General features: G+C 36.1%; 56 protein-coding genes, 1 tRNA gene and 1 pseudogene (2 of these 58 only partly in view). 19 read left to right on the top strand and 39 right to left on the bottom strand.

Features of this window, described 5'->3' with window-relative positions; all coding sequences use genetic code 11:
- The 12 genes and pseudogenes from bsdcttw_RS13205 to bsdcttw_RS13150 all read left to right on the top strand — a co-directional run.
- Positions 1-680: the 3' portion of an SDR family NAD(P)-dependent oxidoreductase gene (locus bsdcttw_RS13205; RefSeq protein WP_185255334.1), read on the top strand. 82 nt of this gene lie to the left of the window's left edge; only the last 680 of its 762 coding nucleotides appear in the window; the start codon falls outside the window, past its left edge; its stop codon occupies positions 678-680.
- 154 nt (positions 681-834) lie between these two features.
- Positions 835-1,575 carry an SDR family NAD(P)-dependent oxidoreductase gene (locus bsdcttw_RS13200; protein ID WP_185255333.1) on the top strand — a complete coding sequence of 247 codons (741 nt, stop codon included), beginning with the start codon at positions 835-837 and terminating at the stop codon, positions 1,573-1,575.
- 45 nt (positions 1,576-1,620) lie between these two features.
- A pseudogene (locus bsdcttw_RS25400) lies at positions 1,621-1,812 on the top strand (putative PEP-binding protein); the annotation flags it as partial.
- A 245-nt stretch (positions 1,813-2,057) separates the two neighbouring features.
- Entirely contained in the window at positions 2,058-2,477 is a 420-nt protein-coding gene (locus bsdcttw_RS13190) for an RrF2 family transcriptional regulator (RefSeq protein WP_185255332.1), read from the top strand.
- A 111-nt stretch (positions 2,478-2,588) separates the two neighbouring features.
- Positions 2,589-3,374, top strand: coding sequence for an EFR1 family ferrodoxin (locus bsdcttw_RS13185; RefSeq protein WP_185255331.1), 786 nt, complete (start codon positions 2,589-2,591; stop codon positions 3,372-3,374).
- 418 nt (positions 3,375-3,792) lie between these two features.
- Positions 3,793-4,725, top strand: a complete 933-nt coding sequence (locus bsdcttw_RS13180) for a phosphotransferase enzyme family protein (RefSeq protein WP_185255330.1) — start codon at positions 3,793-3,795, stop codon at positions 4,723-4,725.
- A 176-nt stretch (positions 4,726-4,901) separates the two neighbouring features.
- The gene (locus tag bsdcttw_RS13175; protein ID WP_185255329.1) at positions 4,902-5,576 is read left to right on the top strand and encodes a class I SAM-dependent methyltransferase; all 675 of its coding nucleotides are present in this window, start codon (positions 4,902-4,904) and stop codon (positions 5,574-5,576) included.
- Positions 5,577-5,954: 378 nt separating this feature from the next.
- On the top strand, positions 5,955-6,443 hold the full coding sequence (locus tag bsdcttw_RS13170) for a hypothetical protein (protein WP_185255328.1): 489 nt from the start codon (positions 5,955-5,957) through the stop codon (positions 6,441-6,443).
- 290 nt (positions 6,444-6,733) lie between these two features.
- Positions 6,734-7,276: a GNAT family N-acetyltransferase gene (locus bsdcttw_RS13165; RefSeq protein WP_185255327.1), complete on the top strand. Its 543-nt coding sequence runs from the start codon at positions 6,734-6,736 to the stop codon at positions 7,274-7,276.
- Between the two features lie 177 nt (positions 7,277-7,453).
- Entirely contained in the window at positions 7,454-7,966 is a 513-nt protein-coding gene (locus bsdcttw_RS13160) for a P-loop NTPase family protein (RefSeq protein ID WP_185255326.1), read from the top strand.
- Positions 7,967-8,153: 187 nt separating this feature from the next.
- Entirely contained in the window at positions 8,154-9,134 is a 981-nt protein-coding gene (locus bsdcttw_RS13155; protein WP_185255325.1) for a GNAT family N-acetyltransferase, read from the top strand.
- A 174-nt stretch (positions 9,135-9,308) separates the two neighbouring features.
- Positions 9,309-9,914, top strand: coding sequence for a class I SAM-dependent methyltransferase (locus bsdcttw_RS13150; RefSeq protein ID WP_185255324.1), 606 nt, complete (start codon positions 9,309-9,311; stop codon positions 9,912-9,914).
- A gap of 202 nt (positions 9,915-10,116) precedes the next feature.
- Here the strand turns inward: bsdcttw_RS13150 and bsdcttw_RS13145 are convergent, their stop codons facing one another.
- Positions 10,117-13,893: a CARDB domain-containing protein gene (locus tag bsdcttw_RS13145; RefSeq protein WP_185255323.1), complete on the bottom strand. Its 3,777-nt coding sequence runs from the start codon at positions 13,891-13,893 to the stop codon at positions 10,117-10,119.
- Between the two features lie 375 nt (positions 13,894-14,268).
- On the bottom strand, positions 14,269-14,406 hold the full coding sequence (locus bsdcttw_RS25515; RefSeq protein ID WP_185255322.1) for a tyrosine-type recombinase/integrase: 138 nt from the start codon (positions 14,404-14,406) through the stop codon (positions 14,269-14,271).
- Between the two features lie 1,625 nt (positions 14,407-16,031).
- Between bsdcttw_RS25515 and bsdcttw_RS13130 the strand changes: the two genes are divergently transcribed.
- Both bsdcttw_RS13130 and bsdcttw_RS13125 read left to right on the top strand, forming a co-directional pair.
- On the top strand, positions 16,032-16,415 hold the full coding sequence (locus bsdcttw_RS13130) for a VOC family protein (RefSeq protein ID WP_185255320.1): 384 nt from the start codon (positions 16,032-16,034) through the stop codon (positions 16,413-16,415).
- 404 nt (positions 16,416-16,819) lie between these two features.
- A complete protein-coding gene (locus bsdcttw_RS13125) occupies positions 16,820-17,059 on the top strand; it encodes a hypothetical protein (protein ID WP_185255319.1) in 240 nt (79 codons plus the stop codon).
- A 1,263-nt stretch (positions 17,060-18,322) separates the two neighbouring features.
- Here bsdcttw_RS13125 and bsdcttw_RS25510 read toward each other — a convergent pair.
- The 12 genes from bsdcttw_RS25510 to bsdcttw_RS13055 form a co-directional block, all read right to left on the bottom strand.
- Entirely contained in the window at positions 18,323-18,601 is a 279-nt protein-coding gene (locus tag bsdcttw_RS25510) for a DUF3877 family protein (protein WP_185259805.1), read from the bottom strand.
- A 172-nt stretch (positions 18,602-18,773) separates the two neighbouring features.
- Positions 18,774-20,618 carry a heavy metal translocating P-type ATPase gene (locus bsdcttw_RS13105; RefSeq protein WP_185255316.1) on the bottom strand — a complete coding sequence of 615 codons (1,845 nt, stop codon included), beginning with the start codon at positions 20,616-20,618 and terminating at the stop codon, positions 18,774-18,776.
- A 13-nt stretch (positions 20,619-20,631) separates the two neighbouring features.
- Positions 20,632-20,853 (bottom strand): cation transporter, encoded by a 222-nt coding sequence (locus bsdcttw_RS13100; RefSeq protein WP_185255315.1) that lies wholly within the window; start codon positions 20,851-20,853, stop codon positions 20,632-20,634.
- A gap of 19 nt (positions 20,854-20,872) precedes the next feature.
- On the bottom strand, positions 20,873-21,226 hold the full coding sequence (locus bsdcttw_RS13095) for an ArsR/SmtB family transcription factor (protein ID WP_185255314.1): 354 nt from the start codon (positions 21,224-21,226) through the stop codon (positions 20,873-20,875).
- Between the two features lie 220 nt (positions 21,227-21,446).
- Positions 21,447-22,787, bottom strand: a complete 1,341-nt coding sequence (locus bsdcttw_RS13090; RefSeq protein ID WP_185255313.1) for a metallophosphoesterase — start codon at positions 22,785-22,787, stop codon at positions 21,447-21,449.
- Between the two features lie 213 nt (positions 22,788-23,000).
- Entirely contained in the window at positions 23,001-25,787 is a 2,787-nt protein-coding gene (locus tag bsdcttw_RS13085) for an EAL domain-containing protein (protein ID WP_185255312.1), read from the bottom strand.
- A gap of 195 nt (positions 25,788-25,982) precedes the next feature.
- On the bottom strand, positions 25,983-27,482 hold the full coding sequence (locus tag bsdcttw_RS13080) for an ATP-binding protein (protein WP_185255311.1): 1,500 nt from the start codon (positions 27,480-27,482) through the stop codon (positions 25,983-25,985).
- Positions 27,479-28,798 (bottom strand): vWA domain-containing protein, encoded by a 1,320-nt coding sequence (locus bsdcttw_RS13075; protein ID WP_185255310.1) that lies wholly within the window; start codon positions 28,796-28,798, stop codon positions 27,479-27,481. Before bsdcttw_RS13075 ends, bsdcttw_RS13080 begins: the two co-directional genes overlap by 4 nt.
- A 24-nt stretch (positions 28,799-28,822) precedes the next feature.
- Entirely contained in the window at positions 28,823-29,812 is a 990-nt protein-coding gene (locus tag bsdcttw_RS13070; RefSeq protein ID WP_185255309.1) for a leucine-rich repeat protein, read from the bottom strand.
- A gap of 183 nt (positions 29,813-29,995) precedes the next feature.
- Positions 29,996-30,673 (bottom strand): DUF5680 domain-containing protein, encoded by a 678-nt coding sequence (locus bsdcttw_RS13065; RefSeq protein ID WP_185255308.1) that lies wholly within the window; start codon positions 30,671-30,673, stop codon positions 29,996-29,998.
- Positions 30,674-30,799: 126 nt separating this feature from the next.
- Positions 30,800-32,164, bottom strand: coding sequence for an MATE family efflux transporter (locus tag bsdcttw_RS13060; protein ID WP_185255307.1), 1,365 nt, complete (start codon positions 32,162-32,164; stop codon positions 30,800-30,802).
- Positions 32,165-32,348: 184 nt separating this feature from the next.
- Entirely contained in the window at positions 32,349-33,206 is an 858-nt protein-coding gene (locus bsdcttw_RS13055; RefSeq protein ID WP_185255306.1) for an Ig-like domain-containing protein, read from the bottom strand.
- 165 nt (positions 33,207-33,371) lie between these two features.
- Between bsdcttw_RS13055 and bsdcttw_RS13050 the strand changes: the two genes are divergently transcribed.
- Positions 33,372-35,480 carry a serine hydrolase domain-containing protein gene (locus bsdcttw_RS13050; RefSeq protein ID WP_185255305.1) on the top strand — a complete coding sequence of 703 codons (2,109 nt, stop codon included), beginning with the start codon at positions 33,372-33,374 and terminating at the stop codon, positions 35,478-35,480.
- Between the two features lie 86 nt (positions 35,481-35,566).
- Here the strand turns inward: bsdcttw_RS13050 and bsdcttw_RS13045 are convergent, their stop codons facing one another.
- Together bsdcttw_RS13045 and bsdcttw_RS13040 are read right to left on the bottom strand one after the other, a co-directional pair.
- Positions 35,567-36,346 carry an InlB B-repeat-containing protein gene (locus bsdcttw_RS13045; RefSeq protein ID WP_185255304.1) on the bottom strand — a complete coding sequence of 260 codons (780 nt, stop codon included), beginning with the start codon at positions 36,344-36,346 and terminating at the stop codon, positions 35,567-35,569.
- 43 nt (positions 36,347-36,389) lie between these two features.
- On the bottom strand, positions 36,390-36,611 hold the full coding sequence (locus bsdcttw_RS13040; RefSeq protein WP_185255303.1) for a hypothetical protein: 222 nt from the start codon (positions 36,609-36,611) through the stop codon (positions 36,390-36,392).
- A gap of 316 nt (positions 36,612-36,927) precedes the next feature.
- Between bsdcttw_RS13040 and bsdcttw_RS13035 the strand changes: the two genes are divergently transcribed.
- A complete protein-coding gene (locus bsdcttw_RS13035; RefSeq protein ID WP_225903649.1) occupies positions 36,928-37,497 on the top strand; it encodes a DNA-3-methyladenine glycosylase I in 570 nt (189 codons plus the stop codon).
- 13 nt (positions 37,498-37,510) lie between these two features.
- On the opposite strand, the gene bsdcttw_RS13030 is transcribed toward bsdcttw_RS13035, so the two are convergent.
- A complete protein-coding gene (locus bsdcttw_RS13030) occupies positions 37,511-38,473 on the bottom strand; it encodes a Gfo/Idh/MocA family protein (RefSeq protein WP_185255302.1) in 963 nt (320 codons plus the stop codon).
- A 196-nt stretch (positions 38,474-38,669) separates the two neighbouring features.
- Between bsdcttw_RS13030 and bsdcttw_RS13025 the strand changes: the two genes are divergently transcribed.
- Entirely contained in the window at positions 38,670-39,173 is a 504-nt protein-coding gene (locus bsdcttw_RS13025) for a nitroreductase family protein (RefSeq protein ID WP_185255301.1), read from the top strand.
- A 6-nt stretch (positions 39,174-39,179) separates the two neighbouring features.
- Entirely contained in the window at positions 39,180-39,860 is a 681-nt protein-coding gene (locus bsdcttw_RS13020) for a YjjG family noncanonical pyrimidine nucleotidase (RefSeq protein ID WP_185255300.1), read from the top strand.
- A gap of 2 nt (positions 39,861-39,862) precedes the next feature.
- Here bsdcttw_RS13020 and bsdcttw_RS13015 read toward each other — a convergent pair whose 3' ends face one another.
- The 19 genes from bsdcttw_RS13015 to bsdcttw_RS12925 form a co-directional block, all read right to left on the bottom strand.
- Complete coding sequence (locus bsdcttw_RS13015) at positions 39,863-40,387, bottom strand: cysteine hydrolase family protein (protein ID WP_185255299.1); 525 nt, start codon at positions 40,385-40,387, stop codon at positions 39,863-39,865.
- A gap of 72 nt (positions 40,388-40,459) precedes the next feature.
- Complete coding sequence (locus bsdcttw_RS13010) at positions 40,460-41,008, bottom strand: DUF1697 domain-containing protein (protein ID WP_185255298.1); 549 nt, start codon at positions 41,006-41,008, stop codon at positions 40,460-40,462.
- 228 nt (positions 41,009-41,236) lie between these two features.
- Positions 41,237-42,940, bottom strand: coding sequence for a GMC family oxidoreductase N-terminal domain-containing protein (locus bsdcttw_RS13005; protein WP_185255297.1), 1,704 nt, complete (start codon positions 42,938-42,940; stop codon positions 41,237-41,239).
- A 14-nt stretch (positions 42,941-42,954) separates the two neighbouring features.
- On the bottom strand, positions 42,955-43,551 hold the full coding sequence (locus bsdcttw_RS13000; RefSeq protein WP_185255296.1) for a hypothetical protein: 597 nt from the start codon (positions 43,549-43,551) through the stop codon (positions 42,955-42,957).
- Between the two features lie 153 nt (positions 43,552-43,704).
- Positions 43,705-44,100, bottom strand: a complete 396-nt coding sequence (locus bsdcttw_RS12995) for a VOC family protein (RefSeq protein WP_185255295.1) — start codon at positions 44,098-44,100, stop codon at positions 43,705-43,707.
- A 218-nt stretch (positions 44,101-44,318) separates the two neighbouring features.
- Entirely contained in the window at positions 44,319-45,194 is an 876-nt protein-coding gene (locus bsdcttw_RS12990) for a YitT family protein (protein WP_185255294.1), read from the bottom strand.
- 144 nt (positions 45,195-45,338) lie between these two features.
- Positions 45,339-45,590, bottom strand: coding sequence for a TIGR04076 family protein (locus tag bsdcttw_RS12985; protein WP_185255293.1), 252 nt, complete (start codon positions 45,588-45,590; stop codon positions 45,339-45,341).
- Positions 45,591-45,637: 47 nt separating this feature from the next.
- A complete protein-coding gene (locus bsdcttw_RS12980; RefSeq protein WP_185255292.1) occupies positions 45,638-46,099 on the bottom strand; it encodes a DUF5301 domain-containing protein in 462 nt (153 codons plus the stop codon).
- 131 nt (positions 46,100-46,230) lie between these two features.
- Entirely contained in the window at positions 46,231-46,749 is a 519-nt protein-coding gene (locus bsdcttw_RS12975; RefSeq protein ID WP_185255291.1) for a hypothetical protein, read from the bottom strand.
- Position 46,750: 1 nt separating this feature from the next.
- Entirely contained in the window at positions 46,751-47,269 is a 519-nt protein-coding gene (locus tag bsdcttw_RS12970) for a hypothetical protein (RefSeq protein WP_185255290.1), read from the bottom strand.
- A 53-nt stretch (positions 47,270-47,322) separates the two neighbouring features.
- The gene (locus bsdcttw_RS12965) at positions 47,323-47,823 is read right to left on the bottom strand and encodes a CDP-alcohol phosphatidyltransferase family protein (RefSeq protein WP_230989128.1); all 501 of its coding nucleotides are present in this window, start codon (positions 47,821-47,823) and stop codon (positions 47,323-47,325) included.
- Positions 47,824-48,425: 602 nt separating this feature from the next.
- The gene (locus tag bsdcttw_RS12960) at positions 48,426-48,974 is read right to left on the bottom strand and encodes a metalloregulator ArsR/SmtB family transcription factor (protein ID WP_185255289.1); all 549 of its coding nucleotides are present in this window, start codon (positions 48,972-48,974) and stop codon (positions 48,426-48,428) included.
- 72 nt (positions 48,975-49,046) lie between these two features.
- Positions 49,047-49,415, bottom strand: coding sequence for a hypothetical protein (locus bsdcttw_RS12955; RefSeq protein WP_207726401.1), 369 nt, complete (start codon positions 49,413-49,415; stop codon positions 49,047-49,049).
- 83 nt (positions 49,416-49,498) lie between these two features.
- Complete coding sequence (locus bsdcttw_RS12950) at positions 49,499-50,491, bottom strand: aminopeptidase (RefSeq protein WP_185255287.1); 993 nt, start codon at positions 50,489-50,491, stop codon at positions 49,499-49,501.
- Between the two features lie 555 nt (positions 50,492-51,046).
- Positions 51,047-51,520: a helix-turn-helix domain-containing protein gene (locus bsdcttw_RS12945; protein WP_185255286.1), complete on the bottom strand. Its 474-nt coding sequence runs from the start codon at positions 51,518-51,520 to the stop codon at positions 51,047-51,049.
- Positions 51,521-51,697: 177 nt separating this feature from the next.
- Positions 51,698-52,246 (bottom strand): NADPH-dependent FMN reductase, encoded by a 549-nt coding sequence (locus tag bsdcttw_RS12940; RefSeq protein WP_185255285.1) that lies wholly within the window; start codon positions 52,244-52,246, stop codon positions 51,698-51,700.
- A gap of 39 nt (positions 52,247-52,285) precedes the next feature.
- Entirely contained in the window at positions 52,286-52,927 is a 642-nt protein-coding gene (locus bsdcttw_RS12935) for an NAD(P)H-binding protein (protein ID WP_185255284.1), read from the bottom strand.
- A 115-nt stretch (positions 52,928-53,042) separates the two neighbouring features.
- The gene (locus bsdcttw_RS12930; protein ID WP_185255283.1) at positions 53,043-53,456 is read right to left on the bottom strand and encodes an Rrf2 family transcriptional regulator; all 414 of its coding nucleotides are present in this window, start codon (positions 53,454-53,456) and stop codon (positions 53,043-53,045) included.
- 174 nt (positions 53,457-53,630) lie between these two features.
- Complete coding sequence (locus bsdcttw_RS12925) at positions 53,631-53,819, bottom strand: DUF4177 domain-containing protein (RefSeq protein WP_185255282.1); 189 nt, start codon at positions 53,817-53,819, stop codon at positions 53,631-53,633.
- 302 nt (positions 53,820-54,121) lie between these two features.
- On the opposite strand from bsdcttw_RS12925, the gene bsdcttw_RS12920 reads away from it, so the two are divergent.
- The gene (locus bsdcttw_RS12920; RefSeq protein WP_185255281.1) at positions 54,122-54,271 is read left to right on the top strand and encodes a hypothetical protein; all 150 of its coding nucleotides are present in this window, start codon (positions 54,122-54,124) and stop codon (positions 54,269-54,271) included.
- Between the two features lie 233 nt (positions 54,272-54,504).
- Here bsdcttw_RS12920 and bsdcttw_RS12915 read toward each other — a convergent pair.
- The 3 genes from bsdcttw_RS12915 to bsdcttw_RS12905 form a co-directional block, all read right to left on the bottom strand.
- Positions 54,505-54,590 (bottom strand) — tRNA-Ser (locus tag bsdcttw_RS12915).
- Positions 54,591-54,724: 134 nt separating this feature from the next.
- Positions 54,725-55,702, bottom strand: a complete 978-nt coding sequence (holA, locus tag bsdcttw_RS12910) for a DNA polymerase III subunit delta (RefSeq protein WP_185255280.1) — start codon at positions 55,700-55,702, stop codon at positions 54,725-54,727.
- 131 nt (positions 55,703-55,833) lie between these two features.
- Positions 55,834-57,671, bottom strand: the 3' portion of a protein-coding gene (locus bsdcttw_RS12905; protein WP_330602182.1) for an ABC transporter ATP-binding protein. 55 nt of this gene lie beyond the right edge of the window; only the last 1,838 of its 1,893 coding nucleotides appear in the window; its start codon lies beyond the right edge, outside the window — the gene reads right to left on this strand; it ends in the stop codon at positions 55,834-55,836.

The raw sequence follows: 57,671 nt of genomic DNA, 5'->3' as shown, positions 1-57,671 counted from the left end.
AGGGAATCGATGTAATTATCACTTACAATAACCAAAAGGAAAAAGCAGATGAGGTTGTGAAAGAAATTGAATTGAATGGTGGTAAAGCCGCTGCTATCCGGCTTGATGTAAGTGACATATCTTCCTTTGATTCCTTCGTCACTAAGTTATCGGATGTTTTAAGAGATAAATGGAATCGGGAGCATTTTGATTTCTTAATTAATAATGCCGGAATTTCAAACCATACTCCTATTTTAAAAGTTACAGAAGAAGAATTTGACAAAATAATAAATGTACACTTCAAAGGTGTTTTCTTTTTAACACAGAAGCTAATTCCATTTATTGCTGACGAAGGCAGGATTGTGAACACTTCAACGATGTTAACTCGTTCTACCTCTCCAGGTTCCGGGCTCTATGCTTCTGCTAAAGGCGCTATAGAAATTTTTACAAAATATTTGGCTAAAGAATTAGGAGCCAAAGGCATAAGGGCAAATGTTGTAGCTCCAGGAGCTGTTAACACTGAATTTAGTGGAGATATCTATATAAAAAATCCGGGATTGAAAGATAGGATTGCTTCACAGACTGCATTAGGAAGAATGGGAGAAGCTTCTGATATCGGAGCTGTTGTTGCGGCTTTATGCTCAGATGAAATGGGATGGGTTACCGGACAACGTATTGAAGCATGTGGTTCAGTCCTATAATTAAAGCTATAAATGAACATTTGTAGCTCACTTAATAAAAATATCTTTACGGTGAAATCCATAAAAATCTTAGGAGAGACTATAAACCATTTGATAAAGTTCAACTGGCGTATAGAACCGATAAAATATAACTTGGTAAAGGAGAAATAAATTTATGAAAGCACTCATCACAGGCGCAAATAAAGGCATTGGCTTTGCTATTGCAGAAGCTCTCGGAAAATCAGGCGTTGAAATTTTGGTTGGCGCACGCAGTGAAAGTCGTGGCCAAGATGCAGTTAGAAAGCTGTCAACAAAAGGTATTACAGCAAGTTTTGTCAAAATTGATTTAGACAATTTTGATACGATTCACAACGCTACAGAAGAAATTGATCAGCTTGATTTGCTTATCAACAATGCGGGAATTCCTGACAGTTACAAGGCTGACCGCCCCGCCCTTGACCAGAAGAAAACAACGTTTGACTACACGACCGACGACCTCCGTGAGACAATGGAAGTCAATTTCTTCGGGACACACGAGATGATTAGAAGTTTTTTGCCGAAACTCGCTGAAAATGGAAAAATCGTGAACATCACGGTACCGATTCAGCCAAATAATTTCTGGCATCCGCTCGCTTATCAGACCAGTAAAGCCGCGCAAAATGTGATGGCGATGACTTACGCACTTGAGTTCAAAAATACGGGCAGTAGCAAACAGATTTTTGGCGTCATGCCTGGTGGTGTGGCGACAGAACTCAACGGTCATACCGTTGGTGCGCTTGATGGCTTTATCAAATCAGCTGAAGAAGCGGGTGAGCTCATCGCCAAACTCGTACTTGACACGGAAAACCACAACGGTCAGATGATTCAATTTGACGGGAAAATCGTTACAGATTACGAAGTGCAAATACACGGATAACTGATCAAATCAAGGCAGATTTTTAAAAATTTCTAGAAGAAAGCACACCATGCCATTTTAAGCCTTATCAAGATTGCTGCTGTTAATGCGTATGCCAATGGGAAATGGATTGGAATCTATGGAGAACTTGGAGCGGATCTTGAACTTACGAAGACATTCCTTGAAATGGGAATTGATGAATTATCCGTTTCACCGGGAATGATATTATCGGTAAGAAAGAAAATTCTAGAATCTTAGATTTGAAAAATTCTTTATGACATAATAGTGTCGCTATAATATATAGATATATTGCAGAATATTTGCCGCCAAGGCCCCACCAGCTTCTGGCGGCAACATTTTTACCGCTTCAAGGCATGTTCTGTGGTTAGTATTGATTTTTTAGGCTGAGCCAATAAAAATTATGTATCATTTAATTATCCTATTGACAACTATATAAAATAAATGTATAGTTTATATAGATAATTCATGAGGAGGTAAGTTCATTGGCATATTCTACAGAGTTTTCGCGTGCAATTACGATTTGTCTCTTGATAAATCAAAAAATGGATGAGTATGGGTTTGAGTTTGTATCAACAAATACAATTGCAGAATTTCTTAAAATACCGGCACCTACAGTGGTTAGAATTTTGAGAAGTCTGAATGCAGCTGGACTTACTGCAACAAAAGAAGGGGCAAAAGGCGGAGTACTTTTGGCAAAACCAATTGCCGAAATAACTTTGCTGGACATATTTTTATCGGTTGAACATGGTTCTTTATTTAAAATGGATATTGATTTTCTAATTGAAGATTCAAGAATTGATAATTTAAAATCTCTTATAGCAGGTTATATGGAGGATGCCGAAATCGCTATGAAAGAATCTCTTAAAAAAACAACTTTAACTGATATAGCTAAATCGCTATAAAGTAAATTTTCATAATAACTGGCAGCATCTGTCAGTTAAAATTTTACACATAACTATATAAAAAAGATATATAGTTTATATAATTAATCTTATATGAGGAGGTAGATTTAATTGAAAAGTGTAGTTTATTATTTTACAGGAACAGGAAATAACTTACAGGTAGCTAAGAAAATTGCTGAGGCATTACCAAATTGCGAGTTAATATCAATGGGGAAAGGAAGGCATGACAATACGAAAGTATATGATTATATAGGTTTTGTTTATCCGACATATGCCTTTAATTTGCCTCGGAGAGTTACTCGGTTTATAAATGAAATGTCGATTGAAAAAAGTAAAAATGCATATTTTTTTGCTGTGACTGGATGCGGTAATATTAGTGGTGTTGCGTTAACTGTTCCTGCCAAAATTTTAGCAAAAAAGGGTGTGACACTTAATTTTGCAGAAGAAATTATTATGGTTGGAAATTACGTTGCGATGTATAAAATGAACGAGAGAAACCTGGAGAAATATCAGACTGCTACTGACCAGATACCTGTTTTGGTACGAAAGATAGTTTCTAAAACACAGCAACCAGCAGGTAAAGTAAATGAGGCTCTGAATTTATCAACGGCTTTCGGACAAAAAGTAATATATGCCAGAAAAGACAAAGGCTTTAATGTTTCCGATGATTGTATTGGATGTGGAATTTGTGAGAAAGTTTGTCCGGTTAGCAATATCAAAATGGAAAATAATAAGCCAAGTTTCCATCACAATTGTGAACAATGCATGGCATGTGTGCAGTGGTGCCCTAAGGAGGCTATTAATTATAAGAATAAGACACAAAACAGAGGACGTTATACTAATCCTAGTATTAGTGTAAAAGAAATAATAGAAGGCAATAAGAACAATCGACAGTAGGGTTAGGCAATATACGAAATTTAAGCAATGGTAAATATATTAGTGAAGATATATTACAGTTTTAGAATTATATCATACCTCCAAGACCCCATCGGGTTCAAGCATTAAACAACAAAACTATAATATTTAATTCCCCTCTAAACATCAGTGTTTGAGGGGTTTTGTCGTTACTATATTTAAACGACAATTGAATTGATTGTTGTCGGTTAGTCTTTAACAATGGTATATAGAACTACAATACATTTTGTCGCTTTCATTAATTAAGAATGTAATAAAAGCGAATATTATAGTATATATAATTTGTAATATTATCCAATAAGTGATATATTGGAAATAAATATTATAACAATAATCGGAAGTAAGTTATTTTACTGTCGTAGATGTTTAAGGAACAAATATATAATAGCAGAGGTGTTATATGTGTGAACTAAATTTATTAGACAATGCTTTACAACTTTATGGTATGACTGGTGCCAAGGCTGAACTAATCCGCCATAATGAAAATATGACATATTGCATTGATGATAAGTTTCTACTTAGAATACATAAATCAAAAGCCGGATTTAGCGCGGCACCTTTTTATAATGATATCAATATGTTAAAAGTTCGTGAAAGTGAGCTTAAATTTTTAGAACACCTAAAATCCAATGGCTTGAACGTGCAATCATCGATTCTAAATAATAATAATGAATTAGTTACAGTGCTAAGAGATGGAACTGTTGCAACAATGTTAACATGGCTTCCAGGCAGAAACTTGGACAAAGGTGAATTATCAGAAGAACTAGGGTATAAATTGGGTGAGATGCTGGCTAAGGTTCATATAGCTGCAAAGGGCTATAACGCAGATTACTGTTTAAGATATGATCAGAAGTTATGCCAAAGGTCTCAAGAACTCTTTTTATATTTATTAAATAATGAACGACTTAATAAAAAATATTATGTAATAATAACCAATGTATTGGAGCTAATTGGTGTTAAATTGAAGCAATCAGAAGCAAATTATATTTGTTTGCACTCGGACTTATCATTATCAAATATTATACTAACTAATGATGAGCTAATACCAATTGATTTCTCTTTATTCGGATATAGTACCCGTATGTTGGATTTCGGCAGTATTTATTGCTTTATTAATGAAGCTAATTGTAGGCTTAGTATAATAAAAGGCTATGAAGGGTTAACGGGTTGCAAAATTAATGCTGATGAAATTGATATCTATTTTGCACTACAGATTATTTTAGGAATAGTGCTGCATTACGAATTGTGGATTAATGAGGATTGGTTTTATAAAAGATTGCCTGAGTGGTGCGATGAGACCTTCATTCCACTACTAAAAAAATATAGAGGATGAAATTAATCCTAGATTAATTAATAAAGATAAAAATCATTATGTACGATACAAAATAAGTAAACTAAGAAGTTGATGTAACTTCCAATTATGTTTATTTAGTAAATGGGTACAAAAAGGTGATAAATTTCGGTGTTGATGAAAAGTGCGAACTAGAGACTACTTGGAGGAGAAAGTAAATGAGTATAGAAAATTTTACTGGCAAGGCGGAAGACTATGCCAAAGGACGTCCGGGTTACCCCAAGGCGGCTATAGACACAATCGTCGGGCTTGCGCCAAAAGGTGCGGTATTCGCAGATATTGGAGCAGGGACAGGAAAATTAACAGTAAAACTGGCAGAACACGAATATACTGTGTTTGCCGTTGAACCCAATGCAGATATGCGTAAGCAACTTACCATTACGTTAGCACCTTTTTCAAACGTAAAGATTATTGATGGCACTGCGGAAACCACAACACTCCCTGATCATAGTGTTGATATTCTCACTGTTGCTCATGCACTACACTGGTTTAGTCTGGATTCGTTCCGCGCAGAATGTTGCCGTGTCGTTAAACCAGGTGGATTAGTCATGGCAATTTACAATCTAACCCCCGGTGGAGGGATGATACACTTAAGTAAAAAGACTACTGATGCTTTCTTCACAAACCCAATGACTTGGGAATTTCCTAACCCTATGGAGTATACGCGGGAGAACTGGCTTGCCTACATCGCATCACAGGAAGAATATCCATTGGCTACCGACCCCATATATGACGCACATATCGCAGCAATAAACGCAGCATTTGACCGTGATAGTGTGGATGGACTGTTAAGTTGTAATAGAGTAACGAAAATATATTGTGAAAGAATATAATAAAATTTTAACAAATGGTGTAAAGCGTAATAAAAAGTAATTTTAACTTTCAAGAATATCTCCATATCAAAGGAAAGTTATTGTAATAAAAAATAATAGAGAGATTAATAATTTTATAAGGAAATGCATTATTTAAAAAGTATTCGTACATTAAATATACAATATTTCTCAACAGCGAACGAAAACATAAAACAGATTCCTAGTTACGTGGGATTCTAAACTTCCCATTATATTTATTAAACCTATGGAGGAATACCTCAATAGTTGGAGATTAAAATGCATACGCAAAACATTAGAATTAACACTGCCCCTACCATTATGTGGGGTGAAAAATCAGACAAGGTTTGTCAGATTATTCATATTTGGTGAGGTGTTGAAATGAAAGATTTTATATTTATTACTGGAACCAGCGGTATTGGCAAATCAACATTAGCAAAAGGTTTATTAGAACATTATAAAACGACCTGTGTTGAGCAATGGATGGTTCCTGACTTTTTTTCTCGTAATGGCGTTGAAGAAATGACCGGAGAGCTTGAAGAATTAACCTGTTGGGAAAATCAAGTAGCAATGTTATTTTGTTTTAATAAATTAGGTTATAAAAATGTTATAGCATCTGATATTGATGATTTAAGAACATCTGATATACCAATTGTTTTTAAGGGATATAGATTTGTAACTATAAAACTTATTTGTTATGATATTCATCAATTACAAAATCAAATGAAGAATCGCCCAAACAATGGACTTATCGATTTTGAGTTACAACAGAAACTTAATGATAAGATAATAAATCGTACTCCACTTGTGAATGAAATAGAACTCGATGTTACAGGGTTATCAATTGATGCAGTATTAAAAAATCATTAAATATTATTGAAACTTCAAAATCATTACTTGATTATGAATATAAAAAGCCATCAAAAGAATTGTTTTATTCATGGGTTTTTTCAAATGGTTTAAGATAAAGCTAATTAGTATTATAAGAAGTAGAAAAATTCCAATTTACATGGGATACTAAACTTCCCAGTATATTTATTTAGTTAGTTAAGTAGAAATGAATGTTGCAGAAAAATTCGAATTTGAAAAGTGATTTTTAACTACATATTATTTGTATAACATAATATACCAAATTTTAACGTGAAAGTTGGCATGAGAAAATGAGAGACATTAAGTTAATTAAACCATCTGCTGAGTTTGCAGAGAAAATTGAAGAATATAGAGCAGAATTTCCTGCTGAACGAGAGAGAGTTACATACGATCCAAGCAGAATTCCAGGTTTAGATTATCTTGAAAAGTATGACAATGTACTTGACTGGCTTCAGTATTGCAAAAATATGTCCAACAAATTAACTTGGTATATGGCATTTCGTGAAAGCGACAGTAAGATAGTCGGTTTCATTGTTTTTCGTCACAAACTCGAATACGATGATGACGACATAGAGTTTGCCTCAAACTTTGGCTATTCGGTTTGTCCAAGCGAACGTGGTAAAGGGTACGCAAAAGAGCAGTTACGGCTGGGCTTACAGAAAGCAAAAGCATTTGGGATTGATAAAATACGAATTGTTTGTCGTGATATAAACATTGGTAGTAATAAAACAATTCTTGTCAACGGCGGTGTGTATGTTGACACCATTCTTGGTGAAAAATCGGGATTGATTGTTAATCGTTACGACATTCAGATGGATATGAACATTAATTGAATTATAAGCATAACACGAATGACAAATTCAAATTTGCATAAGATTTTGAACTCCCCATTATATTTAAAAGGTAATATGTAATCAAAAGCAACAGATAAATTAAAACTTTTCAAGCGATTGTATAATTCACAGTTGTTATAAAGGGTGAATTGTCAAAAACGGAATAAACGAGGGATTATGAAAATATACATTGTCGGTGCGGTGTCCAGTGGTAAGACTACGCTTGCTAGAAAGTTATCAGAAAAACTAAATATTCGGTATCAATCCCTTGATGAAGTTGTTTATATTCCAGATAAATCGAGCCCATGGGGAAATCGAAAAAGGCAACCTGAAGAACGAGATAATATGTTTTACTCAATAATTCAACAGTCAATGTGGATAATTGAAGACACAGGAAGACCGTGTTTTGTTGAGGGTTTAAAGGTAGCTGATAAAATTGTACTTCTTGAAGTCCCAACACGGATAAGAAATCATAGAATTATTAAACGATGGATAAAACAACAACTTGGTGTTGAAAAATGTATATATATTCCTAATATTAATATGCTTAAATGTATGTTGCACTGGTCGAAGGATTATGATCTAGGAATTGATAAATTAAAAGAAAGAATATCTCCATATCAAGGGAAAGTTATTGTAATAAAAAATGATAGAGAGATTAATAACTTTATAAGGAAATGCACTATTTAAAAGTATTCGTACATTAAATATACAATATTTCTCAACAGCGAACGAAAATTCCTAGTTACGTGGGATTCTGAACTTCCCATTATATTTATTACATAAAGCATTGCTTATAGATGATTTTGAATTTGTAGTGAGCAGTGATATGAGAAGTGAATCGTGAAAGCATAATACCGTATAGGAGAAAGTATAAATGAAAGAAAAAATGGACTTGAGGAAAGCAGATTGCAATATAGGAATGGAAGAATGCAGTAGAAGTATTAAAACAAAGCAATTTCAAATATTAACAGACATTAATTTAATATGGGATTTCATGGTGGAAATCTATGGGCGCAATTTCAGTAATGGTGTGGCGGCTCCTTTTTATGAATATGCAATCACATCAACATGGATGGACATTTCTTATCAATACTTGAATCGAATTTGGTTTGATGGAGACAAAGTTGTAGCATTTGTTTTCACTGAATCACCTGTTACTAATATATTTTTTAATCTTCGTCCGGGATATGAAGAATTAGTGGAGGAATTATTAGATTACGCTGAAGAATATATGCCGAATTTTGGTAAGCAGAGACAATTCATTTTATTTATAGGGCAGGATTTTCTGATTGATGCAGTGACAAAGAGAGGATATAGTAAGGTTTATGAAGAAAAAGACTTCATTTTCGATTTTCAAAATGAACTTACTTATAAGCTGCCGGAAGGTTTTCACTTCGTGAAGGAGAGTGAGATTGATCCCATAAAACTGGCTAGGTGTTGCTGGAAAGGATTCGACCATGAGCAGGATAAAGGTCCATTTGAAAAATGGGAAGAGGCAGATAGCGGAACGAGCTGGAATCCACAAAAGGGATATAATGGTGTGCGGAAAGGTATTATGTGTCCGGCTCCTCATGCAACTCCCCAATTTGATATAATCATTGCAAACGATGAAGAAGAGTATGTTTGTTACTCCGGAATGTGGTGGGTTAAGGAAAACAATTTAGCTTATATGGAGCCCTTATGCACAATACCAGAATACAGAAACAGAGGATTGGCAGCGGTTGCATTATCGAAACATTACGAACGAATGAAGAAGCTTGGTGCAACTCATATGACGGGCGGAGGGAACGAATTTTATAAGAAAATTGGTTACTCTGACGACGGGATTGTATGGACACATTGGAAGAAGAGTTGATTGGGATTGTTTGATATACAAGTGAAAACAGTAAATACAATAAAATGAACTTCCCATTATAGTTATTAGACAGATGATAATTTAACTAAAAATGATTTGCTGTTGGTGACAATTTGTAATTTAAAATAAAGATTTTGTTATACTGTGACAAATTGAATTTGAGGAGAAAAGTACATGGGAAAAAAGACAGAGCAATCTCGAATAACATATAACAAGATGGCTTTAGAATATGATTCATCGCCAGAGGGAAGTTATACAAGAGCTCATAAAGCTGAGCTCATAAAAAAAGTCGTTGTTAAGAATGGAGATACCATCTTGGACGTTGCATGTGGCAATGGATTTCTGCTTGCTGAACTTTCTAAAAATGCAAAAGTAAATGCTTTTGGTGTTGACATTTCAGAAAATATGATTGCAGTTGCAAAGAAACGTTATCCTAATAGTACATTTTTAGCTCAGCCTTGTTTTCCACTCAGCTTTGAGAATAGGAGCATAAACGTGATTACGGTGTCCTGCGCATTTCATCATTTTGAACAGCCTCAAGGGTTTGCGGATGAATGTATGAGGACTTTAAAAAATGATGGGGTTATATACATGGCTGAACCATATTTTTCCCCTCTTATACGGTGGATTGCAAATATGGCTGTATTCCCATTCTCGCATAATGGAGATGTCAGAGTTTACAGTTCAAAAGAATTAAGCACTTTTTTTAGAACAGCAGGTTTTACTAAGATACAAACTTACATAAAAGACACCATACTATTTTTTGAAGCTAGAAAATAATAGTAAAACATATGTGGATGAATAAGTTAGAAATACAGATTTATTCTCTGTTGTTAACTTCTCATTATGAATAGATAGTTATCCGAAGTAATGCACCAAAAAAGCAGATACCGTTTGATATCTGCTTTTAATTATGGTGTGCCCACTGGGCACACCATAAAGTAACCGGAGGGAAGTCCCTCCGGTTAGCTACTAATTGATCTTACCAGTTGTTATCTGTTCCAATTTTATTTACTGTGAAGCCAGGGCAACCTGACTGTCCGTAAATTGCCGCAACGCTCGGATTATTGACTTTAACGTTTGTGAAGCTTGCAGAGCCAAGACATGGGCCTTGTCCTGTTTCAACAGAAACGCAGAGTTTGATACCGTAACGTCCAGGTCTGTTGATGTTGATGTTTTCAAAGCGTACATTCTGCATTGAAAGCTTATCGGGATACTTGGTCTGGAACATTATACCAGAGTATATAGCATCATTGATATCAACATTTTTTACGAGAATATTCTTAAAGGTTCTATCTCCGCAGAATAACCAAATTGCTCCGAAGTTCTGGTAGCCATTGATCTTGTCATCTGCGCCGTTACTAGTGTAGAAGTCACCACCGCATCTGTCTAGGGTTATTCCGTCAAATACGCAGTCTACATCACCAAATCCGAGTGTGTTGTAACCAAAGCTCAAGCTGCTGATTGTGACACCAGGATATGTTAATGTGTCTGCACCATAGAGGTTCTGAAATAAATTATCAGATCCGCCATATACTGCAAAGCATGCTGCACGTCTTGGGCAGACAGCTGTAAGATTTGTGAACTTATTACCTGTGTTATAACCTGCTCCGCCTCCATCAATTGCGCTAAATATTGCGAAAGAGTCATCACCTGTTGCACGTGCATAACAGTTGTTAATAGTGTTATAGGAAGAACCGTTTGTCATGTTGATACCATCTGCAAATGTGTTCTTGATACGGCAGTTTTTAAACGTGTTGTAGGAGGAGTTAACACCCCAATACAGACATACAAAGTGTTCTGCCCAAATATTATCGATGGTTACATTCTGCATACCATTACCGTTAAGGAATTTTCCTGGACCGTCCGAACGGTATTGATAGTTACCCCAAGCTGACAAGTCTTTAATGGTTGAACCGTTAGCTGATGAAGCGATAGTGAATCCAACATCAGTATTTGACTGGTCTTGTGGAGCTTGAAGCTTAGTCCACCATGGACCAGCACCAATAACTTCCGTTGCACGTGTATTTAGTTGAATCTGGTTAGTGATTGTCCATGTTCCTGCAGGAATAAATATACCTTTCTTTGTTGGATCATTTCTAAATTCTTGCAGAGCCGCGTCAATAGATTTTGTGCTTGAAACTTGAACATATTTACTTGGATCTGGATTTGTAGCAGCTGGAGCAACGTTTTCAGTTTCCAACAAGTCTACATCTATCCATGAAACGTCACCAGCATCTTTTTGGATTTTGATTTTTGTTCCTGCTGGATAAACCTGGTCAAGCATTAATTGGGAATCTTCATAGAGCCAGTATGCAGTTGTACCTGAATTATCATATCCAAGCCTGTCTAATGTTGTAGGTGTTGCATAAACATATGAGTACTTGGAAGTAACATTAAAGTTTCCTTTGTCAACTCCATCTGCATAAATACTAACTGTTCCTGTAGTATTTTCAGCAACGGCATTACGCAGTACAAATGCGTTTGCAGGAGTTGTAAGTGTAAATTCTACATATTCTCCATTTGCATCGAGATTTACTGCTGAATGTCCTGATGCTTCACCTGCATAGTCTGCAAGTTTATAAATAGGAGCCAATCTTGTTCCGTTAGTTGAGTTCGCTAAGGATTCAGCTTCTAATACAGTAAATGGCATATTAGCACCACGGCCTGAATAAAGGCTTGTTGTGCTAGTGTTGTTTGCCTGCTTTATTGCAACCTCCATGGAATCTGTTCCGATGGTAGATGCAAGTGTGTAGCTTCCATCTACTGCTGTCCATGTTCCCATGGATACATTTACTGATGCTCCGGCAGCTAAAGAACCGGTATATGAACCATTAAAGGTTTTAACAGTTGCACCTGCAGAATTCTTAAGTACTAATGTAATATTGTGTGCTCCACTTCCTGAAGCAATATTTCCCTGGTTCTTCAGGTTTGCTGTGAAAGTTACTGTATTTCCTGCACTTGGATTACTTGGTGTCCAAGAAATGTTTCCTATAAGGTCAGCACTTTGTACAGGGGCTACAACAAGATTTGTTGAACTTGTATAATTGTTATTTGAATTGTCGAGTTCCACTAAAGTATTAGCTTCATCAACCTTCGCAGTTAACTGATATGAAGCTGCATTTTGGGCTCCTATAATAAATGAAACATTAGCGGTTGCACCAGCTGCAATTATAGGAGTATTTTCAGTTCCTACAAGAGTTGTTCCCATGTAGAATTTAACATCGGAAGTAGCAGCTGAAGCTGTTCCAATATTTTTAACTGCTGCAGTTAAAGTAATAACATCAGTTTCAATTGGTGAAGTTGGTGAACTTGTTAAATTAGTTATTATTAAATCAGGATTTGGAGCTGCTGATCCGTAAACCTCAAACTCTGCAATCTGTCCAGCAGGTGCACCGGAGTTAGTTGTAAAGTTGAGTCTTATTTCACTTGCAGTTGCTGTTACAGGAATTGTAACAGTGTTCCCTGATGCAGGATTAAAGGTATATACTGTAGCAGATTTTAATGTTGTAAAGGTTGTAGTGTTTTGGTCATGTCCGAGTACTTCTATAGTCTGTGTACGTTGTCCCCATGCAGAAGATGGATCCAACTTCAGTACCAATGACGTAATGTTTGCATTTGCGCCTAAGTTCATTGTTATATTTGCAGGCTGTCCGCTACCTTCCCAGTATGTAGACGTATTTCCGTCATTGGCATTTGTTGCAACAAATGTGTAAATGGATGAAGATGCTGTAACTGACTTGCCTACTGAAAGATTTGTATCTGGCCCTGGTGTTGGTGTAGCAGTTGGTGTTGGTGTAGCGGTTGGTGTTGGTGTAGCGGTTGGTGTTGGTGTAGCGGTTGGTGTTGGTGTAGCAGTTGGTGTGGGTGTTACAGTACCAGGTATTATCGTTTTGGAAAATTGATTATTGTTTTCGTTTGATTCTGCAATTCTGTTAACATCATCAACCCATGCTGTCACATTATGACTACCAGAAGTAGCATTCCAAGTTTTTAATCCAGTTGGTCCGCTGTTGGATGTAACAGTTAGTGATGCACCAGCTGCTAAAGAAGAAGTGGTGGTATCTGACCAACTTACTTGTGTTCCATCAACTGTAAAGCTAACACCGATAACTGTACCTGCTGGTGTTGCGTCATTACCTTGATTCTTAACTGTAGCACTGAAAGTTACTGCATTTCCAACTGCTGGATTAGAAGGACTCCAAGAAATATCTGTAACAACTAAGTCAGGAGTACCAGTTGTAACCGCTGTACCATAAGCTTCGATTTCTGCCACTTGACCTGCAGTTGCGCCACTGTTGGCAGTAAAATTCAATCTTATGTATCTAGCACTTGTATCAGCGAATGTAATTGTCACTGCATTAGAGTTAGAAGGATTGAAAGTATATGTTGCAGATGCAACTTTTGAAGTATATGTTGCATTGTCGGTACTTGTAAGAACGGATAATGTCTGTGTTCTAGTTTCCCAAGTAGGATTCAGCTTTAACACAACTTTGTTAATGGATTGAGCGCTTCCAAGATCTACTGTAAGTGTGTTGGCGTATGAATTTGGTGAACCTTCCCAATACGTATTAACATTTCCATCATTTGCGTTCGTAGCTACGTAGTTCTGTGTAACGCTGCTTGCTGTGATGGATTTTCCTTGCGCTAAATTAGCAGTATCAGCTGCAAAGGAAGATGTCATAAAAAAACTGTTCTGTGAAAAAATTAGAACTAATGCTAGGAAAAAACTAATACCCTTTTTAAAATACTTTTTCATGTTTACCTCCAATATTTTTTGTTTACTCCCATAAATACCACTTCCTCCAAAAGATAAAGTTAGTCTTCACCTCCTTAGTAAGTTATATATTAAGACTTTTATAAATCTCATATCCATAAACATGATCCGCTCATTAACCACGTTATGTTAATTTAGGTTTATAAAAATCGAAACTTTAAAAATAGGACACAAAAAAGCTAAGAGAATCTAATGATTTGCATTTTACGTTAAGTTGATTTGGGTATTAGTTAAATTGCTTCTATTGGTAAAATAATGCCTAAATACTACAGGAAGATTAACGTAAAACCTTATAAGTTTTACGTTAAACCAATATATACATATTATACCAAATATAGTAATAAAATCAATAGTCAATTATACAGGGGAGTCTGTTCCATTTTTAAGAAGATGCGTGGCAAAACAATGTCGTAATGTGTGAATCGTTCCGGGGTTATAAACTCCTGATTGACGGAGAGCTTTTCTAAAAATATCTCCAGCGGCTCTGGTTGTCATTTTATTTTTTAGAAATGACCCCTTTAAAATAGTTTAAGATTATATTTTAAAGGTTTACCGTGTGTAAATAAAATGATAAAATGTAAAAAAGGGAAGAATTACCTAAAGCGAGAGAACCACTGCGCTAGCAGTTTAGTTTTGAGATATAAAGATAAAGCAGTGCCGTATTCTATTGACTTCACTCCGACAGAGGCATATAGTGCTATGCAAGCGAGAGAGAAGCAACCAGCTGAATGATATATCGATATATGTTACCTTCTAAAAAATGATTGATGGAATATGGCAATTGCTCCGGATAAAATTAAGATTGATATTTTTCCAGTGCAGAAGAGTACGGACATTTATAAATGTAAGTTATTTATATTTCATGAGGCTGTATGCTAAATATATTGGAAAATTGGTTGTTAGAACAAGGAGGACCAGCTATAAGATTACGCATGGCTACATTGCAAAATTCTAATGATTTAGGAAATGATGTTAACAATTCTGTTTCAGCTTTACTAGCAATCGATGAAGTTCATGCCATTTTGAATAATCTAGACGGATTTCAGACGTCGAACAGGGACAAAAAGACGTTAGAACACCTGATACATTATTACAAAGATAACTGTATAGAAATTTTTTTCCTTTAATTATGGAAATGGGGTTTAAAACTGGTATCCCGATATTTGACGAGAAGATGGCGCCTGTCATAAACCTATTCAAGTATCTATATGCGTTTGCAAATGAATCTGCTCATTGTTATAATTTTTCGTTAATGCTTCATAGATTTTTCTTTATATCGGGATGTTTGTTTCCGGAGGTAGTAGAATCAATAGAAAAAAGGTTAAACGCTATCCATAAGGCTGCAAAGGAAAACCTATTTGATATTTATCAAGAGAAAGTAATCTGCCCAAAAAACCTCAAATATGGGATGAAATTGGTGTTTTGAAAAACGAATTGAACCCATTCAATTTGTCTGCCGACAAACCCCTGCCGACCATTTACGATATTTGGTCGTTAGGGTATTATACGAATTTATGTACCGACACTGAGAAAACGAAAAAAATCAATGACATTGTTACGTATATACTCAACCCAGAGTTTCAAAAAATACGTGAAGGATACGGGTTGATATGGGTTGAAGCTCGACGGATATATCATTCGTGCGGTTGGAGCCCGACATTACCTTTATATGAAATCGAGAATCGTCCCATTCAATCATGTCCGTACCCATTGCTTGATTACCTAGACTTTATGTCCCATTTCAAAATAGCGCACAAATCTAAGTGGCTTCACGACTGCCTAAATCATTTTGAGCAATTCAAAACTGAAAAGGGAACTTACATATTTCCCAAAGAATATTTGCGTAAAAAATACATTGACAAAGCATTTCTTAATGAGACGAATATGTCATTGAAGCGTAATGAACGCGATTTATTAAAACGCGAATTGGTAAGTACGATGAAGATGGTTGAGATATATGGTAGAATATCATGTGAACTATAAGCATATTAGAAATAGTAAAAAGATTTATATAAAATTTCAAGACAGCTGAACTTCCCATTATATTTATAGGCAGTCATTAAAAAGATTATATTTGATACCCAGTATTTATATTGGGTCATAAAAGGGAGAAATAATATATGGAAAAACTTCTTCATTCAATACTTGCAGTGTTCCCAACGCTGAATATCGAAGAAACCGCGAAGTATTATAACGAGGTTATGGGATTTAGAATGGTTAAATATTTAGATGTAAAAGAACCCCACATATGCCTTTACCGTGATCGTGTGGAAATAATATTGACTAGAGCAAATAGTGAAAAAATCTATACAAATAGAGAACTCTACGGGTATGGGGAAGATTCGTATTTTATTACGGACAATCAAGAAGCATTACAAAATGAATTCATAAGTAAAGGAGCCAAAATTGTTCGTCCGCTCCATATGACAGATTATAATAATTTAGAATTTGTGTTAGAAGATATTGACGGACGGTGGATTGCTTTTGGAATGAAACAAAAATAACATTTCCGCAAATAAGCAAATCAAGTAGTCGATGATATTTCCCATTATATTTATCAGGATCAATTCAGCTATAATGGTTATACTTTTGGTTGGGACAATGGTAGAGAATTAAAATCAATAACTGGAAATGGATTAACCGCATCAAATACCTATGACGAAAATGGACTTCGAGTAACAAAAACTGTAAACGGAATCAAAACCAATTATGAATATTTAAATGGACTGTTACTTTATGAGAAAAAAGGAACTACTAAATTACACTATTTTTATTGTGCCAACGGGTCATTAAAAGGGATTCAAACAGTTGACAACAACGGAAATTGGATTATGCAGATGCCTGGTGGGGTAAAACAAGAAACAACGGATTAGTATTCGGATAATAAATGATAAAGAGGTAATATTTGATGAATAAAAAGGAACATTTGCTAAATACTCAAGAAAAACATACAAAACCAAAACTCCTTCCAGTAATTTTATTAACATTAGTTTGCCTAGGACCTTATGGAAACTTAATTTTAGATATAATAAATCATGATTATTATAATATATTAAAAGCAGCTCTTCTAACATTTCCTACTTTAATTTTCATTCCCATAGTCTGGTGCTGTTATATTTATAGTTTAAAAAAATATAAAAAATATTAATTTATTTCTTCTCAAACGCATCTCTTCGTTAATGAGATTGGTAGAAAGCCATATTTTAGTCTACAATTTTTTTGAATGAAATACTGACTTATTGAAGTGATAGAAGAGAACAATGTTCAATTTAGTTAACTTTATTCCGAAAAAACGAATTTACCACAGTTAAATGTTTCAAGCTACGATCAATGATGTAAACTTAAAAGGAGCTAGTATAACTTTCAGCAATCTAGAGAATGTTCATATAACAAATTGTCTTGTTGAGGGATTAATAATTAATGGCAAGAAAGTAGAGATAGAGTGATATGTCATTTAATGATAATTTTAAGGAGTTCCATGAAATTAAGATTGATACTCATTTACGATTACATCAACATGTACCAGACAATGATGCAAAAGATTTCTTCAATATATACCACGACATCGAAGCTTTTTAACACTTTGGAGGTTACTCCTACCCAGGAGATAAATATAATGATGAGTTTATTAAGGTCCTACAAAGCAGAATAAAATCATTTAGAGCGAAAAGAGATTATTCATGGGTAGTTGATTGCGATGGGAAAGCGATAGGGCAAATTCATCTATTTGACTTTCAAAACAACAATACGTTACCATTGGATATTTTTTAGGCCGTAAGTATTGGAATCAAGGAATTAATACTAGATGTATTAAAGCCGTAATGAATTTGCTATTAATAATATGAAACTGGAACGAATTGAAGCTTATGCAAATATTGAAAATAAAGCCTCAAATGGTTCATTAGCGAAGGCCGGATACTCATTTGAAGGTTGCTTGCGTAAACGATCTTACATAAATAAACAGTTTCATGATGTGAATCTTTGGTTATTTATTAAAGAAGATATAGAATAATCGTTTACTTTTCTTTCATTAAGCTAATTACAATGTAGGAGAGAAGAATTTAATCATTTAGCATTATTACGTTGAACTTCATCATATTACAATTTAACATTGTTTAAACTTTGTGACTATCGACATTCCGAAACCAATATATATATTATTGTAGATAGAGCGACTATAAACTATTCGCAAAACGCAAGTTTAACGAATAGATGAAACAATCTTAGATCATAGGCCACATAAATCACGAATTCTTATATATTTACAGAATTATTTAAAATACCAAATATACACTTTTTACAATAGATATATCTACATAATAAAACGCTTATCTCATATTGTACTTTTATTATGCTATTATCCAGCAAACTAGAAACCAAAGTTGACGTAATCAGCTTTGGTAAACCTATGTTAAAGTAAATGACAACAATTTTCAAATTTTAAACAATACATATAGGCATCCGGTAATCCATCACTGAAATAAATCAAATAATCAAATTCACCATTATCCATTTTATTACATATTACACAATCTGAATATCGATGAAAAATACTTAATATCTCAGATAATGTTTGATCTTGCTCACTAATTGCTTTGATGAATTCCTTTAAGAAAGGTCTATCTTCAATTTTCTCGTGCACATAAGTTACTCCATTGGAAGGAACCACAAAGCAAAACCGCGTATCAATATTCGAATTTGTTACATTTCCAAGTCTGGGTTTAACATACTCACAGAACTATATCTATTAAATACTTAATATATTAATAATCTGTTTATCTGTAATCCATTTTTAGATTACAATGAATGAAACAGCCAATTTATAATATTGGCTGTTTCAGGATTTTCGTTTATTAAAACACTTACATATTTTTGACATTTAATGCTCTAAAAGAATTTATAATAGCGATTATAGTAACACCTACGTCTGCAAATACTGCTTCCCAAAGGGTAGATATACCAAAAACACTCAATATAAGAAATAAAATCTTTATACCAATTGCAAATATCATATTTTGCTGGGCTATTTTAAGGGTTTTCCGAGATATTTTTATCGCTGTAGCTATTTTAGAAGGTTCATCCGTCATAATTACGATATCAGCAGCTTCGATTGCGGCATCCGATCCTAATGCTCCCATTGCTATCCCTATATCAGCACGGGCTAATACCGGGGCATCATTAATACCGTCACCTACAAATGCTAGTTTATTATTAGCCGGTTTTTGTGCAAACAACTCTTCTAATTTATCAACTTTGTCTCCCGGCAACAAGTCAGAATATACTTTATCAAGTCCTAAAGTTTCACCAACTTTTGATGCAACATTTTTGGTATCCCCGGTAAGCATAACTGTTTGTTTGATACCGGCTGCTTTTAGTGCTTTTATTGCCTGAGTGGAATCTGATTTTAATTCATCGGCTATTATAATGTAACCTGCATATTGGTTATCAATCGCTACATGTACAACTGTGCCAATTAATTCACCTTCATAGTAAGGTATGTTCATCTTAAGCATTAATTTACTATTACCGGCTACTACCTTTTTCTCGTCCACAACTGCAATGATACCGTGACCGGATATTTCTTCTATGTCAGTAATACGGCTATTGTCTATTTCTTTACCATAGGCACTCTTAAGAGACAGAGAGATTGGATGGTTGGAATAACTTTCGGTATAGGCTGTTAATTCTAATAGTTCCTCTTCTGAATAACCTTCTGAATGGATTTCTTGAACACGAAAAACACCTTTTGTTAAGGTACCCGTCTTATCAAATACTACAATTTCTGTTTTAGCCAAGGCTTCTAAGTAGTTGCTTCCCTTTACTAGAATTCCTTTTCTTGATGCACCTCCTATTCCTCCAAAGAAGCTTAAGGGAATAGAGATGACTAAAGCACAGGGGCAAGAAACCACAAGGAAGGATAAGGCTCTATATATCCAATCACTAAAAGTAGCACCATTTATTATTATTGGCGGAATCAATGCTATCAAAACTGCAATAATAACTACCGTAGGGGTATAATATCTGGCGAACTTAGTAATAAACTGTTCTGAATTTGATTTTTTACTACTTGCATTTTCAACTAAATCAAGTATCTTACTTACAGTAGACTCACCATATTCTTTTGTAACTTTTGCAGTAATTACTCCGTTAATGTTGATACAACCGCTTAGGATTTCATTTCCGACTTCGACTTCCCGGGGAACAGATTCTCCGGTAAGAGCTGAAGTATCGACCATAGAATTACCTTCTATAATTGTGGCGTCAAGAGGTACCCGCTCTCCTGCTTTTATTACAATGATATCTCCGATTTGAACTTCATCGGGATCAACTTTTACAAGTTCATCCTCTCTTTTAACATTGGCGTAATCAGGACGGATATCCATCAGAGAAGCAATGGATTTTCTTGACTTATTAACTGCATAGCTTTGAAATAATTCACCAACCTGGTAAAAAAGCATTACGGCAACACCTTCAGGGAAATCGCCTACAAAAAATGCTCCAATGGTTGCAATACTCATTAAAAAATTTTCATCAAAAACTTTGCCGTGTATAATGTTTTGAACAGCTCTTATAACTACATCACCACCGACTATAATATAGCTGATTAGAAATAGGACTGGTTTTATCCAATAAACATCAATGTTTATCAATAAAGCTGCGATGAAAAATACAGCTCCAATAATGATTCGATAAAGGCGCTTTTTCATGATTTTGCTCCTTTTATGCTTTTTTCATAACAGTTCCGGGCTCGATTTTTTTAACAAGCTTTTCGGCTTCGGCTATTATTTCTGTCATCTTCTCATCTTCTGCTTCAATAACCATTTTGGTGGTCATAAAATTAACAGTGGCTTCCTTCACACCCTCCAATTTACCAACTGCTGTCTCAATTTTCGCTGCACAATTTGCACAGTCTAAACCTTCCAATCTAAATGTCTTTTTCATAACGAATCCTCCTATTATTTTATTTTTCTCTTATATGCTCTAACCCTTTTTCCAAAATTCCCTTTACATGGTCATCTTGAAGGGAATAGAATACTACTTTGCCTTCTTTTCTATATTTCACAAGGTTGGCAGCCCGTAATGATTTCAGTTGATGTGATATAGCAGACTTTGTCATGTTAAGAAGAACTGCAAGGTCACATACACACATTTCACTTTCATCCAATGCCCACATTATCTTGATTCTGGTACTGTCTCCAAATACTTTAAAAAAATCTGATAAATCATATAGTTCATCATCGATCGGCATCACCTTACTGACCGCTTCTACTACCTCAGCATGAATTACTTCACAATCACAATCAGCTTCACGCATTGAATAACACCGCCTTTCATTTGATAATTGAACGATTGTTCAACTGTTGATATTATTATAGTTGAATACATGCTCAACTGTCAAGAGGAAATACCAATAAATATGAAAAAATTATAAAAATATTTAAGATTAAAAAATAAGCCAAATGAAGGAACATACTATCCTTCATTTGGCTTGCTTTTATGATGATTTACTTTTTATATTAATTTATTAAAAGTCCTTAATTCAAATGCAGGTGATTATTATCATTTTCAGTATGGGGAATCATACTGAGAAGGTAGGCTCTTAAATTTTCGATGGCTTCGATTCCGTCGGCTTTTAACCAGAGTTTATAGCCGTTTGAAGCCTCGACATCCGCTAAAACATCTGCAACGGTGCCTTTTATATAATTAACATTTATAAAGCTTATTGTTTCAGCCATATCTTTTGCATCCTCTTCAGAGTAAAGACCAGTTTGGGACACGGCATTATAAGCTTTATTATAACTATTATCGGTGAGAAATAGTCTGGAAAAGGCCATAAAATCAGTCAGATTACTATCTTTTATTCCATTCTTTTTTGCCCAGTCTTCCACATTAACCTGAGTCGTATTATAATCAAAACCCTTAAGAGGGCTGTAGTTTATGATACCATATTGGATAGGATACATAAGCAGGGATTCTGTTGCAATATCATATATCCGTTCATTTCCTTCTCCTCCATGCCGGATATCCTGGATATGTAAGTGACCACTTAATACCAGGTTAAGGTTACATTCTCTAAAAACTTTCTCTACTTCATTGCTGTTATCCAAGGTAAATCCATAATATATTTTTGAACTGTGGTTATAAAGATTATGATGCATGACGGTAATAATTCTTGCGTTGTTTTTCTTTGCCATCTTACTGCATTTCTTTATCCATTTTAAGGTGGTGTCTTTGATTTCACCATTAGTTACAGGAATACCTGCATTTTTATTCAGGCGGTATTCACAGGTGTCGAGCATAAGAAGCCAAACATCATCGGATGGAGCAGCCAGATAGCTTAAGGAACCGCTATCTCTTGAGATTGCTTCACCATAGCCAAAATCTTTATATATTTTACTAAAATCAGCTGCGCTGATAGAGTCGATCTTATAACGTTCATCACCTTTAAACCCTCTTGCCCAGGGATTTTCGATATCATGATTACCAGGTATAACATAAACTTTCGTTCCGGAAGTCTTTTCTATATTCTTCAATTTGTCTGCCAGGGAAAGGTGACTTTGCTTTTCACCGTTGGTTGTCAAATCTCCGCTTATGATAAGGATATCCGGTTTATCTTCCTGCACATCTGCTCCGAAAGCGTTAATAATATCGTCTGAATAGTAGAGCATCCTTCCGTCACTGTTAGTGCAGTAATCCTGGAAAGCTTTTCCGTCGTCGTGCACACTATTTGCCAGGTAATGGACATCCGACGTGACGAATAGTGAAAGATCCTTACCAGATTCAATAGGGGTTGCTTTATAGTTACTGCAGCCTGTAAGTAGAAAAGAGATTGAGAAACATAATGTAAGTAATTGTCTTATATTTTTTGAGGACATGTCCCCTCCTTATTTTCATTCGCTAATTTAAAACCCTGTCTCTAATAGTTACTATGTAAAATATGCAATAGCATGGTTTTTTATAACAAAGAGCTTATTACAGAGAAAAATATAGAGCAGTGCTGTGTTTGAGTACTTCCTCTTACACATACTGCTCTTTTCATACAAATCGTTCGAGCTGCTATTTTGTTAACTTCAGTTTTATTAATTTAGCTATAACTGTACACCGATATATGCCATAAAGTTTTTGTCTGTTAATTTCATTGCATCAATTGCCGGGATTGGCCTGCTGATTAAGTAACCTTGGATATTATCACAATTACATTTCATTAAGTAGGCTAATTGTTTCCCATTCTCAACACCTTCTGCGATAACTTCAATATTTAACTTATGTACCAGAGATACAATGGATTCAGTAATCTCCTTTTCAATACATTCCCTATCAAGATCTTTAATAAAGCTTTTATCTATTTTCAGAGTATCTATAGGAAGCTTTCTAAGATAGCTTAGGGAAGAATAACCGGTTCCAAAGTCATCTAAAGATATCTTAACACCGAGTTTCCTTAATTCTTCAAACATTATTATGGTAGTATCAAAGGAACTGATTAAGGTTGTTTCGGTTACTTCCAGTTCAAGGAGTTCAGGTTTTAAACCGGTTTCTTCTAAAGTGCGTTTTACAAGTTTGACAAAATCAAGTTGTTTTAGCTGTACTGCAGAAATATTAACAGACATCAGTATATCATTCCGGAATTTATTTAATCGGATCGCCTCTTCACATGCTTCTCTTAGAATCCATTCTCCCAGAGGAACAATCAGTCCGGCGCTTTCTGCCACGGGAATGAATTCGGTGGGAGGAATAATACCAAGTATATCATCCGTCCAGCGAATCAAAGCCTCAAAAGCTCTGATTTTTCCGGTTTTTAAACATATCTGGGGCTGATAATGAAGTGTCAGGAGCTTCTTCTTAATAGCAGCTCTTAAGCTTCCTTCAACGGAAAGTCTTCTGAGCATATCAGTTCGCATTGAATCCTGATAGAACTGTATGGTATTCTTGCCGATATTTTTTGAACGATACATGGCAGTATCTGCATTTTTAAGAAGTTCTTCCCCATTTTTAGCATTAGAGGGATACATTGCAATTCCCACACTTGGGCTGATGTTGAAGCGGGAGCCATTGAATTTAAAAGGTTCAAGTATTTTATCCTTGATACGAAGACAGAATTCATAGACCTCATCTTCTGAATCAATATCCTGAATCATTACAGCAAATTCGTCTCCGCCGAGTCTTGTTAACATATCCTGTTTCCGTATCTGGTCTTTGAGCCGGAAAGCTAAGGTCTTCAGCAGGAGGTCACCGGTACTGTGTCCAAGGGTATCGTTGACATCTTTAAAATTATCAAGGTCAATAAAGATAACAGCAACTTGCTTATCGTTTTTATTTGAAGCCGCCAGAGCTTTCTCCAACTCTTGCAGAAAAAGTGTCCGGTTTGGAAGTCCGGTCAAAATATCGTGATATGCCATATATTCCAATTCGAATTGCTGCTCTTTTAATTTGGTAATGTCGAGGTAAGAACCAGCCATCAGATAAGGTTCGCCATTTAGATTCTTTAGCACCTTTCCGGTTGATCTTACCCATTTACAAGAACCATCCTTACATAAGAGGCGGTATTCTAAACTAAATTTATCTGTATTATTTACCAAATGGTGATAAAAGACTTCTTGAGCCATAAGAGTATCATCAGGATGAGCAATTTTAACAATATCTGTGACAACAGATATTTCTTCCGGTGCGTATCCTAAGGATTTTACAAAATGAGGCGAAATTGAAAATAAGTCATTATTAATGTCATATTGCCAAACACCTTCCGAAGAAGTTTCCAGAATGACAGTATTGATTGCCTCACTCTTTTTCAGTCTTTCCATACTTTCATTCAACTGTTCATAGTTCGCCTTTAACTCTTCTTCCTGGGCGGTAACTTCCTCATAAAGTGCGGTAATCTCTTCGTTTTTCTGGAATAGTACTTCGTTTTGCTGCCTTAATTCTTCTTCAGAAGCTAATATTTCTTCGTAGAGAGAGGATAGTTCTTCATTCTTCTTGATTAATTCACGTTCGTGCAGTACATCATCGGAAATGTCATGGATGACTCCTTTTAAAAGTAACGGAGTACCATCTTTATCTCTTTCTAAGGTAGCTAGGGAACGAAGATATTTATGTACTCCATCCTCTGAAATAATTTCATATTGGAAGTCATAGGGTGCATCTTCCGATATTAATTTAAAAAGTGCATTATCGGAAATACGTTTATACTCACCCTGGTGCATATCCAATATTCTTGATCTCGGAATTACGGGAGATGTTCTGGGAATGCCGTAGATATGAAAAGCTTCTTCAGAAGCCCATAGCATCTGGGTTTTTAACTCCAGTTCCCAATTTCCTACTTTTGCAATCTTTTGTGCATCATTTAGACGAAGCTCATTTTTTAATAACTCTTCACTCAGAGCTTCCAGAGTTTCATTCTTTTTTTTAAGCTTTGCGTCAGAGACTTCCAAATCATGTAACAGAGAGGATTGCTTTGCTGAAAGAAGGCTTAAGTCTTTGTTTCTTTGGCGCAGATCATCTTCTTGTTTTTTCTGCTCTGTTATATCTAAGAAAATAACTGCAAAGTAACCTATCTCGGGACAGTAAGCATTCACTTTGTACCAGCGGTCAAAAACTTTGGAATATTGTTCGATACTGGCTGCTGTACCAGTTAGAGCAACTTGTCCGTAAAATTGAATCCAGTTAATGGTATCCTCATTTATTTGAGGCATTATCTCAAGGATGGTTTTACCAATGATTTCATCACTCTTAAGTCCTGTGTAACGTTCAAAGGATTTATTCGTTTCTATGTACCGATAATCAATAGGTCTGCCGGTTTCGTCGGTGATAATACTGTGGAGCGCATAGCCGCTGATCATATTTGTAATAATCACATGGCTGAAATTATCTGACATTTCCATAGATGTTTCCTCCTGTTATCCAGATATCGGCCTTTCTATAATCCAGACTTTTAGAGCTGTTTGCATGCATTACTTAAAGGCAGAATGAAACTTTATATATTCTATTTATTTCAAATATAATACCATATATCGACAAAATAGTAAATATATCCGTGGATGAAAATGTCAAATTTAGTATTTTAATACATTAGTTACTTATTTTTCAATATTACGAATAATCTCTTCCCGTCGCTCTCCAAAGAGAAGATTTTTGTTGTATTCATAAAATTTAGCGCTTCCATTTGCGGCAATAAATGCAGCGCTGTAGTAATTTACGGATAATTCTGTTACAAATATAACCATTTCTTGTCCTTCACCAAAAGCTTTTTCCATAAAACCAAATGCATTCTCTAATTCAGCAGAGGTGGTTTGAATTTTACTTGCAAGAGTCTCTTTTTCAACAGCAAAAAGTTCTTTTACAATATCTCTTGCATCAATGGAATTCTCTTTGTTCGTCCTTAAGACCTCCTGGTAGTTCTTAAAGGAAGAAAGGCTTTTCAGCTTAATAGCCGCTTCTTTTCGGGTTATTAAGCCTTCTTGTTTTAATGCTTCCAGTTCCTTTTCATTCTTTTCAATCATCTCTTTTAATAAGATATCAGGTCTGGTTTCAATAAGAGTTACTTGGGACAGAAATTCCTTTAAAAATGAATAAAGTACTTCTGTGTACTTCTCCAAGGTCTGGGTTTCAGAGAAAGAGCGGCTCAATCTTCCAAGAAGCAGGGAAGTTAGGTTAAGTCTTTCATCAAATGGAGCTACTTTTAATTCTTCTATAAGCTTTGTTGAGTAACTGCCATGAACTATCTCTTCTATCTTATAGTCTTTTTTGTATTTGTTGTATAATTCATAATAATTTGAAAAGTCTTTTGCAATGTGATCATGCTGGATGTATTCATATACGAACTCGGCATCAATGGGCATGTGTAGTTCTTCGCATACGAGAAGCATCTCCGATAAATCTTCCCAGCCTCTTGCCGTAGCAAAGAAAATTCCGTCGGGGGTTGTTTCAAAACGATAGAAGTTTTCTCTGCGAATGTCCAGATAATGAAGAATACAGGGGTGGATTTCCTGTTTGTAAGCATATTCTTTGAAAACTTGAAAATCCGGTTCTATCTCTATCTTACGAACCCGGTCTAAGGTAACGGTATCAAATTCCCTGACGGATTTATTGTATTCCGGGGGATTTCCGGCAGCAATAATAATCCAGCCTTCCGGCACTTTCTGATTACCAAAGGTTTTATATTGTAAAAATTGGAGCATGGTGGGAGCAAGAGTTTCAGATACACAGTTTATTTCGTCAATAAATAAGATGCCCTGAGTAAGGCCTGTTCTCTCCTGTTTATCGTATACCGAAGCTATTATCTCACTCATGGAATAATCCGTCACAGAATATTCTTTCTTCCCGTAAGTTTTCTTTTCAATAAAAGGCAGACCCACTGCACTTTGTCTGGTATGGTGGGTTATTGTATAAGATACCAGTGCGATGCCGCATTCCGCCGCCACCTGTTCCATTATCTGTGTTTTTCCGATACCGGGAGGTCCCATCAGAAATATTGGACGCTGCCTGATTTCTGCTATTTTATAATTACCGTTCTCATCTTTGCTTAAATAAGCCTTCACGGTATTCATGATTTCTTCTTTCGCGCGCTTTATATTCATTCCAATTCTCCTTTGGTCATATTAAGGTCTTCTGGATTTAGTATCAGTTTCATTGCCCAGGGTGGCACATCTGCATCCGTGTAGTCTTCCTTCAGGAATACAAAGGCTGTGTCATAAGGCGGTCTCTTTCTTGGATAGATACCTTTGCCATCTGTAAAATACAAGAGTCCTTTTAGATGATGAAAGGCTTTCTCTTCCAGAAGCTTTCCCACATAAGCAAAAACCGGCCGAAAATCAGTTCCTCCTCCGCCTTTTAGCTGAAGCTGCTGCATGTATACCTCCAGCTCTTCCTCGCTGTGGATTACTTCATCGGATTGTATTGTTTCATCACACTGCAGAATATGTATATTTGTTCTTTTAAAGAAGCTCTCAGATTCTTTTAACACTTTGTAAGTTTGCATTAAAAATTCCTGAACTAATTCTCCTGAACAAGACATAGAGGTATCTACTGCAATGACAAAATCTTCAATTCGCTTACTTTCCCTTGATTCCTGATATTCTATTAAGGGCATATTACCATAGAGAGATAAACCATAGGTATAGAAGCTTAAGTCATAAGAATCCATATCCAGCACAGCTTCTTCTTTCATTATGGAGAATTTGCGTAAGAAGCTTCGATAGTCATGCTTTTTACGGTTTTCAACTTCTAACTGTTCGAGAAAACCTTCTACTTCTTCTGATACATCCTGTGCCTGGGTCTCCAGTTCAGTTTGTGTTTTTTCACTGATATCCTGCCATTTTTGCTCCGCAGAGTCGGGAAGGGGAACCTCCCTTTTCTCTTCCTCGGCCCAGAAGGAATGGTCATCTTTTCGGAATTCAAATTCAAGTTGTTCATATTCCTTATCGGACATATCCAAAGGCTCCAATAACTTGTAAATTGCCTGTGCGGTAGGAATTTTTATTTTTCCTTTTAGATTCTCGTAGAATATTCTTCGGTATCTGGTACCGGACATCCTGACACAATGATATCGGAAGGAATCGATGATATACTCCATTGCAATATCGCAGGAGATATCCCAAAGCCTTTTGTTATTTCCATATGGTCTGAAAGGATGTCTGTAAATACAATGTAGTATCTGATGCAGATAGGCTCGATTCACCCAGATTCTTCCTGCTTTATATTCCTCCAATAAAAGTGAGGGACTAAAGAAAAGGGTATTTCCGTCCGTACCCAATAATTGAATACCCTCCTTCTCTTCAAATCTAAGAGCGCTAAGAGCGAGGTTCAGATAACGCATATAAACACTTAATTCTGTTCTGGAAGAGATCAGAATGTCTGCTGTACTAATCTCCGTGTTATTGCCATCTGTTCCCATAGCACCACTCCTTTCATCTGCTTGTTATAATTCAAATCTGTCATGTTTCTTACTGGAAGCCTCCTCTTGAAGATTTAAGAGGATCCCAATGCATTCCGGCTGTTTATACTTTATTGCTTTCTTTATAGCATAATCCATCAAATCGTCTGTTAATATTCCATCTTTTCTTAGCGCGATAAACCCTTTGGCGTCATTATCCTGAAGGTAGCGTTTTATTGTAAGCTTTCCGTGCTTTTTTAGAAAGGAGATATATTTCAGTCTATAAACATCTGAAAGCTCATAAGGATGCCTTAAACGGCACAAAGCTATGGAAAGAGCGGTATCTTCTTCTGTCTGTATCTCAGGGGCTGAAAATAAAGCATCATATTCAGGGATATCAAGAATTCCAGCTTTAAGACACTGGCGGTAACGATAACCGGCTCCGTGGATTAAATAGTGAAATACACGAGCAGGGGTATTTTCGACGGACTCCTCAAAGTATTCAGGAAAGATAAATTCAGCTCTTCTTCCACCCTTTTCAAAAGAGACTACAAGTTCTCCCTGTAGTTCCCGCAAGAAGCCAAAGAGTCCTGTATTCGTCTCAGGAAGGGTTCGAAAATGAAGATTTTTTAGATTATCACAATTCATAAATGCACCATTTCCAAAATCTATCGTTCCATAGCCTAAATGAATAGTCTCCAATTCCGTACAATTGTAAAAAGCATATTCATCAATTCTGGAGATTCCATCCGGTAAAAAGATTTCCTTTACTTTCTTTCCATAGAGCAGTTCCATCGTTGTAAAAGGAGCATCTAAGCCCTGGTAATGGTATTCTTTTATATCTTCTTCATGATTTTTAACAGATAAAGACTCTGGCGAAGAAAAACTGTAGGGACCCACTTCTGTAACCGGAATATCATCTATTCTATCTGGGAGTTTTATATAACCGCTTGTTCCGGTACAGGATAATATGACTGCCTGATTGTCTTTTACATGGTATTTTATAGTTAGAGAGCCAAAGAGCTCATCATTCATTGGCACAGCCTCCTAGTATATCCTTATTCAGATGCCTATTATACTCCAAAAGTGGTTAAGTTTCTATACCAATATGACGAACTTTTATTATTGCAGGCTCCCTATTCTACTAAAAGTAAAGGAAAGAGATAAAAAAAACAGATCCCTTTATTGAATTAATAAAAGGATCTGTTGGATAAACAATTATAGAATATTACCACCATGAAAGCAACATTCATATACTTTTATGTCTCTGCAAAAAATCTCTTCAGTGCCTTGAAACCATGGGTAATCACCGCATATTGAGCAATGATAGGTATACTCTCCTTCTTTGTAAAGAGCAGGGCCGCGGAAAGGAAATTCCTTTGAAACAGCGGACAGGCATTTCTTGAGGAAATCTCCGGAAAATTCCTCATGTAATACTCTTCCTGAATAATTCATTGCCCATATTGGTTTGTTGTCTTTCCACACACCCTCTTCACCGGCAAACTGTTCGCTGCCCAAGTAAGAGTCGTAGTAGAGGTATTTCCCATCAACATATCTCAGATCATGGGAGGCTGGCCGTGTTGAAGCAGTTTCTGCTCCATATCCGGCATAAGTGGATTTCTTAGCTTTCAATAAAAAATCAATGAAATCAGATGGATTTTCTTTTTCTACCGGCAGAAATTCCAAGGAACAGTTATTCTCCTCCTCTTTCACCAAACGGTCTATACTGATATTGAAAACTTTGCTAAGTTGTATCAGATTACCGATATCTGGAATAGCTTTACCTGTTTCCCATTTTGCCACGGCTTGTCTAGATATGCCGATTTGTTCAGCCAGCTCTTCCTGTGATAGTTTCCTCTGGCTTCTTAATAACATTAATTTCTCTTGAAAGTTCATATGGTCCTCTTTTCTGATTTAGATATCCGATTCTTATAAATTAAGGATATCATATTGGAGGTAACAGAACCATCCATTGAACATGACCAATCTAGCAACTGGAGGTTGCAATTACAGATTTATTTGTTATAGGTTGATGTTTACCAGGCCTGTTTTTTTCTTATAATAGAAATAATAAATTAGAAATAGTATTGAAGTTACTGACCAAGTCATAGGATAGGAAAATATTACGGTTCGTACTTCATGCCATACCGGAACGGCAGTTAATATCCAGGTAATTCGTAGTACACATACACCAAAAAAGGTAAGTAAGAAAGGAACTACCGCCTGCCCCATTCCCCTTAAGGCTCCTGAAAGAATTTCAATCAGTACATAAGTGCAATAGGTTGGTACAAGGAAATGAAGGATTTTCAGTCCTTCTCTGATTACAGCCGGATCTTTGTTGAAGATACCCATAATGCTTGCTGCAAATATACTTATAGTTACACTTAAAAACAATGCGGAAGCCATGGCAAAGCCAAAGCAGACACGTATACCTTTCTGAACACGATCCTGCTTGCCGGCACCGTAATTCTGTCCGACAAAGGTAGTAACAGAAACTCCAAAAGAATTCATTATCATCCAGAAAATACCGTCAATCTTACCATAGGCTGTCCAAGCTGCCAGGACATTGATGTTAAAGCTGTTCATGCTGGATTGTATCAAAAGATTCGAAGTGGAATACATAAGTGATTGTGCTCCCCCGGGAAGTCCAATATGTATGATTCTATTCAAAATTTCTTTATGGAATCTTATCTTAGATAAATATAATTTATAGCAGTCATCGGATTTCATTAAGACCATACAAATCAAGCAGGCACTAAGTAATTGTGAAAGTACTGTTGCGGCAGCTGTTCCTCCTACACCCCAATGGAATACTACAACAAAGAGTAAGTCTAATATAATGTTAACGCCGCAACTGATTATAAGAAAATAAAGGGGGCGTTTAGAATCGCCGATTGCTCTTAATATGCCGGCACCCATATTGTATACTACATTGAATACCGTACCAAGAAAGTAAATACGTATAAAGGTAAGGGCATCCTGATAGATTTCCTTTGGTGTACCCATTAGTTTTAATGCGTAAGGAGAACCAAAGAAACCAATCAGCATAATGATTAACCCACCGGTTATGGCTAGTGCGATTGCTGTATGGACAGAGTCTTTTACTTCTTCTTTTTTCTTGCCGCCATAATACTGGGATATTATAACGGTAGCACCGGAGGATAAACCGATAAAAAAGCCAATTAATACATTGATAAGGGTACCGGTAGCACCGCCTACTGCGGATAAAGCTGCTTTTCCAACATACCTACCCACTACCACTGCATCGATCGTGTTATATAATTGCTGAAAAAAAGTTCCAAATAATAAAGGGAAGAAATATAGCAAAATCTGTTTCCATATTACTCCCTCTGTAATACTCATCTTTGAGTTATGTTCTATTTTCATTTGTCATCCTCTAATGTTTACCAAATCGGTCTGTATTTTTATGCCAATAAATAAGATTTTAACACTGAGGCTTTCTAAAATCAATCTTCTTTTCAATAAAAAAGTACATCCAAACTCTATTCCTAGTATGGTTTTATGCCATAAATGAATGGAGATGGATGTACAAGATAATTACTTATATGGTTTATTTCGAAATCTGGATGGTCTTTAAGAGGTAGTCAGTAACCTGATTAAGATCAGGTGTTGTTGTTTTACCCGGGTCTGATACCATAACTTTAATTAAGGTTTTATCAGTATAGATATCATAAATATTACGCTTTACAGTTAAACCCTGATAAGTATAGTCAAATGAAGTCAGATAACCTATTCCTAAATCAGTTGCATAGTTTGTAAGTGTAAAATTATTAACGGTAACATCCATTCCGGACTGAGCAAATTGGGAAACAATTGTATCCGCAGTGAACTCCTTGTAATAAGCGGCTAAGGTATCAGCATCACTAGGTGCAGCTAAATCAGCTAAGTAGAGCAAAATATATGGTGTCTGATCATCGGTTGATGAAGTCATCGTTTCGGGAGATAGAAAGATCTGTGTGAGACCGGATGCTGCACCCTCATATTTGTTCCAACTGCTCGGGAAAATGTAAGAAACATTTCCTGAAGTAACCCCTTGTGCTTTAAAAGGTGCGGCGTCAACAAGCGGATTGTTTGCCTTTTTCTCCTTAACAGTAACACTGCAGGTATAAGCTTTCTTGTTAACAGTTGCGGTAATAGTAGCTTTACCGGCTTTTTTAGCTGTTACAAGGCCTGTCTTACTTACTGTTGCAATTTTAGCATCACTTGATTTCCAGGTAGCTTTAACTTTTGTGCCTGTTACTTTTAAGACTTTCGTTTTACCAACCTCAAGGGTTAATTTCTTAGGTGAGATTGCAATAGTTGCTGCTGTAGCAGTTGAAGTGAAGAAACCCGGAAGGGCCAGTTGCACTGCCATTGAAAGTATTAATACGATGGAAAGCATTTTTGCTATTCTTTTTATCTGGTTCATTTTTAATCCTCCTCTTCTTTATACCAGTTCCCCTATTATACACTTGTTTTATAAATATTTCCATATAATTATGGCAAATATTTCACAATATGGTATACTATAAGTACTTTTCCAAGGATTTACGGAATCGTAAAGAAAATTATAGGACAGGAGTTATAAAATCTTATGGTAAAGAAATTAATTCAAAAGTATTTTTCTATCACACTGATACTAACTTTAACGTTTACTGCATTTTTACCCCCTTCTCAAAGGGTCTATGCAAGTGATACCACATCGGTAGCGACGATTGCGGTAAATGCAGAATCAAGTGCTGGTGCCGTTAAGCTTGCAGCGGATAAAGGCGCAAAGGCACTGACTGGTTTGTATGGTGCCGACAGTGTATCCTATGCATTAATTGACAACGGAAATATTATACAATCTGACAAATTCATAAAAAGTAATCATACGGCAGAAAGTACTTCTGCTGATATATATGGAATTGGCTCTATCAGTAAACTTTTTACTACAACAGCGGTTATGCAGCTTGTGGACCAGGGGAAAATCAATCTGGATACACCTGTAGTTACCTATATTCCGGAATTTACAATGGCGGATGAACGTTACAAAGATATTACGGTTCGTATGCTATTGAACCATTCCTCAGGACTAATGGGAAGTACCTTAGCCAATGTTCTGCTATTACAAGATACAGATAACCGTGCACATGATAATTTCCTTACGAATTTAAAAACTCAAAGGTTAAAGGCTGCTCCTGGAGCATATTCAGTCTATTGTAACGACGGCTTTACCCTGGCTGAGATTCTGGTAGAGAAAGTTACAGGAATGACATTTTCCCAGTACATAGAAAGTAAAATAGCTGCACCTCTAAACCTTAATAAAACGACAACCCCGGAAGACGATTTATCAAAAGAAGCCTTAGCCGGAACATATTCCTCCGTCTATCCGTCAGCTTTACCGATTGAGAACTTTCATGCGATAGGAGCAGGCGGTATCTATTCTTCTGCTGTTGACCTCTGCAATTTTGCAAAGTTGTTTATGTCTTCCGGAAATGATCAGACAGTACTGTCTTTAACTGCAGCAGGAGCAACGAAATATCCGGAATATAGCAGAGGATTTTGGCCAAGTGAAGGCAGTACCCTTTCCTATGGACTTGGCTGGGATACGGTAAATACATCTCCTTTTGATAGCTATGGAATCAAGGCTCTTACAAAAGGCGGCGATACTCTGCTCTACCATGGCAGCCTGATTGTTTTACCTGATGAGAATATGGCGGTGGCGGTTCTTTCTTCCGGCGGAGCCAGCACCTACGATCAGATTATGGGTCAGAATATATTACTGGCCGCATTAAAAGCCAAAGGGCGTATTAGTGAGATAAAACCATCCGTAACCTTTATTCCTCCTAAGAAGACAACAATTACAGAAGATTTAAAGCAGTATGAAGGTGTATACAGCAACGTCAGCGACATTGAGAAAATTACAATGAAAGATGATGGAGTGCTCTCTGTTTCAAGTCTGGTCACATCATCAACACAGATATATTATTATACAGGAAACGGTAGGTTCTACTATACTGATGGCAGCTATTATGTAACTTTTGAGAAAAATGCAAATGGTAATGTTTATCTTTATCATTCCGGTTATGTTAATATGCCGGGCCTTGGGCAAACAACGACTGCCGGTTACTTAGGAGAAAAGCTTTCTGATAATCAGCTCACTTCAAAATTAAATAAAATCTGGGAGAAAAGGTCAGATAAGAATTATTTCCTGCTAACGGAGAAATACAGTTCTGAAACCTATGCCTTTTCTGCACCATTCACAAAATTACAGATGTTTGACGAGCTAAAAGGATACTGGATGAATGCTGCCATTGTAGATGAAAATACGGCAAAGAGCACCTTAACGATTCCGGATAGTTCCGGAAGAGACTTAGCAGATTATACATTCTTTCAGGATGGTTCAACAGAATATATGAAAGTGAATGCCTTTGTTTATGTATCCTCTGATTATATAAAAGCACTTCCGGCTGTTAATCAAAAATATCGTATTGATACAAAGGGTTATGCTTCCTGGTATTCCATAGATTCTAAGACCGCTTCCAGAAAAGTATCAATTACAGTACCAAAGGATGCTGCTTATGCGTTATATAAGGAAGACGGAACTTGTCTTGCCTATTCATATATAAAGAAAGATAAGATTGTAACTCTTCCGAAAAAGGGATACTTAGTTTTGATTGGAAATGCCGGTTCTACCTTCCAGGTAAAGTTTGTAAAATAATTTAATCAGAATAATCTAATAAAATAAGCCCTGTCCCACTCTTTCAGTGATAGCGAAAGAGTGAAAGACAGGGCTTTTATGATTGGTTAATACCAACGGGCAAATAATAATTGAGGAGACTCATCCGTAACCGGTGTTGTACTTACTATGGGGGTAGCATCTGATTTGGATGCATCATCCCATATGTACCAACCTTTAAAGGTAAATCCTGTCTTCACAGGTGTAGGTAAGGTACCGAATGTTTTACCGCAGGTAACCTCTTTCTCATAGGTTTCACCGTTAAAAGCAATAAATTTTATTGTCAGCACCCGTTCAGTCCATCTGGCATAAAGTTTCTTAGGCGGGTTATCTTTGTATACTGTACTGGAAATTATTTTAGAACCTTTTGATTTATCGGTATACCATCCGCTAAACACATAATTTGCTCTTGTGGGTATTGGCAGCAGACCGAGATACTTGGTTCCATATCTTACTGTAACGCTAGACGACAAAAGAGTTCCGCCGTTTGCATCTAAAGCAAGTGTAAAATCCTTACCGTTCCATTGGGCATAAAGGGTATGGTTTTTGGCTATTCGTACCAGTTTATCGGCATTTATCATTGTCCCTCCTGAGGGGAAGGTAAACCATCCTCGGAAGACATAATTCACTTTTGTGGGTACAGGTAAAGTACCATATTTTTGCCCAAGAGTGGCTGTAATCTGGGTTGTGCCAACGGTTCCTCCTTGGGGGTCAAAAGTAACGGTTTCTTGGGTATTAGCTGTATTTGTTGCAGCTAATATTTTCGATGTATTACCACTAATACCAATTATAAGTGATAAACAAAGGCATAATACCAAGAGACGTTTTGTTAATTTATTTTTCATCATTTGCATGTTATCTCCATTTATAAAGCCAGACGATTGCTGTCCATTATAGTTCAGTGCATAATTCTAAAGCTCTTTTATAAAGCGGATCAAATTCGCAGCCACAACTGCCGCATTCCTTATCCGCCTGACGTATAGCTGTAATAAGCTCTTCTTTGTTTGCTTTTCCTTCCAGCCATGCCTTGGAAGGAGCATCAATAACGTCCCATCCTGAAGCGGCAAATTTATTTAAAATAGATTCGAACTCTTCCTGCCTATCCTTTTCCATATTCCATATCTCCTTTTCATTCTTATTTGTGGTTTGACCTAAATAATATCTTAAGGTATATAATACTATCACGTTTCAGCTAAAAGCCTCAGTCTATTGATAATCTATATTATAGACTTCTTACCAGTTTTCGTCAAATAGTGAAATGTATCTAAATTATAATTGCAGGGTAATCTGGCAGATAAATGGCTGCTATGATATAATACTTACACATACTTATATTTTCGGAAAAATGTTGCTAACAGTTTTAGAGATTTTAACGTTAACAAAGCAGATGCAGTTGAATTCAGAGTTTTTGCTGCAGAAGGGAATGAATATGGAGAGTTTAGAGTTAAATCGCTGCAGCTGGGCAAATCGCAGCAAGGAAGAAATGGAATACCACGATAAGGAGTGGGGGCGTCCGGAATTTGATGACCTCAGGCTCTTTGCCATGCTTAATCTGGAAGGTCAGCAGGCTGGTTTGAGCTGGACAACCATTCTTAGGAAAAGGGAGAACTTTTATAAAGCATATGACAACTTTGACCCGGCTGTTATTATTCATTATGATAACCGGAAAATAGAAGAACTCCTCCAAGATCCGGGTATTATAAGAAACAGGTTAAAGATCAAAGCTGTCATATCAAATGCTGCTGCCTATTTTGATGTCATTAATCAATATGGTTCATTTCATGATTTTCTTTGGCGTTATGTTGACAATACACCAATAAAAAATCATTGGGAAAGCTTAAGTGAAGTCCCGGCGAGTACTCCTTTATCGGATACTATTAGTAAGGATATGAAGAAATTAGGCTTTAAGTTTGTAGGAACCACAATAATCTATGCGTATATGCAATCTATTGGTATGGTAAATGACCATTTATGTGATTGCCCTTTACATGAAGTTTAAATTGTTTTGATAATTAAGAGTTCCATTGATTAATAAGAGTATCAAACATTTCAGCGCAGGCTAAAGTATCTTCTAAGGGAATGAGAGGGCTTTCATATTTGTTTTCACGGAAGAGCTCGCAGATATGCTGGATTTCATAAATAAATCCGTCCTCAAAGTCCTGTGAAAAACTTTCTACAAGCTGATTGTTATTATCATATCTTTCACATTTGTGGGAACCAAGAAAATCATAGATTACAACTCTTCCCTCTGTTCCATAAACAAATGCATCCTGAGAAACACTTGCATTTAAGCCACAAGATAATGAAGCTAAGGCACCACTTTCAAAGCCTAAATTCATAACAGAAAAGTCATCTACACCGGTAGCACATTTATGGGCGATTCCCTGAACGGTTACCGGATTTTCACCTAAGATACCTGTTGCAAATTCCAAAGGATATACACCTGCATCATATAAAGCACCGCCAGCTAAATCAGGATTGAATAAACGATGTTCCTTTTCAAAGGGAAAATGAAAACAGAAGGATGCCTGAACCAGTTGAGGTTTGCCAACTAACCCGTTAACAACCCATTCTTTTGCCTTTTGAAAGGTGGGGATACATCTAGTCCACATAGCTTCCATTAAAAGAACTTTTTTCTCCCTGGCAAGGTTAATAAGCTCCATAGCATCTTGCTTTGTTGTTACAAAGGGTTTTTCACAAAGGACTGCTTTTCCATTTAAGATACATTGTTTTACAATCTCATAATGGAAATTATGGGTTAGTGCAACATAGATAATATCGATTTCGTCGTCTTCAATCAACATCTTATAATTATCATAGGCTTTAGCAGCTCCATACTTTTTTGCAAATTCTTGTGATCTTTTCATTTCTCTTGAAGCTACTGCGGTTAATACGGTATCTTCTGCTTTATTTAAAACTGATGCAAATCGGTTTGCAATAGAACCTAAACCGATGATTCCAAAATGTATTGACATAATGATCGTCTCCTATTCCTTTAATTGATATTGTTATTTTTCTGTAATGGTTTTATTTTACTAAAACGATTATGAAAAGTCGATGGAATATTTCATATATAGCATGGCTTAAAATATCAAAAAATGTGCATCGGTTGACAAACTGCGGATTTTCAATTAAAGTTATATACAATTCAATTTGATAGGAGGTATTTTTATGGATGAAATATTTAAGCGCAGAAGTATTCGCAAATTTACAGATGAAAAAGTGGATGATGATAAAATAGAAAAGCTGCTGCGTGCAGCTATGCAGGCTCCTTCCGCTGCAAATCAGCAGCCTTGGGAGTTTATAGTGGTGAAAGAAAAGACCACACTAAAAGCACTCTCAGAAGTCTCTCTTTATGCAAAACCGACAGAAGGCTCCAGCGCCGCAATCCTACTGCTTGCAGACAGCCAAAATCTGAAGGTGCCTACTGCCTGGGAACAGGATTTGGGGGCCGCCACCCAAAATATATTGCTTGAGGCTGTACATCTGAATCTTGGAGCTGTCTGGATGGGCATTGCCACCTCAGAAACAGCAGCTGAGAATATAGTAAAGCTCTTTGGGCTGCCAGAGAATATAAAGCCCTTTGCACTAATAGCAGTCGGATACCCTGCAGAGCAAAAAAATGAATTTGTAGACCGTTATAAACCTGAAAGAATACATTATGAAAAATGGTGATAAGATATGAAATATGAAATGCTTTTATTTGACTTAGACGATACTCTTCTAGATTTTGAAGCCAATGAAAGAGAATCCTTAGAAAAGCTTTTTACCGATAATGGTTTTGCATTTAATAAAGAAATATTTGACACATATCATAGAATCAATAAAGAATTATGGAATGGTTACGAAAAAGGGACTTTGGATTTAAATGAAGTACTGAATACCCGATTTTCTAAAACCCTGCATCAGCTAGGTCAGACAGTGGATGGAGTACTGTGGGAAATGCAATACCGCACATTATTAGGTCAGGGTTATCAGCTTATGGAAGGAGCCTATGACTTATGTCAGCAATTATCAAAATCCCACCGGCTCTTTATTATTACCAATGGAGTGACAGAAACCCAGCTTAACAGGCTTCGGCTGTCAAAACTATATCCTTTTTTTGAAAATATTTTTACATCCCAGGAACTTGGATACCAAAAACCAGCTAAAGAATTCTTTGATTACGTTAAAAAACATATCAAAGAATTCAAAGCTGATAAAGCACTTGTTATTGGTGATTCCTTGAGCAGTGATATAAAAGGCGGTTACCTTGCAGGAATTGATACCTGCTGGATAAACCGTAAAAATACGGAAAATACATCAGGAATTCCAATAACCTATACAATTACAAAGCTGCCTGAATTATACAGCATACTCTAAAACTACTTTGCAAGGAGTTCTTCCAGTGGTATGACCTTAGCAAACCGGTTATTCCAGATTGCATATTGAAAGTACTCGTGGAGCTGCTTTCCGGTAAGATACGGATTATCAACAGTTGAGGTGGTGTCTTCGGGAATAATCACTTCATAATCCAGGTCAAAAGCAGATTTTAATGTAGCATCAATACAGTATTCGGTCTGCATACCTGTAAGGATTATTTTACGAATATTCTTACTGTCCAGGTATTCTTTTAAACCAGTCTTTCGGAAAGCACTATTAAATCTTTTATTAAATATCTTATCGGTATCCAGAGGGGTGATTTTGTGGAATATCTGAAATCCCTCTGAACCTTCTTCCAGTTCTGTTCCCTGTTCGTCAATATGACGGACATAGATAATCTCGATTCCTTTATTTCTTGAATAAGCTATAAGCTTTTGAAGGTTTTCGATGAGTATTTCTTCTTGATAGGGATGCTCTTCCATGATGGCATTCTGAACATCAACAATAAGTAAAACCGTATCTTTCATAATATTCTCCTTTATTTGAACCAATTGTTTGAATTGGTCTTAAGTTTTTATTTTCATTGAGGGATAAGACAATTATTCGTTCAGAGTTTTATATATTTTTTCAATGGTATTGATATTACGGGAAGTAAGATAGCTTTTATATCGTTTCTTACCAAGGACCTTTGAACCGAATTCTGAACTTAAGGTCGAACCTTTTGGAACTGTCCAAAAAGCATCTGTTTCTGTCACAATGTAATCTTCCAGGGGTTCATGAGGAGTTTCAGTAAAGAGAGCCTTTAACTCCTCTAATATTTCTTTGTTATCACAAATCAATGAATAGAGATGATAGTCGCCTGGAACAGTAAGGGTTTTACCAGTACTTAACAACTCTTCTATTTCCCCTTTTTCCCGCAAGAATACATTAGCATCGTATTGAAAATAACTGCTTAAATGTTTTTCTATTGCCTGTTTCAGTTCTTCTTTCCCAAGATTATCAGGGGTATCAAAGATTACATTTCCCGATGCCTGTATTGTTGAAATATCTGTAAAGCCCATTTTTTCAAAAGCAGTCTTAAGGTCAGCCATCTTCATAGAAGTTCCTTTAACATTTACTCCCCGAAGGAAGCAACAGATTTTTTTCACTGTTTTTACCTGCCTTTCATTGGTATTTTTCACTTACTGTTATTCTATATAATTAATTTTAAGTAACCTTTGTTAATTTCTTAAATATAACACTGAAAACAACAGGTGCCATATTTTTATTTTAACATACAACCGGTATTTTGAAAATATAAGCCTTAATATAAAAAATTGGGGCTGTTGCAAAATAGCCATAATTGCTATTTTGCAACAGCCCCAAAAGATATAAGTTTAGGAAGCAAAATATTTTTCTATTATTTTTTCAGCAGTCCTGGTTGCCAATGCCTGATTGGTCAGGGTTGGATTTGGTCCGCCTATTCCGTTGTAAATAACGCTATTATCTGCAATGTATAGTCTCTTTACCTGATTTGCCTCGCAATTGGTATCTGTTACATACCCCATACGCATAGAACACATGATATGTAAGAAGGTGGTTGGCGGCCAATTGGCACGAACTATGGTTTTGGCACCGGCTTTTCTGAAAATATCACAAGCTACGGACACCATTGCATCACGCCTTACGATGTCGTCCGGGCTTGGCTGATAGGTGATAACGGGTAAAAATCCATTTTCATCTTTGGCGTATGGATCGAGAGTTACACTATTACTTTGGTTTACATCATCGTTTGTTAAAATAAGGCAGTTTAGCGTTCTCTTGTATTGACGCATGAAATCCTTTAATTGTTCGCCGACAATCATACCTTCATAATCCCAGGGAAGGCCGGCATCCACTTTCTGTAGTGCACTGTAACCTTTATAACTGGTACCATATGCCAAGCCGGAATAAAGGCCTGGAGAGATTCCGGTCATTAATAAGGCACCGTAACCCGGATAATCAAAGCGTACGGCAGAATTCTGCCCTACGAAAGGCTTAACGTCTGATACTCCAATCGCATCCATAATGGCATCTTCATCAAATATTCCGGCCACATTATCAAACCAATGGTTAACAAGGCCTTTCCCTACCCAGGGGTTTTCTGGAAGCTCAGAATTCAGCCATAATCTTGGTGATTCAATTCCGCCAGCTGCAAGGACAATAACCTTAGCTCTTAATTCTCCGGTTTCATTGGTCCAGGTATTCCGGAAAATAACTCCGACTGCTTCTAATTGATTATCCGCACCATTTTCAGTCAGTATCTTAGTAACAAAAGTATTCGGTCTTATTTCTACGTTGTTGGTACGAAGGGCCAATGGTATGTAACTGACCAAAGTGGAGCGTTTTGCTACGCTGTCAACAGTAGGCCCAATATGGCAGCCATTCACACAATGGCCGCGAAGGGTGCAGCCAATGGAGGTATTGCTCTTAAAATCAAAATCAGGATCATTAATCAGCGGATTAGGAGGAATAATAGCATTAGGGTCCATTCGGTATCCGGGAGTCCTTATATCCGGTGAATCTAACTGAGTCCAGCCAGCCTTTTTACACCCATAGATGAATAAATCTTCCTTTGCAGTTGCAGCAGCTGGTCTGACGGGAAGGGTTGCCTCTACTTTTTCATAATATGGTACCAATTCATTATAGGATATTGGCCATATATTATCTACTTCCTGAGGATAGGCGCGTGGAGAATTTGCATAATAATGCAGCGTACTGCCTCCCACTCCGGAGTTCTGCCATGCAAAACCACCGGATGAAAATATACGATACCATGGCGGTTTGCTTCTATCGGCAGGTCCCCAGCGAAATTTACCGGAGACAAAATCATTCATATCATCCTCAAGGTCTGTAAAGGAGGTTTTTAACAATTCCATACTAAGGTCACTGTAACTTGAACTGCCCACTCCACCTGCATCCTCATTGGGAGAAGGCCAATTTTGATTGCCATACCAGGGACCGGCTTCCAAAACGATTACCTTTAGACCTTTCTCCCCAAGCTCTTTTGCTGCTACCGCACCACCGCCGCCAGCACCAATAATTATAACATCTGCATCCATTCAAATTTCTCCTTCTACATAGTATTTCGCAGCGCGTGATATCCAAGAGAAGGACCGGGATAATCAATCTGCTGCCAGCTGAACGGGTAGAATTCCAAGTGTCTTTGGTTCGGCGGAAGAATTCTTGTATCACCGTAACCATACCATTCAGAATAATAACCGAGCATGGGTACTCTGTTTATAAAACCATAGATATATAAAATGATATCTGGATTATCAGAAAAAACCTGAGGGTAGTTAGCCGGAAATGCAGAGGCCATCTGCAGTAATTCTATTGCCTGCAGTCTTTTTTCCGGTGTAGAATTAGAAAAGCTTATATTGGAGTTTTGGGGATTGTTATCAAACCCTTCTGAATTAACAATTTGTGCAGCCAAGTTTAGAATCTCCATCGTAAAGTTTGCCATCGGATAATAGAGATTCTGTAAAGACAGTATCAAATATTGGTCGATATATGCATCCAAAGCCCCGTAATATTGGATTAAACCATAATCCTGTGCCAGATGGGGAGTTCTTGGAATAATCGTATCTACTAACGCCTGAAAGGTATCTAATATACAGGCCATATGGGCATTTTCATTATCCTGCTCTTGGGGAAAGAATGTCCAATACATTTCTAAAACAACTCCTGTTAATTGCTTTTTATCATTATATTAGATTGTTCAGGAGAATATAACTGAATCGGTATATTTTCAATAAAGAGACAGCCGTAACTGGATACATGGAATTTTATTAACTGCCAGGTTTAGTAGTTAATTCTACCCCACCTATGCAAAGCAAAAAGGATGTCCAGCCGGATCAAACAATACTACCCAGTCTTCGGAATACTGGTTATCAGCTTTTACCGCACCGCAGGCAATAGCATGCGCTATTGCGGCCTCCAGGTTCTCTTTTCCGCCTACGCTAAAGTCAAGATGAAGCATCTGCTGCTGTTTGCCAGGTTCCTCCGGCCATACGGGAGGTACATAATCTTCGTTGCTTTGAAAAGAAATTCTTGTCCCCTTGGAGGGAGAAACAATACTGGACCAGATGCCAGGCTCTTCAAATTCCTTCTCCCAGCCCAATAGATGGATGTAAAAATTAGTCAAGGTCTGGATGTCATTACTGTCCAATACAACAGAGACCAGATTAATCTGTGGTAAATTTTTATTATTGTTTTCCATATGAAAACTCCTTTCTTTCATATCCACTCTTAGAATGGAAACATCCCTTGGTATTGCAGATAACTCTGTACTAGGTTTATCAAGTTATACCAGATATTGGTTACAAACCTATAATAGCAGAAAAAACCTGACAACATACTGTCAGGTTTTTTGCGTGTCTTATAAATATGTGCATATCAACTTCTGCAACGATGTTAATATTTGTTACTCTTATGGGGTTACTTAATATATTTCTTACCCAAGCTGAAACCTCGGCCTCTTACCTCACTAACACGGCTGATAATTACAAAAGCCTCTTCATCAATATCATGTACAAGCTTCTCTACTTTTGCAAGTTCTCTGCCGGAAATTACGCTAAGGACAATATCAGTATCATTTTCTAAGTAGCCGGTTTTACCATGTATTAAGGTCACACCTCTGTCCACTTCCGAAATAATCGCTGCCTTAACCTGTTCAGATTTACTGCTTACAACCTTTATCTGCATTCTGCTTGTTCCAAGCATGAGCAGTTTATCAATAATAATCGTATATGTGAGTACCAGAAGAATACCATAGAGTACCTTTTCGCCGTTCTCAGACATTCCTTTTAGAAGGAGTGCCTGCAGTGCCAAAATGATACAGTCTGCAATATAAAGGGTTATAGAAACCGGAATGCGAAAGAACTTATATAATATCAAAGGAGGAATATCCATACCGCCGGTACTGGAACCAACTCGTATAATCAGAGCAATGGAAGTTCCGATACAGATCCCGCCAAAAACGGTACATAAGAGTATATCACCAGTTAATGTGTATCCTCCCCAGGCATTACGCAATATCTCAAGAGCAATAGGATAACAAAAGGTACTGATTAATGTTGTAAAAGCAAATTTCTTCCCTAAAATAAATAGACCTAAAAAGAACATAATAACATTAAAGCTGAATACAAAATAGGATACCGGAAGTCCGGTAAGATGATAAATACATAATGCAATACCTGTGGTGCCCCCTGTAATAAGTCCTGAAGGCATAATGAATAATACTATTCCTGCTGCATAGATAAAATTTCCTATAATAACAGTCAGTATTTCTAAAACAAACCTTCTTCTGTTCATAAATCCTCCCAACATAAAAAATGCGCCTGTTAAGTTTTCCCTAACAGACGTGGATCGAGGCTTTCGCCTAATACTTTTTTTGTTATCTAATTATTAATATTTATACCATACTTATAATATAATTTCAATCTAATTATACATGGTTTATTTCATTATAATCTCACCATGGATACATACCCTCCCGCCATCCGGACATCTGGCGTCAAAGCATTTGGCTTTTATATTCCCATAATCGAGACTGCCGCCATTTAATAAAGTATAAACTAAAGGGTATATATTATGCCACAGTTCGTGGCATAATGGCGGGCATATATCACCCACAACGTATTCATCACCTGCTTTATGATAACCGCTTCTGCATGTTGAAGCAGTTATTGTTAACTTAACCATATCCATTGTACACCTCTGTGATAGTAAGTTTTATTAGTTTATATCAGCCTTAATTATGGATTAGCAAAAGCATAATGAGGAGTTGATGCAATACCGTCAGTATAAATATGAGTTAAATCTTTATAGGCTTTCTTTGTCAGACGGTAAATACCGGAGTATGGTTCTTCAGCATAAAAAGATTTGCCGTTCTGATAAATAAAGAAGGTACGTATTCCGTTTTCACTATGAAGCTCTGCTTTATAATACAGGTCTGTATAAGGGGTATCGTTAACCGTGGACTTTTCGGTCTTTTGTGCTTTCCCCAATAAATCCATAACTTTTATGATTTGATTGTTGTCTGTTAATGTTAAAGTTTCCTTCGTTTCATGAGAAGCATATTTGGTGAGATTAATTGATGCAATATCGTCTGTTAAGGACGTTTTCAGTATCTCTTTAGGTCTTAACAGTATGATACAAAGTACTGCGAAAGCAATAATTCCTGCGCCAACAACCGCTTTTACAAGGCGTATTCTCATCTTTCTATATCCTCCTCTCAGAAGTCACTTTATAAGGCTTTCATAAATTTGTTTCACATCTTGAGTTATATTTTGTTATTCACAAACCGAAAAATAGCTCATCAGTTTACTTTTATTCTTAGAAGTAATAACTAAAAATACAAGGAATACTTGCCTTCCGGAAATTCTGACTGTAATCCCAGAATTCTAGGCCATAGATCCTCTCCGGCAATTATATATCCCATCAGCATCCCAATATGCATATCCAGATGTCTGTGTTGTGCCATTATGAGATGGAATCTGGTATAAGGGCATTTATCTGGTTTTTCCAGAAGTTTCTCGTCATCTAGACCATCCAGATAGGTAAGAATCTTCTTGCGGACATTATGATAATATTCTTTTAGTAAGTTTCTGGACAAAAATCCCTCGGTAAGGGCGTCAAGATCGTTAAGTCCTTCCTTATGAAATGCAGGTTCCTCATAGACCAGGGGATTAATATACCACATATCAAGAGAATGCAGGGTATGATAGACATGCTTCCACACTGGCATGTCACAGTAGAGTTTTTCCCAGTAGGAATCAGGAATAGCATCAATAACATTATTTAAACTCCAAAGAGTTCTTGCGGTCTGATCTTTAATAGAATCTAAGAAATTGCATGGGATTTCCATGTCATGCCTCCTTGTTATAATATTCTGCTTGGGTTTTCATTAATTCCTTTATTTCTGAAAGATTATCTTTTTTATAATGAAACACGGAAACCAATTCTGAGCCACAGCGGAATACGCTTCTTCCGTCTTCATATGTATAGATATAGCCTTGAGTACCATCACACCTGCCACAGCCATAACATCCGGTATATTTCCCGCCAAAGTCTTCAATTACCCGTTTAATCCCCTGACTAAAAATATCAGAATATTCTTTAGCAGCAAAAAATCGTAGTCTTAAGCCTGGAATTGTCGTTTCCTTGTATTTGCATCCGTCATGTTTTTGCTCATACTGTTCCATTTTTAAGATTGTTTTTTTGACTTTATTGTTTCTAAAATCAATAGTGATGTCCTGAGTTTTATTTCTTACAGGGCAGTAACCTAATACTACTGCGTATTCTGCCAGTTCCAAAAACATATCCCTATAAGGCTCTTCAAGCTGGCATAGAAGCTCATTCATTACCATTTGATGTTTATCCTTCATCTTAGGCTCCAATCTATGTACTTTGACTTGTATAAAATTTTGCTACTGTTCCATTATTTCTTGGTTTTGTGCTTTTGAATGGCAAAAAAGGATTTTACGTCTGGGTTTAATATTTCAGAAGTCATGTTAATAATTAATTCTTCCGATGCAGCAAAGGTTGCTGAAATAAACAGGAGAAATACAATCGGAAGGAATTCGGTAAATGTATATAGTACAGGAAAACAAAACAATAAGCCACCAGTTATTTTATTCATATTAGTATGTAAAAAAGCAAGAGAATGAAATTTTCTAAAACCGGTTAGCAGAGTTAAAACTTTTATAATGATAATAAAACCAAGCCATATTAACATCCACTCAGATAATTTAATTCTTGTTATCAGTACAGATATGACTATGGTTATAAATACAAAATCAGCTGTACTATCCAGTGCTGCTCCCAAATTGGTAACAGAATTCATTTTTCTTGCAAGAAATCCATCTATCATATCACTGATTCCGCAAAGTATATAAAAAAAGAAAAACCACCCAGACATTGGTACGGTAAACAGTAGCACCAGAGAGAAAATAATTCTGGTTAGGGTAATGAGGTTTGGAAGATTTTTTATGATAGCTGCCTCCTTCTGGAGTTATATGTTTTTATTAACTAGTCAAATAAAAATAGCATACTGCTAATTTAAATTTAGTTATATATTACCATATTAAAATCAGAAAGTCGATTCTTTATCTCGTTGGAATATTATTTAAGAGTCAAGCCAAGGGAGATTCTAAAATCTTTGTTCATTTGCTTCAATTATTTTAACACCCAATGGACTCAATCGATTAAAGTCAAAACAAGAGTATACAAATTAAGGAGCATATCAGAATGGTAGGTTTTCAAGATGTGAGCTATTTTTGTTCAGCTTTCGGAAGTTTGAACAAATGAGCCCAATAGAATTTAAAATATTACATATATATCATTAAAGGGCTGTTGCAAAATAGCCATAATAAAACTAAAACAGGACTGGGTGTATAATAATATATTTTGCGTTGACTGGCCGAGCTCTTCTTGTGAAGCGGAGCGTTTTGAACGAGCGAGGGAAAAGCAGCCAAATGTATTATAATACACCCAATCCTTTCAAAAGAGTAAATTAGCTATTTTGCAACAGCCCCTTGCAGATTATTTCAACTTATAGATATTTCCTGTTCGTTCCAATAATCCTTCGGATATCATATCCCTTCTGAGAGTGCAAAAATCATCATGGAAGTCAGCGATTATTATATTGATTTCTCGCTCTGAATATTCTTTTCCATTTTCAAAGGCTTTTGCGATTTCCTCCAGTATAATACGCTCCTTTTTTCTCTGCGCAGGGATTGATTTTAGTCTGCCGTATTCAAAGAAGGCATTTATCACTTTTTTACGGTAGTTATTTTCGCGTTCTTCCTGTTCCTTGGCATCGGGAGTTTCCTCCTTGATTATATCTAAGATGTTAGTAATAAAGATATCCTTGCACAAGGAATACATCATATAGTATTGATCTTTATAGGAAGTCACCGCTCCTGCATCTTCTAACTTTTTAAGATGAAAGGATATGGTTGCAGGTGTTAGATTCAATCTTTCAGCAAGTCTTTCCACATACATATCTTCTACTATTAATGATTTAAGGATTTTCATTCGTGACTTGTCTGCAAGGCATTTAAAAAGCTTAATTGCTTCTGCTTCTGTCATTTTAACTCCTTTCGTAAATATCAAGCTACACCTTGATAATGCGGAATAGATATTTGTTTCTAGTTAAGAACCTTAATTACTTTCCCAAAGTGTTAAAAACGTATTTCGAATTTCCTCAAGAGTTTGCAGCTTTATTTCTTCAATCAGTATTTTTTCATAGTCTTGAAATTCCTTCCCAGATTCAAGAGAGGTCTTCCAATTTGCCGGAATCGTTTCGAGTTTTTCAAGAAAGAGTTTCTTAATGTCATCTAGTTCCAAAGCTTTTTGTTTTGTGATAACCTGGAATACTGTTTTAAAAATCTGATATACATTCGTTTTTACTTTTTCATGATCTGCTTCATCTTTTCGGTTATCCTTTATTAATTCCTGAGTCATATCTTGAGATGCCTTTATGGATATATCCAAGTATTTTAGAAATTCAGTATTTTTGTTTTCCATCATATATTCTCCTTGTGATGCGTTAAAGTGCATATATAAATCAAAAATTGTTCTTTGATTATCATACGGTAGCGTCTTTAAGTAAATTATTTTAATTCAATGGATGCGGTTCCAACGAAATCTATATGTAAATCAGCGTTGTTTTTTCCGCCGAACATGCTATTATCGCCAATAGCAATATGAAAGGTACCAGACATCTTTTCATCTAATACGGTATAACCTGTAATACTTAATATATTATCATTACAGCCGAAGCCAAGTTCACAAACTGTCAGGTTCTCCTTTGAATTTTTTTCCAGAAATTGATTAAATAAATCTGAATTACTGCTTATTATAACACCATCTTTGATTGTCAGAACTATATTCTCAAATACACCGGTATCTTCCAGATAGAGTCTGTTATAAAAAATAGTACCTTCTGTTTGATCTTCTACAGGAGCAATGTATACTTCACCACAAGGCCAATCACCGTCACCACAATCTGCTATCCAATCTCTGTTTTCGGTTACAAGCTTTAATATGCAATTGTCTCCGGTGTGCAAAAGGATTTCCTTTGCTTTACTCAATTCTGTTATTTTCTTCTCACAGGTTTCTTTTAACATGTCATAATCAATATCATATGCTTTTGTCATACGCTCAATAAATTCTGAGGGTTCCAGACCTGATTCTTTTGCATTTTCAGCTGTTGGTATACGAATTTGGGTAAATCGCTTCTTTTTCATAAAAACATGAAAAATATTCTGCATATAGGACAAATAGTAATCCATCTGTTCCTTGGGGAGTTCGTTCTCTAAAACTATCGGCTTATAAGTAAATATATCAAGTACCGCATCAACCTGATTGAATATAGAATAATATTTATCATTATAACTTGCTTGTGAAACAGATTTGAAAATATTACTGTTATGGGTTCTGGATTGCTGCACTTCCATTGAAGAAGCACCAAGCTCAGCTACTGCAACAGCAAATTTATGCATTAAATCAATATCCCTGTCCTCACCCCAAAAGTGAAGCAATATTAATTCTCCCTGACTGACTCCACTGGCTTTTACAATTTTTTTAATGATATCTGTTTTCATATAAATATCTCCTTTTTGATTAGATGTTCATCTAAATATATTTACATTATACTTATAACACATATGTTTTGTCAATATTGATTATATAAATATCTAATTAGATTATACAATTACAAATATATATTAGTAATAATAGATTTAGGCATTCATATAAAGTAATTCATAAAAAATACCAGATGAAATATCGGATTTACCGGTATTTCATCTGGTATTATGAGGTTAGGATGTAGACCTAATATTTAAACTGAATGCAGGATTTTATTTATTATAAGGATTTAATTACGTTCATAATGATATTAAACGGACTATTTGGGAGTCCTCGCACCTGTATATAACTTACATGAGCCTCCTTTTTATCAATTGAAACTACTTTATAGCAACGCCAATAAATAAATCCCTCTCGTCATGATATTGAAACAATACAATAACGAAGGGATTATATATTTCTTTCAAGTTTCCAAGAAATTTAAATTCAAAATATAAAAGTCCAAATATGCATAGGTATTTAAAATAATAGTTTGGATACATAAGATAAATTAAACCATTACGACAGCATTATTGATTATGTTCGTCTAAGAGCTGGAAAACCATTTTATCATACTTTGCTTTTCTATACCATCCTATCCCAATCATTGCAATTCCGGTAAGTATGACAACTGTCCTTATAATTGAAAGAGGTGAAAACAAGCATGAAATTACTATACCAGTGCCAGCACCAGTAAAAAAATCAATGATTGATTTTTCGTGCCGGATATTTTTGATTTTGTTTAGTGTTTCTATTAAATTTTCATCTGCTTTCATTTTAAACTCCGAATCTTTTAGATGTTGCGCACATAAAAGTTCATTTGCGCTTATACCCAATTCTGTACATAGTGTTGTAATAAGTGAAATATCCGGCATATAATTTCCGTTTTCCCAACGGGAAACTGTTTTGTTTGTAACACCAAGTTTTTCACCAAGTTCTGACTGAGTCATACTTTTTTCATTTCTTAACTCAGCTATAAATTTACCTATCTGCCTTTGATCCATAGTAGATACCTCCTTTAACAAAAGCAATTATAACAAAAATTCTTATTTATGTATTCCCCATGGATAGCGAATTGCATTTTTATATAGATAAGCGGCTGCTTATCATGCTGAGTGTAATTTGAGTAGAAATGAAATTAGGGCATACAAGTTATTTATGACTTGTATGCCCTATATTAATTAAGATATTTTTTCAACCCAGGAAGTAAAAGCACCTAAGAAACTATCAATAAACTCTTTTGTACCTGCATTGTTTAAGGCACCGCTTTCATCAATTAAGGTGTGGTAAGAACCGATATACGCTTCAGGCTGGGCAAGAGTTAATACATTTAGAAAAGCAAGTATCTGACGCAGATGATGATTTGCACCAAAGCCGCCAATTCCACCTGGAGACTGGCTGATAATGGCACCCGGCTTGCCGTTCCATACATTTTGGCCATATGGTCTTGAACCTACATCAAGTGCATTTTTTAACGCTGCAGGAATTGAACGATTGTGTTCCGGTGTGATAAAAAGTACACCATCCAGAGCCTTTATTTCATTTCTAAATAAGGTATACTCCTTAGGGTCTGCACCATCATAATCTTGATCATAAAGAGGGAGTCCGCTAATATCAATAATTTTAAACTCAAAACCTTCTGGAGCATGACTCTTTACATACTCAGCGATACTTCCGGAAAAAGAATTCTTTCTTAAGCTGCCTGAAATAATACCAATTAATTTACTCATAATTATACCTCCAATCATTTTAATAAATTTATGTGATAATTACTGATTACATACTGTAAATCTTGTGCGGATGAATCGTGGATTTTCTATTTCATTTAAGATTGCTACTGCCATTGTTCCGCTTGTTACGAGGGATTGGCCATTTGCAGATGCCAAGAGATGATCTTTACCTATCACTGGAACAGTTGCATCTCCGGCTACAAACTCCGCCGAGGGAGACACTCCCACCCAGTTGACATTTTCAATACCTCGCAGGAAGTTAAGGGTCTTATAGGCTTCAATTGGAATAGAAATCCAGGATTCCGTATCCGGAAAAGTTTTTAGAGTGTCCAAAAACAGTTCCTCTTTCTGATCTAGTAAACTGGCTGCCCCGAGAATAAAAAATAATCGTGGGCTTTCTGTCTCTCTGAAGAAAGAAATCAATTTTGCAGCTAAGTCAAGATGTAAATACGCTTTATCCGGAGTCGTTGCAAAAGCGTTTATGATAACGTCGAAATCCTGAAGATCTGATTTTGTTAGGTTAAATACATCTTCTTCAATTACTTTTACATCGTTTCCCAGTAAGGAGACAGCTTTGTCTTTATTTCGTACGATAACGGTAACATCATGTCCGCGAGACACACTTTCTTTGTATAGTGCGGTACCGGCCATGCCGGTTGCACCTATAATTGCAAGTTTCATAATAACCTCCATTCTGCATGTGCAGTTGAAAAACAGTCTTTCGTTTTTTGAACTACACGCCTTTTGTGAATACAAAGTATTCGAGTTGATGATCCTGAATCCATTATTGTGTAATTTATCTGGGAATAAATTCCTTTGTGACTTCTGCCAGCGTAATAGCGGACAGTTCTTTTTCAGTGGCCTTTTGAATGGTATCATATAAATGTTTCAGAGTACTTTCAATATTCGCTCCTACCGGGCATTCCGGGTTGGTATTGTCATGTATACTGAATAATTGTTGATGATCCTCAACCGCAAGGAATATGTCAAGAAGTGTTATATCCTCTTCTTTTCTTGCAAGCCCAGTTACACCAAGCTTTGTGCTCGTCTTAATTAGCTTAGCTTTCTTCAAACGACTCATCAAACGTCTAACAAGCACTGGATTAGTGTTAATGCTGGAAGCTATATACTCAGAAGTAATGGGCTGAGTTTCCGTCAATGCAATTACACTTAATATATGAATGCTAACCGATAATTTAGTAGAATACATAAAAGCATCTCCTTTTGTAACTATAATAGTTACAAATATAAAATTTGTCAAGTGTTTTTTTCCTGAAAAGGAAAAATTTTTTAAAAATTCGAAAAAGTAAGATCTTATCACTTTATTACAGTAATTACAATGATAAAATACAAGAAAAAGCACCCCGAAGGATGCTTATTATATCTATTCTAATTCTCTTTTAAGTGTAAATATAACCGATGAAGTATAGGAACCACCACTTACACTGTCTTTTATTATAGAGGTCACACTTATCATTTCCCATCCTTCTTTACCTAAATTATTTACTTCAATTTCATCGTTGTCATTTAAGTCCATTGATACCTCTAATATCCTGTATTCCCATTTTTTCATATATTCGCTCCCTGAACTTTATTTTTACCATTATAACCAATCTTACCACATTTTTCAATATAAAAAGACATGCCTATATTTCAGACGTATCTATCAAGGAGTGTACTGGGTATAATCCAGCTTGAACGATTCGAACGTTCCATTCAAGTGGTGCCCATTTAACAGCGAATACCCATACTTTTGTATCTGTTCTTTGACCTCTATATTCTCTCTGTATAAGTAACCTACTAACTTATCAAATTAATTTACAATGTTTAATTTTAAAAATATTACAAATACTTACCATGAAAGGAGATGAACTCATGGAAATAAAGAATTTTAAAGACTATTGTATAGCTAATATCTCTAATGAAGATGTTAGTAGCATCTCTGAGTTAGAAAAAACGATTAGCTCCAAAACAGATAAGGATATCGTATTAATTGCATATCAAACTAGTGAAGCTGAGAAATAACACTTGGCTTCTTTACATAGTAACTATCAAGGTATATCCGTAAGGAACTATTCCGATTTCCTTACACTTTGCTATAACTCGTCTGTCCTCAATTTTGTGAACGATCTCTGCATGTTTTAGGCATCATCCTTATAAAGTTCTTAAGTATATTTATCTTTGTTACATTAAAGCGTTTATGCAACATGAAATGCAACACAAAAATAAAACCCCCAGTAAATACTAAGGGTTTTTAGCGGAGACGGTGGGATTCGAACCCACGTGCCCTTGCGGACAACTTGATTTCGAGTCAAGCTCGTTACGGCCTCTTCGATACATCTCCAATTTATATTATAATCATCTTTCTTTAGTACATATTACGTATTATAGAAAGATTGATTGTATATAACCAAATCATTATAAATAATTATCATTTATAAATGTTAAATATAAGTAATCCGCTGTTAAACCCGATATTTAAGCAGCGCTAAACCGAACTATGATAAGCTCAACAGCAATACTATCCTGCATTTTTCCCGTCTTGACTTGCTCTTCCATGTCAACGCAATAAGTAAGTGCTCCTTTTAATGTCTTTTCATTAAAATTCTTACATTGGCTTACATATTTTCCAATGGTAAATGGCATTAATCCGGTCTTTTCAGCGATGGAATTGTTGTTAAAGCCTAAAGACAGCAGATTTTTTACCTGAAGTAGGATATTAAACTGTCTGGATATTAGGAACATGATGGACATTGGCTTTTCTTTTAGAGCCAGCAGGTCATAGTATAAGTCTAAAGCCTGTTTCTGTCTTTTGTTTCCGATGGCTTCTACCATTAGAAATATTTTGCCGGATATCTGAGAAGTACATACTTCTTCAATGTCCTGGCTGGTTACAATATCCCTATCACCGGTATAACATATCAACTTCTCAACTTCATTGCTGATGTTATCCATATCTGTTCCGGTCTTGCTAAGCAGATAGAGAATACTTTCTTCTGTTATCTTCTTTGCGTCCTGCTTTAGGAGCGTTGCAACCCAAATCTTTAGATTGGCTTCATCCATGCTGTTCATTTCCGATATGGTTCCATTATCTTTCACAGCTTTAAACAGACGATTTCTTTTATCAACTTCTGATTCTACAAAAACGATATGTGTAGTCTCAGGGATATCTTTGATATAATCTGCCAAATCATTTTGGTTTTTAAATAGCCCGCTGTTCTCAATTATGATAAGACGCTTGTCACTAAAGAAAGGGAGAGTTTCGGCTATTTCCCGAACCTTGAGTATATCCACTCCTTTGCCTTCAAAATAGGAATAATTCATCTCATTGTTGTCGGTTAGGATGGCTGTTCTTAATTTATCTTTATACAGTCTCTTTAGATAACTTTCTGTGCCATATAGGAGATATACAGGTCTAAACTGCCCAAGCCTTATATGTTCTTTGATATTCTTCATAATAGCTACTTGCCTCTCAGTACACCTCAAGTTTGCGGTAACCTAATATATTTTACTAAGAAATGGGTTGCTTGGCAAGTCCTATTTTCATATTTATTTACTGAGTAATGTTTTGAGGCATTTATATAAAATTATACAAACTGTGAAGAATACATTTGATAATAAAAGCCTTTTCTCTCCATAAGTCCGGTATGAGTACCCTGTTCAATTACATTTCCTTCGTTTACTACCAGGATTAAATCAGCATTTTTAATGGTAGATAGTCGATGTGCTATAACAAAACAGGTCTTATCTTCCATCAGCTTACGCATGGCGGCTTGTATCTGAATTTCTGTTCGGGTATCAACGTTTGAAGTTGCTTCGTCTAATATCAGAATCTTGGAATCCATCAGCATTGCTCTTGCAATTGTTAATAGTTGTTTCTGTCCCTTTGACATGTTGATACCATCTTCGTCCAGGATAGTATGATAGCCCTTTGGCAATTTCTTGATATAGGAATGGATTTTCGCTGCTTTTGCTGCTTCTACCACTTCTTCCATGGTAGCATTTTCTTTTCCGTAAGCAATGTTATCATATATTGTACCATGAAATACCCAGGTATCCTGTAACACCATAGAATAAGCTTTTCGAAGGCTTCCTCTTGTAACTTCATTTATATTCTGATTATCAATAATGATACTGCCGTTGTTGATATCGTAGAAACGCATCAAGAGATTAATTATAGTGGTTTTGCCGGCACCGGTAGGGCCGACAATAGCGATTAGGTTACCCTCTTTCGCCTCCATATTTAGGTTCTGTAAAATTATTCTGTCCTTTAAATAACCGAAGGTAACATTGTTTAATTGCACCTTACCTTTTTCAACAGTCAATTCCTTTGCCTGTGGGGAATCAGCAACCTCGGATTCTTCATCCAGAATCTTAAATACCCTCTCTGCCGCTGCTGCGGCGGATTGAAGTTCACTTACAATATTAGCTGCTTCATTAATAGGCCCGGAGAATTTTCTTGAGTACAAAATAAAGGAAGATATACTTCCAAGAGTTAATTGCCCCAGCAAAAATAAAACCGCTCCGAATACTGTAACTAATGATAAGGAAAGATTATTAATAAAATTAACGGTAGGTCCAACGATACTACTAAAGTAGTCCGCATTAAAATAAGCCTCTACTGCTTCATGATTAATTGAGTCAAATTTATCCTGAATGACCTCTTCCCTGGCATAAGCCCGAATGGTTTTTTGACCGGAAACCATCTCTTCTACAAATCCATTTAACCCTCCTAATTTTTCTGATCGGATGGCGTATAATGGTCTTACCCTGCCGGACATATAGCGGGTGTAAAGAATGGAAAGAGGAATTGTAACAAGCATTACCAGTACTAATACCGGAGAGATCATTATCATCATGATAAGGGAGCCGACAACGGTTATAACGCTTGCCATTATCTGCACTACATCTGTAGACAATGAGGTACTAATGACATCTATGTCATATGAAATACGGCTTATTATGTCTCCTGCCTGCTTGGTATCATAGTAATTAACCGGCAGTTCTGTTAATTTTGTAAAGACATCATTTCGTATACGCTTCGTTACCTTCTGACTGATATGCAGCATTAATATGCTTAGCAAGTAAGAGAAAAGGGCTGAGAAAACATATAGGATCATCATTAGTCCACAATAGTAGAACACTTTTTCAAAGATGACTTTTCCTTTGCCTGGTTCAATTGCATCTATGGCATATCCTGAAAGCATAGGGCCGATTAAGGCGAGAATATTACCGATTACAGTCAGAAAAAGTGCAAGAGTAATTTTCCATTTTTCTGCAATAAGGTATCTGCTTAGACGCCGTACTACAGCTTTCGTATCCCTTGGTCTGACCTTGTTTCCTTCTATTTTTTTATTGTTACCTTTATCATCTTCCAATGTTTTCTTAAACTTTTTACCTTGGTTATATGATTTTTCAGGTTCTT

Source organism: Anaerocolumna chitinilytica (genome assembly GCF_014218355.1).
Lineage (GTDB): Bacteria > Bacillota > Clostridia > Lachnospirales > Lachnospiraceae > Anaerocolumna > Anaerocolumna chitinilytica.
The sequence above is the reverse complement of the archived record's forward strand: the minus strand, read 5'-3'. Positions and strand labels throughout refer to the sequence as shown.

Excerpts from the sequence above, each read along its gene's own strand:
- bsdcttw_RS12995 (WP_185255295.1), bottom strand. The coding sequence starts at position 44,100 with ATGGAAAACAATAATAAAAATTTACCACAGATTAATCTGGTCTCTGTT.
- bsdcttw_RS13175 (WP_185255329.1), top strand. The coding sequence starts at position 4,902 with ATGAGTATAGAAAATTTTACTGGCAAGGCGGAAGACTATGCCAAAGGA.
- bsdcttw_RS13100 (WP_185255315.1), bottom strand. The coding sequence starts at position 20,853 with ATGAAAAAGACATTTAGATTGGAAGGTTTAGACTGTGCAAATTGTGCA.
- bsdcttw_RS13035 (WP_225903649.1), top strand. The coding sequence starts at position 36,928 with ATGGAGAGTTTAGAGTTAAATCGCTGCAGCTGGGCAAATCGCAGCAAG.
- bsdcttw_RS12945 (WP_185255286.1), bottom strand. The coding sequence starts at position 51,520 with ATGGATCAAAGGCAGATAGGTAAATTTATAGCTGAGTTAAGAAATGAA.
- bsdcttw_RS12935 (WP_185255284.1), bottom strand. The coding sequence starts at position 52,927 with ATGAAACTTGCAATTATAGGTGCAACCGGCATGGCCGGTACCGCACTA.
- bsdcttw_RS13125 (WP_185255319.1), top strand. The coding sequence starts at position 16,820 with ATGAATAAAAAGGAACATTTGCTAAATACTCAAGAAAAACATACAAAA.
- bsdcttw_RS13040 (WP_185255303.1), bottom strand. The coding sequence starts at position 36,611 with ATGGAAAAGGATAGGCAGGAAGAGTTCGAATCTATTTTAAATAAATTT.
- bsdcttw_RS13020 (WP_185255300.1), top strand. The coding sequence starts at position 39,180 with ATGAAATATGAAATGCTTTTATTTGACTTAGACGATACTCTTCTAGAT.
- bsdcttw_RS12975 (WP_185255291.1), bottom strand. The coding sequence starts at position 46,749 with ATGGAAATCCCATGCAATTTCTTAGATTCTATTAAAGATCAGACCGCA.
- bsdcttw_RS13095 (WP_185255314.1), bottom strand. The coding sequence starts at position 21,226 with ATGCGTGAAGCTGATTGTGATTGTGAAGTAATTCATGCTGAGGTAGTA.
- bsdcttw_RS12920 (WP_185255281.1), top strand. The coding sequence starts at position 54,122 with ATGGAAATAAAGAATTTTAAAGACTATTGTATAGCTAATATCTCTAAT.
- bsdcttw_RS13055 (WP_185255306.1), bottom strand. The coding sequence starts at position 33,206 with ATGAACCAGATAAAAAGAATAGCAAAAATGCTTTCCATCGTATTAATA.
- bsdcttw_RS13200 (WP_185255333.1), top strand. The coding sequence starts at position 835 with ATGAAAGCACTCATCACAGGCGCAAATAAAGGCATTGGCTTTGCTATT.
- bsdcttw_RS12950 (WP_185255287.1), bottom strand. The coding sequence starts at position 50,491 with ATGAAAACAGATATCATTAAAAAAATTGTAAAAGCCAGTGGAGTCAGT.
- holA (WP_185255280.1), bottom strand. The coding sequence starts at position 55,702 with ATGAAGAATATCAAAGAACATATAAGGCTTGGGCAGTTTAGACCTGTA.
- bsdcttw_RS12940 (WP_185255285.1), bottom strand. The coding sequence starts at position 52,246 with ATGAGTAAATTAATTGGTATTATTTCAGGCAGCTTAAGAAAGAATTCT.
- bsdcttw_RS13050 (WP_185255305.1), top strand. The coding sequence starts at position 33,372 with ATGGTAAAGAAATTAATTCAAAAGTATTTTTCTATCACACTGATACTA.
- bsdcttw_RS13065 (WP_185255308.1), bottom strand. The coding sequence starts at position 30,673 with ATGAACTTTCAAGAGAAATTAATGTTATTAAGAAGCCAGAGGAAACTA.
- bsdcttw_RS13180 (WP_185255330.1), top strand. The coding sequence starts at position 3,793 with ATGTGTGAACTAAATTTATTAGACAATGCTTTACAACTTTATGGTATG.
- bsdcttw_RS12980 (WP_185255292.1), bottom strand. The coding sequence starts at position 46,099 with ATGAGAATACGCCTTGTAAAAGCGGTTGTTGGCGCAGGAATTATTGCT.
- bsdcttw_RS13030 (WP_185255302.1), bottom strand. The coding sequence starts at position 38,473 with ATGTCAATACATTTTGGAATCATCGGTTTAGGTTCTATTGCAAACCGA.
- bsdcttw_RS13165 (WP_185255327.1), top strand. The coding sequence starts at position 6,734 with ATGAGAGACATTAAGTTAATTAAACCATCTGCTGAGTTTGCAGAGAAA.
- bsdcttw_RS12930 (WP_185255283.1), bottom strand. The coding sequence starts at position 53,456 with ATGTATTCTACTAAATTATCGGTTAGCATTCATATATTAAGTGTAATT.
- bsdcttw_RS13045 (WP_185255304.1), bottom strand. The coding sequence starts at position 36,346 with ATGATGAAAAATAAATTAACAAAACGTCTCTTGGTATTATGCCTTTGT.
- bsdcttw_RS13005 (WP_185255297.1), bottom strand. The coding sequence starts at position 42,940 with ATGGATGCAGATGTTATAATTATTGGTGCTGGCGGCGGTGGTGCGGTA.
- bsdcttw_RS13105 (WP_185255316.1), bottom strand. The coding sequence starts at position 20,618 with ATGAAAAAGCGCCTTTATCGAATCATTATTGGAGCTGTATTTTTCATC.
- bsdcttw_RS12990 (WP_185255294.1), bottom strand. The coding sequence starts at position 45,194 with ATGAACAGAAGAAGGTTTGTTTTAGAAATACTGACTGTTATTATAGGA.
- bsdcttw_RS25515 (WP_185255322.1), bottom strand. The coding sequence starts at position 14,406 with ATGACAACCAGAGCCGCTGGAGATATTTTTAGAAAAGCTCTCCGTCAA.
- bsdcttw_RS13170 (WP_185255328.1), top strand. The coding sequence starts at position 5,955 with ATGAAAGATTTTATATTTATTACTGGAACCAGCGGTATTGGCAAATCA.
- bsdcttw_RS13090 (WP_185255313.1), bottom strand. The coding sequence starts at position 22,787 with ATGTCCTCAAAAAATATAAGACAATTACTTACATTATGTTTCTCAATC.
- bsdcttw_RS13015 (WP_185255299.1), bottom strand. The coding sequence starts at position 40,387 with ATGAAAGATACGGTTTTACTTATTGTTGATGTTCAGAATGCCATCATG.
- bsdcttw_RS12960 (WP_185255289.1), bottom strand. The coding sequence starts at position 48,974 with ATGACAGAAGCAGAAGCAATTAAGCTTTTTAAATGCCTTGCAGACAAG.
- bsdcttw_RS12985 (WP_185255293.1), bottom strand. The coding sequence starts at position 45,590 with ATGGATATGGTTAAGTTAACAATAACTGCTTCAACATGCAGAAGCGGT.
- bsdcttw_RS13075 (WP_185255310.1), bottom strand. The coding sequence starts at position 28,798 with ATGGGAACAGATGGCAATAACACGGAGATTAGTACAGCAGACATTCTG.
- bsdcttw_RS13080 (WP_185255311.1), bottom strand. The coding sequence starts at position 27,482 with ATGAATATAAAGCGCGCGAAAGAAGAAATCATGAATACCGTGAAGGCT.
- bsdcttw_RS13160 (WP_185255326.1), top strand. The coding sequence starts at position 7,454 with ATGAAAATATACATTGTCGGTGCGGTGTCCAGTGGTAAGACTACGCTT.
- bsdcttw_RS13070 (WP_185255309.1), bottom strand. The coding sequence starts at position 29,812 with ATGAATGATGAGCTCTTTGGCTCTCTAACTATAAAATACCATGTAAAA.
- bsdcttw_RS13150 (WP_185255324.1), top strand. The coding sequence starts at position 9,309 with ATGGGAAAAAAGACAGAGCAATCTCGAATAACATATAACAAGATGGCT.
- bsdcttw_RS13085 (WP_185255312.1), bottom strand. The coding sequence starts at position 25,787 with ATGGAAATGTCAGATAATTTCAGCCATGTGATTATTACAAATATGATC.
- bsdcttw_RS13025 (WP_185255301.1), top strand. The coding sequence starts at position 38,670 with ATGGATGAAATATTTAAGCGCAGAAGTATTCGCAAATTTACAGATGAA.
- bsdcttw_RS12925 (WP_185255282.1), bottom strand. The coding sequence starts at position 53,819 with ATGAAAAAATGGGAATACAGGATATTAGAGGTATCAATGGACTTAAAT.
- bsdcttw_RS13130 (WP_185255320.1), top strand. The coding sequence starts at position 16,032 with ATGGAAAAACTTCTTCATTCAATACTTGCAGTGTTCCCAACGCTGAAT.
- bsdcttw_RS13155 (WP_185255325.1), top strand. The coding sequence starts at position 8,154 with ATGAAAGAAAAAATGGACTTGAGGAAAGCAGATTGCAATATAGGAATG.
- bsdcttw_RS13000 (WP_185255296.1), bottom strand. The coding sequence starts at position 43,551 with ATGTATTGGACATTCTTTCCCCAAGAGCAGGATAATGAAAATGCCCAT.
- bsdcttw_RS12970 (WP_185255290.1), bottom strand. The coding sequence starts at position 47,269 with ATGAAGGATAAACATCAAATGGTAATGAATGAGCTTCTATGCCAGCTT.
- bsdcttw_RS13145 (WP_185255323.1), bottom strand. The coding sequence starts at position 13,893 with ATGAAAAAGTATTTTAAAAAGGGTATTAGTTTTTTCCTAGCATTAGTT.
- bsdcttw_RS13060 (WP_185255307.1), bottom strand. The coding sequence starts at position 32,164 with ATGAAAATAGAACATAACTCAAAGATGAGTATTACAGAGGGAGTAATA.
- bsdcttw_RS12955 (WP_207726401.1), bottom strand. The coding sequence starts at position 49,415 with ATGATGGAAAACAAAAATACTGAATTTCTAAAATACTTGGATATATCC.